This window comes from Pseudoalteromonas amylolytica, from assembly GCF_001854605.1.
Lineage (GTDB): Bacteria > Pseudomonadota > Gammaproteobacteria > Enterobacterales > Alteromonadaceae > Pseudoalteromonas > Pseudoalteromonas amylolytica.
Map to the genome: position 1 here is coordinate 1 of NZ_MKJU01000035.1, position 57,671 is coordinate 57,671.

The following is a 57,671-nucleotide window of genomic DNA, read 5'->3' on the forward strand; positions in this document are numbered from 1 at the left end:
AATGCGGTTGCTTGATGTGCGCTTACCAGTTCATCGATCCTCAGGTGAAATATGTTTTGCAGTCGCCGCAAACTCTTTTAGCTCCTCTAAAGTGTATTTTGTGTGCACTCTTTTTGTCGAGGGTGGTTGGTGATCAATACTTAATCCAGCACGCCTTGCCACTTTAGGTCTAATGGGCCTTGGTGAAAAACCGCCGCCACAATTAGGGCAGACATTTTCTAATATTTCGTCCACACACTGTTTGCAAAACGTACATTCGTAAGTACAGATCATCGCTTCAGGTGAATCTGGTGGTAAGTCTTTATCACAGCACTCGCAATTTGGTCTTATTTCTAACATGTTCTTCTAACTTCCATGGTTGTCCGTGCAGCTCAATCGCAAAAAATTCCGCAGCTTACGGGGTGAGTTTGCTTTGTTATACAGGTTACACCGTTAAAATAAAAGCGAAGGTCAATGAAGTGTCGTTACTTGTTATCCAAAGCTTAAAAGCAATATATTGCTCTGTGCAGTAGATTAACTCATAGGTGCCACCAGATAACCGTTAAAGGTGTGCGCTTGGCCCAATCCCAAGCGCTTGTTCGATATGACAACACCCATCTTGGTTAATCATCGTTATTACGCTCATGCGGTAGATCGCTAAAGTATTCTACAAACTCAACTTCAAAGCCGTCTGGGTCGATAAAATACACATTGTGGCGGTATGGGTTATCACGACTGCCTTTATCGACTTGATAGCCTGCTTGTTCCATTCTATCAATGAGTGCGCTGAGGTTATTCACCACAAAGGCAAAGTGACCAAGACCGGTTTGGTGGCCTGCTAATTGACGGTTTTCACCTTCGCCATGATCGCTAAAGGCAATGTAGTTGTAGTCATCGCCAAAGTGTAACCAGTGGCGCGCTTTTCCATACCACTCGCCGTGGCCTTGACTGCGGACATGCCAATGAGGAAATGCGGCTTGATAAAAGCGCAAAGATTGTGCCATATCTGTAATCACTAAATTCACATGTTCTAAACGCATAGTTCGCTCCTATTTATTTTTCATTGTATTTGTCAAAAGCTCAAAGAACTTGTCGAGAAAAGTTTGCTCCAACGCTCGGTTAATATTGTTCATAAGTTCCTCCTGTGATGTGTTGAGGTAACTTTAAAACCTCAAGTTAACTTGAGGTAAAGGGCTTTTTTAGTTTTTTATTTAAAAAGATACGTCACATTTGCAGCGGCTATGTGCGATTGGCATCGGCATGCTTACTTACTTTTAGAGGCAGGGTTTTGCACGCACTGAGATTGCTATATGCTTATAGAAAGTTAAGTCTTTCAATAAAATAGGTGTGTAAGCATGATCAGTGTGTTGAATAAGTTGGTAGTAGCAACGGCTATGTTAGCAAGTGGCGTTGTGGGGGCAGAATCTAGTACGCCAGAGCAAGGTAAAGAGGTTTCATTCAGTGTTGTAGCAAAAAGCACACAAAGCTGGGATGGCAGCCAGCTGCCACAGTACCCTAAAGGCCAGCCAGAGGTGACCATTCTAAAAGTGGTCATCCCCGCAGGAGCAACAGTGGTGCAACACAAACATCCGATGATCAATGCAGGCGTCATGTTGAAGGGCAAGTTAACGGTGACATCAGAAGATGGCAAAGTATTACACCTAGGCCCTGGCGACCCAATTATTGAGCTGGTCAACACGTGGCACGAAGGCAAAAATGAAGGGGATGAACCCGTTGAGATCTTGGTTTTTTATGCTGGTGTTAAAGGTATGCCTCTGAGCATCAAGCACACAGATTAGTGTGCTTGAATGTGTGGTGTAACTATGGGCGTACCATCTGGCTTAAAAAAGCAGTTGGGGGTGTGTTTTTGTTGTAGCTTCCAAGAGGCTAATTTGACCAAAGTGGCGAGTACTAAGCGTTTATGACCTTGTGGTCCCAGTAAGTCGTCAGGTACTAACCCGGTGGCATCTTTTAAATGTACAGAGCCCTTGATCGCGCCTGCTTTTTCATCCAGCGACGGATCATTAATAAAGCTGCGGATCACGCCAATAAACGGCCAGCCAGCAGTCAGGGTATTACCAATGGGCGTATTACAACACTTGGCATACCAACGGTGTAAGCCCTTTTCGCTGAGTTTTAAACACGCAATGTGCTCCTCACCCTCAAGGATATTGAAGTGTGAAACGGGCACCTGCACAATTTCAGTTCCACCATATGTATTTAAAACATCATCTGCGCGTTTAAGTGCGTGGGCAAACTGCTGACAATCACTGCAATAACATATCAGATGATTGGCCACCTTGGGTGAGATTGGTACAACAGATGCCTTGACCTTTTTACATTGGCAGCTCAGTGAAAGTGGAGAGTGTGCCATGTTGCTATCCTTATATCGGCTAATCAAGAAGTTTCTGGTATCAAACTACTGGGTTAAATGGCTTTAGTAAAGCGCATTTACGGTGAATGTGTAGATTTTAGTGACGCTAGGGTTGCTGACCATATTTTTACAATCTCGAAAACGGTGTATATGAGTTTGATCATATGGTCATTGTTTGACTCACGCGCTGCTGCGGTTTAGTCAGATTTCTATCCCTTGCATGCCATTGTACTTGATATGAGGCGCTTGGAGCTGTGCTAGCAAATGAGCCACTTCATCTGGGTCAACCTTGAACCCATTTGTGCATGGAGCGTGGACCAATCCCGCATGTTTGATATCAAAATAATGAAACAAACGCTCAAAAAATCCGGCAAAAATCTCACAAGGGTGATTCTGTGCTGATGAGGTCAGTACAAAGCCATGTTTGTTTTTTAGCCCTTTACCAATTGGTTTTATACTCAGATTTTCAGTGAGTTCGGTCATACGGTCAATCAGACGTTTCATGTTTGATGTGACACCATGCCAATAGACAGGAGAGGCAAAAATAATGTTGTCAGCCCAATCAAGTGTCTGTGCAATCGTATAAAAGTCATCTTGAGGATAGTTGTTATCGTAGTTGTAATCGCTAAATGTGAGCTTATCTATTTCGATAAATCGCACGCGCTCACTTGGTAGCTTTTCTAACACTTGGGTGACGAGTCGGTAAGTATTACCTGTTTGGTTAGCACTTGAAAATAAAATAACACTATTAGACATATTATGTACTCCTTTTTGAAACTTAGCGCAGTCTAAAAGCTCAACCTAACTTGAGGTAAAGCTGTATTTTCAAATTTTTTCACCTGTGTGTTTTTGGGTAAATGAAGAAAAACGTTTTTACCTTCAAAGTGATATGCTTTACTTATTGAGTAATGGCTTATAAATGACAGGAAAGCAGCTGAGTATGTTAAGAATCACGCTTGAACAATGGCGGATGTTTCGGATGGTGGCAGAGCATGGCGGGTTCAACCAAGCGGCGGCACAAATTCACAAGAGCCAATCGAGTATCCACAGCGCGGTGGCTAAAATTGAGCAATCTTTAGATGTGAAGGTTTTTAGCGTTGATGGCAGAAAAACCAAATTAACAGCAGCAGGAGAAATGCTGCTGCGCCGAGCTAACTACTTGCTAGATGAAGCTGAAAAGGTTGAGGCGGTCGGCCATACCTTAGCACTAGGTGTAGAAGCCTCTCTACGTGTTGCGGTTGATGAGGTCTTTGCTCAGCAGGTTTTGTATCAGGCGTTGGAAGCCACATCACAAAAGTATCCTTTACTGCGTATTGAGCTGATCGAATCGATCCTCTCGGGGGCTCATGAACTGATTGAAAATAACCAAGCTGATATTGCGATTTCACCCATTCATCTGCCCAATGGCTTTAATGAACACTTGTGTCAGGTTGAGTTTGCTGCGGTTGCCAGCCCTACACATTCGTTGCACTTGTTAAAAAGAGAGTTAACGCTAGAGGACCTAAAGTCTTGTCGCCAAATCGTGCTGAGAGATTCTGCGCATACAAAGCGCTCTGACTCTGGTTGGCTTGGTGCTCATCAGCGTTGGACGGTGAGTCATTTACGTACGTCGATAGATATGATCAGTAACGGGCTAGGGTTCGCTTGGTTGCCAGTAAGTTCTATAAAAGAAGAATTAGAGCAGGGCGTGTTAAAGCGCCTACCTTTGACGCACAACGCAAAGCGCACCAGTTCACTATACTTGGTTTTCCAAGATGAGGATCGTTTAGGGCTGGGAGCACGAACATTTATTGAACAGTTGAGACGTTTATGTGAAGTTGCAAGCGCCTCAACTTAGCTGTCGTAGCTTGACCAGCGCTTTTGGTCACTAACCGCAAATACAGTCATAGCTGCTGAGCAATATGATATTGGTAGTATAAATGACAAGGGAGAAAGTAATGAAAACAACAACAAACATAGCTGTACTCACGGCAACTTTGGCTTTGAGTTTTACTGCCTTTGCTCAGGTAGATGGCGTTATTCATGCTGGTAAAGTACTGGTTAAACCCGAGCAGGGCGCGTTACGTGAGCAAACATTGGTTCTGGAAGATGGTAAGGTTGCAGCCATTCATGATGGTTATCGCTCATTGAATACGCTCGGTTTGGCTGATGTGCCTGTATATGATTTGAAAAACCATTATGTGATGCCAGGCATGATAGATATGCATGTGCATGTGACTTTTGAGCGTGACAAAGATGCGAATCCTCATAATTGGCTAACGAAAGAAGACGCAGATTACGCGCTACATTCGATTCCTTATTTAAAGCGTACCTTGGATGCGGGTTTTACGTCGGTGCGAGATTTGGGTTCTAACTATAAAGTGATCTTTCCTTTAAAACGCGCTGTTGAAGCACAAACCATCGTTGGACCAAGAATTTTCGCTGCAGGTAATGCGGTGACGCCAACCGGTGGACACGCTGACTTGCATGGTTACCGACACGATGTGACACAAACAGTAAACTACAGCCTAGGTGTGTGTGATGGTGCGAATGATTGTCAGCGAGCGGTGCGTGATGTTATTAAACATGGTGCTGATGTGATTAAGATCACCGCAACAGGCGGGGTGTTAAGCAATACTGCTGCGGGTGTAAATCAGCAGCTTACCGATGATGAGCTGACAGCTATTGTCAACGCAGCACACAACCTTGGCCGTAAAGTAGCGGCACATGCTCATGGTACTGGAGGAATTAATGCAGCACTGCGTGCGGGTGTAGATTCAATAGAACATGGCTCATATCTAGACGATGAGTCAATTAAGTTGTTTAAAGAGCATGATGCTTATTTGGTGCCCACGTTGCTTGCAGGCCATACGGTTTCTGAGGAAGTGTTGAGCAACCCGAACATGCCTAAAGCGGTTGCAGATAAGGTACGTCAAGTGGCACCGAAAATGGAAAAAGCGTTTCGCAGCGCCTTAAAAAATAAAGTAAATATTGCGTTTGGCACAGACTCAGGGGTATCACGTCACGGAAATAATGCGTATGAGGCCAGACTTATGGTGAAATACGGTATGACGCCGAAAGAGGTCTTGGTCAGTGCGACCCGCACCGCGGCAAAGTTACTTGGACAGGAAAAGTACTTGGGCAGTCTAGAAGTTGGCAAGTTTGCAGATATTATCGCGCTTGAAGCAGATCCAGAAAAAGATATCAAAGCACTCAGCAAGGTTGCTTTTGTGATGAAAAATGGCGTTGTGTATAAACAGCAGGATTAAGGATAACAACGATATGATAGATTTTCGTTCTGATACGGTGACCCAACCTTGCCAGCAAATGCGCCTGCTTATGAGTAATGCACAAGTAGGTGATGATGTTTACGGCGACGACCCAACGGTTAATGAGTTAGAGCAGTGGGCAGCTAAGCGCCATGGTTTTGCAGCGAGCTTGTTTGTCAGCTCCGGTACGCAGGCTAATTTATTGGGTATTTTGAGTCATTGTGAGCGTGGAGATGAATACTTGTGCGGTCAAAGTGCCCATAACTATCGATACGAAGCGGGCGGTGCCGCAGTGCTCGGCTCTGTACAGCCGCAACCCATAGAGAACGAGCCAGATGGTAGTTTGTGTTTTAACAAACTGGCCAGCGCAATTAAACCTGATGATAGTCACTTTGCTCGAACCCGTTTGTTAAGCCTAGAGAACACCATAGGTGGAAAAGTGTTGAGCCTTGCATACTTAAAGCAAGCGCGTGCTTTTACTTATAAGCATCAACTGGCATTGCACTTAGACGGCGCGAGAGTATACAACGCAGCGGTAGCCCTCAATGTAGATATTAAGGAAATTTCTCAGTACTTTGACTCGATGACGGTGTGCCTATCAAAAGGATTAGGCGCGCCCGTTGGCTCATTGTTACTCGGTGATGAAGCTTTCATCAAAAAGGCACGACGATTACGCAAAATGCTCGGTGGTGGTATGCGCCAGGCGGGTATTTTGGCCGCTGCTGGCTATTATGCGCTGACCCACAACGTGAGTAGATTGGCCGAAGATCATGAAAACGCACAGTATTTGGCGCACCAGCTAAATACTTTACCGGGCTTCGATACTCAAAATTACGCTGTGCATACCAATATTGTGCTGGTGGATATTGATGAAAAGGTTGATATTTTTGCTATCAGTGCAGCGTTAAAGGAGCAAGGGATCATCATAACCCCAGGTTACCAAGGCATGCGTTTTGTCACCCATAAAGATGTGACGCGAGATGATGTTGATAGGCTTATCAGTGCAATGGCTAAGCTACTGAACTGAGTCGTTTATCACACATAACAAAGAAATACCCGTTAAGCGCAGATGATTATGCAATTATCTGCGCTTTTTTGTTGGCAATGAAACTACCTGCGTAAATTACCGTGGCTTGTTTGGTGACTCAGCTTAATCAGCTACGGTTTTATTGTGAAATACACCTTGTGTTCGGTAATCTCTTTTTGGAAGTAAGTAAGTATTTAAATCAAAAGATTACCCATATTTTCTTGGATTTTTGAGCGCCACTGTATCTATCGAAATTCTATTTTTTTAAATTAATAGACATTTAATAGGACGACAAACGCTTTGCATGAGTACTTTGTTTCGCAGATAAACCCAAACGATATGAGGTTTATTGAAACGAATGGTGATTATCATCGATTCATATAAATAATAAATAAAGGAACTCATCAATGTTTAATTTAAAAAAACTATTACAAACAGCGGTATTATCTTTAGGCGTGGCTTCAACTGCTTCACTTGCAGCGCCATCGGGCATTATCAGTATCGAGTATTATGCAGATTCGACCAAGCAAGAGCTGATTGGTTATTGGTATCAAAGCTGTTACTTGAACTTCAAAGTGTTATGGGGCGTCAGAGAAGGACACCGGGCTTATGACCCTCTGCATGGTCAAGACTGTACACAGTTAGGTGAATATAGTAATCGCAGAGCGATGTGTTTTTCTGAGAAGTTCAATGAAGCGGCCAATGGCACAGGTGTTGTTGGCAGAGATGAGGTTGAGTATATAAAATCACAATGTTAACTTAAATAACAATAGGTTATTTCGGTGTGAGTTGAAGATCCGATACAAATAGCCATGTAGACAAAAAAGCCCCTAGTACTTCATTGAGACTAGGGGCAATGAATACTTTAGCGCACGAAGATTTGAATCTTTGGTGCTGCGTAGTATATCTTGTTTGTTGAACTTGTAGTGCCGTAGCGACCACTTCTTTCAATTGGTAAGAAATCCATGTTATAGATATACATCGCGCTAAATAAATAGCTGTTTGTTGGATGACTTAGGTATGTATAGTCAGCGCCGCCAAATGTACAGCTATCTGATTCACTATGGAACACGGTGCCTGTGGATAGGTCATCGGTCAGTGCTTGACAGTTTGCAGATTCCAAGAGTGAAAGATCAAAAATAGCGTAATTGTCATTGATACCGTCCGTCACCATCATCTGAGTTGCACCCATCTTTAAATACTGCCAGATGTCTGATGCAAGATAGTGGTTTGTTTGTATCATGGGGTCGGTTAGTTCTGTAACACTCGTATGGGTGTTTAAGCCATATCTAGCTCTTGTATCCACGAGTGTCCATCCACCTTGTGCAATATCCATATTACAGTAAACTGGTTTTGTAGGGGTATCATTTGCTTCGATAATATACACGCCGCTTGCAGCAGTCTGATCGTATGTAACAACATCAAAGCACGATCTCAATGTCGGTGTATTACTTGCTGCCAAGTCTAATTGAAAATCGCCGGATTCCTGTGCGCTATTGTACCAAGTACCTTGATAGAGCGTATTTGTCAGCTTTTTACCTAGGTAATAGGTGTTGCCGCCGTTTTCTTCTTTATGAAACTGCACAATAGCATCATTTTCGATAAAGCTTCCCGTTAATGTAATCTCATCGGTTTGTGCAGAAAAGTTATTTTCTGAAAAAGAGACGTTGAGAGAAGTCCGTTGATGAACAGCTTCTAAGTTGCTATCCAAAACAGCGTCTTCATTTAGATTAACTTGTTGAGCATTGGCAGAAAATGTTAGAGCGGATCCAATGAGCGCAGCAATAATGCTTTTATTCATTTCGTTATTATCCTTAATAAATAATTGGTATTTTGTTTGTTTAGTTATTGTAGATATGCGGGATCGATAATGTGAACCGCGCTGGCATTGTACCGATTTTCAAAAATAAACTGTAGTGATTATTGGACGTTTTCACATTCTATAGAAGATTCATGAGAGTATTAATCAGGTTATGCAGGCTCAAAGGCGTTTTAGCCTGCACTTGCAACTTTTCGAGGAAATCGAATAACAAAATGCGCACCTTGTGCATCTTCTACACATTCCACCTGACCATTCATAATGTGAACAACTGAGTTATAGATAATGTTGAGACCTAGCCCTAAATTCCCTTCTCCCAATCGGGTGGTGTAAAACGGGTCAAACACTTGTTTGCGCTTATCTAAAGGAATACCCGCGCCATTGTCTTTGTAGTGGATGATCGCGTCTTTTTTGTCGCACTGTATGGTGATATCAACTTGTGGCTCCTGAGTGTCAACAAAGCCATGTTTTACTGAGTTTTCAATGAGCTGGGTGATCACTTTTAGTAAAACTGGCGCATAGTTGGTCACTTCAATGTCATCGCCCGACAGATTAAAGTGAATGGCTTTGTTTTGCGACTGTGCGAGCCTACCGATGTTTTCTTTTAAAAAACTCAACAGCGCAAATGTGGAACATTCACTCATGTGCAGTTTGGCAGACATCATTTTAAATCGTTGTACCATATCTGCGGCTTTTTCGCTGTTTTTTTGACTTAATGCCAGTAACTCTGTGGACTCATTGATGAAATGAGCGAGCTGTTTTTGTGTAAGGGTCTTATCAGCAAATCCTGCTGCAAGTTTCTCCACCAATGATTGTAATGTTGAATCTGCCGTGATGACCAGTCCAAGCGGAGTGTTTAATTGGTGCGCCATGCCAGATACTAAAGTGGTCATGGCGCGCATTTTTTCAGACTCTACCAGTTTTTCTTGAGTACGTTCGAGTTGGTTGAGTAAGGTCTGTAATTGGCGCTTTTTGTTGTTGAGTCGGTACATAAAATACCAGGTGATGACAATGATCAACATTGCGCTGGAGAGTATAAACCAACCGAGTTGGCGGTCTGCTTTGGCCATGGCCACGGTCACTTGATGGGTTTGCTCAAGTTGTTTGAGTTCCATTTCTTTGGTTTGTAACTCGGTTTGAGACACCATGTAAGCTAAACTTACGGCGGCTTGTTTTTTGACAAACTGATCAGATACTTGGTTATATTGCTCCTGAGCGGCCAAAGCAGCTTTTAAATCACCCTTTTGTTTTAAGTGTTCACTGTGCATTTTCAATGCGGTTAGTAACGAGGTAGGCTGTCGGTGCTCATGTCCTAATGTGATGACATCTTCAAGTAAGCGCATCGCTTCGTCATAGCGTTGCTCATTGGAATAAATTTTTGCAAGTTCAAGCTTAGCTTGAAGGGTTTTAGAGGCGGCATGTTTGTTTTCCCAGTTTTCAATGGCTTGCTGAAGATAGTGCTCAGCTAAATCAATTTCCTGCTTGGCGGCATAGACTCGACCTAGATTAAATTGTGACCAAGCTTCATGGTAGGCAAGCCCGTTGGCTTGGCGAATAGTGAGTGCTTGCTGGTGAAACATATGAGCTTTGTCTATCTCACCTTTTAACAAAGCAACTTCCCCTAAGTTGTTCAAACCAGTGCCTTGTTGTGGTATTAAGTTTTGTGCTACGGCAAAGTCGTAAAAGCGCTGGAAATAGTGCTCAGCTTCGTCCAAAAGTCCCAATTTCAAATAAATATGGCCAATATTATTTTCCGTTTGGCTGATAAATTCAGGACGATTGAGTAGGGGCGCTTCTTGGTAGGCTTTGAGGTTGTTTTCCAGCGCTAGTTCATAGAGCTCTGCATTTGATAATGCACTAGCGGAAATGCTGTAATAGCTATACAAAATACCCGGTTCGTCTATATCTGTGGCCATCAATCTGGCTTCAGCCAGCGTATTCATTGCCTGTTCGATAAAATCTGAATTGATTTGATACCAAGACTTGATATACAACAAACGAATGGTTTGTGCCTTGGCTAACGCGTCTTTGTGCAACGCTAGAAGCTCGTCAATTTCCGCGATGCCTGCTGACGGTGACGTTTGGCCAGCGGCGGTGACTTGCGCACGTAACTGGGTAAATGTGTCATCGGGGAGTTTGGCAAACACTGAGCTTTGAGTTAACAAGGCGACAAAAAGAATCAACAACCCACACTTTTTCATTGACTGTACTGCTCATTGCAAGCTACCACTTTATTCAGTTTAGTTAAGATTATGCCTTTTACGAGTTATAGGTTGTGCAGCAATAGAATGATTGCAATAGGCGTAACAAGGGCTGATTAGTTGGACAATTTATCGAGAGTATCGGTATAGTTTTACTAAGTTCCTCATTGAAAACTATGGTTTAGATGCTTACTTGAAGGTATACCGAGGTGAGGATATCGCCTCGGTGACGGGTAAAAGTTTCACCGAGCTTGAGCAACAATGGGCGAACCTTATAGCGGTGTTTAGCTGATCAACACGCACTGACGTGACAACGTTTGATTTCTTCTATGAGCGCATTGGCAAGCGGCGATACCGAGTTACTCTTAGAAGAAATCAACACCACGGGGATTTGATAACAGTACTTTTCTGGCAAAATTGGTTTAAATAAACCTTTGTCTACCCAAAAACTGGCATAGTGCTCAGGCAAATAGCCTATAAATGCCCCCGATAGAATTAAATGGGCAATACCTTCATCATGATAAGCGATGGCGCTGTTTTGATAGTTCAGGCCATCGTTTCGTGTTTCCCTATCACGCATATAATTACTGGTGATCACTTCAGCATCGGGTAATAACAGCTCAACTTTTGATGGCTCACAATCGAACAAGGGGTGTCCAACACCGCAATACAAGTAGTTGGTTTCGTTATGCAATGGGAAGTAATCTAAGCCACGTAAATGGTGTCTGCTCACGCCCAGTCCTACCAGTGAACGGCCGTTGACAACGGATGTTTCTACTTCACGCGCTTCGCAAACATTTATATCAAACTGAATATTGTTACCTCTGGCCTTAAGCGCAGCAATCGCACTGGCGACGCCACAACGTGGATCGCTGACCATTGTATCAATGACGGCGATAGTCACCCGACCTGATAGCTCGTCTTTGGAGCTGGCAACTGTTGTGGCAAATGCTTCACATTGTTGCAGTAGCTCTAAAGATGCTTGATAGGTAACGCGACCAGGTTCGGTTAATTCAAATCCGCTGCGGCCACGTTTACACAGTTTAATGCCCAGTCTTACTTCAAGATCAGACAAATGAGAGCTAATGGTAGAGCGACCGATATTGAGGCGTGACTCCGCAGCGGATAAGCCCCCGCATTCTACAATGGCCACAAAAATCCTTAATAGCCGTAAATCAACGTCATGGACTTGCATTATGTCTACCTTTTTTGGGTTTTGCTTTTAGTTCGATAAAATCGGAATGAATTACGATTATTATGCATTTATAAAACATCATGGGCAAGTTAGCATTAGCTCATTGAAGCACGTAGTTGCTCTGAAAAGACAAACGCTTAGGAGAAAATGATGACGTTTAGATATGGTGTTGATCAACTCACTCTGGATATCGTAAACGGGATTGCGGATGGCAGTATTAAGGCTGAACTTTGCCAGCAAGCCCTAGATAAAATTAATGCGAGTCGACAAAATGTTGATATTATGGCCAGTTCAGATAAAGCCATCTACGGTATTAATACTGGCTTTGGTCCGCTATGTGATACGCAAATTTCACCAGCAGAAACCCACTTACTACAAAAAAACCTGCTAATCACACACGCCGTGGGTGTGGGTGAGCCAATCGCCAAAGCCATTTCAAAACTCATGTTGATCACTAAAGTCCATGCTTTGAGTCAGGGATTTTCGGGCATTCGCTTAGAAGTGGTTGAACGTATGTTGGCGTTTATCGAACATGATCTTATCCCGGTCGTACCTGAGCAAGGCTCTGTAGGTGCTTCTGGCGATCTAGCTCCGCTTTCTCATCTATTTTTACCACTGATTGGTGAAGGTGAGTTTTGGCACGGTGATAACACAATCCCTGCCGCACAAGCATTAAAAGAGCACGGTTTAGAGCCTCTAGAGCTGCATGCCAAAGAAGGTCTGGCACTTATCAATGGTACTCAGTTTATTCTATCGCACGCGATCACAGCACTGACGAAAATGCGTTACCTGTTAGACTTGGCCGACTTGGCTGGGGCGATGAGTATCGAAGGGATGCAAGGTAGCCAGTCACCATTTAGAGAAGAGCTTCATCAGATCAGAGCATTTGCTGGCAACATAGAAGTGGCTGCACGCATGAGACACTTCTTTAAAGACTCACAAAATATGGCTGCGCATACCGATTGTGATCGCGTTCAAGACCCTTATTCATTGCGTTGTATTCCGCAAGTACATGGCGCGTCGCGCAATGCATACAACCACCTGAAAGAATTGGCTGAGATTGAAATGAACTCAGTGACAGACAACCCAATTGTAATAAGCAGTGAAGAAGCGATTTCAGGGGGCAGTTTCCACGGTCAGCCTTTAGCTATGGTGTTAGATTATGCATCTATTGCCGCCGCAGAGCTGGGTAATATTGCTGACAGACGTTGTTACTTGCTACTTGAAGGCTTACATGGCTTGCCAAGGTTACTGACCACCTCGGGTGGCTTAAACTCTGGCATGATGATCCCACAATATACAACCGCAGCGCTGGTGACTGAAAACAAGTCATTGTGTTTCCCGCCATCAGCGGACAGCGTGCCCACTTCAATGGGTCAAGAAGACCACGTATCGATGGGTAGTATCTCAGGTCGTAAACTCAACCAAATCCTTGGTAATCTTGAAAAGATCATGGCCATAGAATTGATGTATGCGGCACAGGCGATAGAGTTTAGACGTCCGAATAAATGTTCAGACATCATCGAAGAAAACTTCGCATTAATTCGTCAAAAAGTGGCCAAGCTTGAAGAAGATAGACTGTTGAAGCCAGATATCGATGCCATGATAGCATTAGTTAAAACACAAGCATTTAAAGTTAACTAAGAGGGAGTGATGATGAACTTTCAAGAGCAAATAAAACAAGGGATCCCTAGCAAGTTACCGCCTGCAAAACCTTATCCAGAAGATGCTAACCGTGCGCCAAAGCGCAAAGACATCTTATCGGCGGATGAAAAGCAACTGGCTATTCGCAATGCCTTACGTTACTTTCCTAAAGAATGGCATCAAGAACTGGCACAAGAATTTGCGCAAGAGCTAAAAGACTTCGGCCGCATTTATATGTACCGCTTTAAGCCAAACTATGAACTTAAAGCCCGCTCAATTTCAGATTACCCAGCAAAATGTCAGCAAGCTGCTGCTATCATGTTGATGATCGACAACAACCTAGACCCTGCTGTGGCTCAACACCCAGAGGAGTTGATCACTTACGGTGGTAACGGCGCTGTTTTTCAAAACTGGGCGCAGTACTTGCTGGCGATGAAGTATTTAAGTGAGATGGAAGAAGATCAAACGCTGCATATGTACTCAGGTCATCCTATGGGGTTATTCCCATCATCAAAAGAAGCACCACGGGTGGTGGTGACCAACGGTATGATGATCCCGAACTATTCAAAACCAGATGACTGGGAAAAGTTCAATGCCTTGGGCGTGACTCAGTACGGTCAAATGACCGCGGGCTCGTTCATGTACATTGGCCCACAAGGTATCGTACACGGCACCACAATCACCGTGATGAATGCGTTCCGTAAAGTGTTGAACAAGGGCGAAAGTCCAAAAGGTAAGATTTTCCTAACCGCAGGTTTAGGCGGCATGAGCGGCGCTCAGCCTAAAGCGGGTAACATTGCCAACTGTATTACGGTGTGTGCAGAAGTAAATCCTAAAGCGGCAACGAAACGCCACCAACAGGGTTGGGTTGATGAGCTTATCGACAATATGGACGCGCTCATCGCGCGTGTGAAAGAAGCACAAGCGAATGAAGAAGTGGTGTCAATTGCTTACATTGGTAATGTGGTAGATGTGTGGGAGCATTTCTACGAGCAAGATATTTTTGTGCACTTAGGCTCGGATCAAACATCACTACACAACCCTTGGTCGGGCGGTTATTACCCTGTTGATATCAGCTACGAAGAATCAAACCGCTTAATTCGTGAAGAACCTGATGTGTTCAAAGAAAAAGTGCAAGCAACGTTGAAGCGCCACGCGGATGCGGTGAATAAGCACACTGCCAAAGGCACCTATTTCTTTGATTACGGTAATGCCTTCTTGCTTGAAGCATCACGCGCTGGCGGTGATGTAATGGCAGAAAATGGCATCGACTTTAAATATCCATCATATGTACAGGATATTCTTGGTCCTATGTGTTTCGACTACGGTTTTGGCCCATTCCGCTGGGTATGTACATCGGGCAACTCTGATGATTTAGATAAAACCGATGCGATTGCCGCTGATGTGTTGAACAAGATCATGGCTGAGTCTCCTGAGGAAATTCAGCAGCAGATGCAAGACAACATCACTTGGATAAAAGACGCCAAGCAAAACAAGCTAGTGGTAGGTTCACAAGCACGTATTTTGTACGCCGATGCGCAAGGTCGTGCCCAAATCGCCAAAGAATTTAACGATGCCATTGCGCGTGGAGAAATTGGTCCGGTAGTGCTTGGTCGTGACCACCATGATGTGAGCGGTACTGACTCACCGTTCCGTGAAACGTCTAACATTTACGATGGTAGCCGTTTCACAGCCGACATGGCTATCCATAACGTGATTGGTGATAGCTTCCGTGGTGCAACTTGGGTATCAATCCACAATGGTGGCGGTGTAGGTTGGGGTGAGGTGATCAACGGTGGCTTTGGTATGCTGCTAGATGGCACACCAGAGGCAGAAGGTCGTCTTAAATCCATGCTACTGTTTGATGTGAATAACGGTATTGCACGTCGTAGCTGGGCGCGTAACGAAGAAGCTGATTTTGCGATTAAACGTGAAATGGCGCGCACACCTAAGCTAAAAGTCACTTTAGCAAACAATGTGGATGATGAGATTTTAAATAACTTATCGTTCTAAACACGGCAAAATAACTGAAAAGGCCAGACAACATTGTCTGGCCTTTTTTATTTACATGATCTGGATGAGGTAAATGGCTTTGTAAAGGAGGCTAGATATCAATGCGTGAACACTAAGCGCGGCGAGTCGAAAACAAACCATCACCTCAATTTATTCATGCTCCCGACAGATCAGCTGTACGTCACCCTTGCTAAGCGGCTGCTTAACAAGGCCGCAAAAATAGTTGCCATCGTTTGTTTGTTGATTAAAACGACATGTTTTACAGACCCCAAATGTCTTTAAATTATTGGCTTTGAGTAACGCCGAAAGTAGTAACTTGAGTGACGAATCAATGTCTGATTGCTGCTCGGGTGACAACTGCTCACAAGCCTTGATAAACAAGTTGGTAGGTAGCAGCGCTGCCACGAGTTGCTGACCGCTTACCGACAACTTTAAATGGGTGATACGCTTGTCATTTTCATCTATCGTTTTGACCAGTAAGCTTTTTTTCTCCAATACCTTGAGTGTCTGTGAGACCGTACCTTTGGTTAACCCCAAATATTCAGTGACCGCCATTGGAGTGTCTGAGTATTGGTTACAGATCGACAGGTAGTGTAATACCTCAACGTGCACGGGCTGTAACCCATGCTCTGCACCTGCCTGACGCGCTCCCACTTTAAGCAAATCGCCCAAACGTTCAACGCTGTTGTATATGTGATTTAGTTTCATAATTAAATAGTATCGACTAAATACTATGTTGACAACCCTGATTCTGTTCTTTACAGTTTAATTTGTATCGAGTCGATACTAATTAATTTAACGGACAAGGAACAATCATGAAGAAGGCTATTTTTTATCATGCAGGCTGCGCTGTATGTGTTGAAGCAGAACAACAGGTTTTAGATGCATTGGACTGCAATCGCTATGAAGTGGAATCTGTACATTTGGCGCAAAACAGCTTGGCGATTGAGCAAGCACAATTGGCAGGCGTTAGGTCGGTGCCGGCCTTGTTGTTAGATGGTACGGTGTTTCATATTAACTTTGGGGCGTCACTTGATGAGGTAAAGGGAGCGTGTCATGCGTAAGTTTAATTTACTTTCTTCATGTTTGGCAGTGGCCCTTTCGTTGCCAGCTTTGAGTCACAACCAACATAAAGGTGGGATCAAAGCGCCGGTGAATGATACGACGTTAGCGCCTTTTGATATCATTCACGCAAAAATCACTACCAAAGGTAATGTTGCCAAGTTTCATATGGCGGTCTCTGGCGAAGCAGGAGCACATAAACCCACTGCCAGCGGTAAGCTTGCAGGGAGCGAGGTATTTTCATATGTATGGCCCACTTCGATTGATAGCTATGAAGTTGGTTTTGAGCGCAATGCGGGCATTCTAGCATTGGCTGTAACTGCACACCCTGATTTTGATGATACGCCACTGTTTGATGAAAATGGTGATGGTAATACCGGCAACGACGGTAACATTTGGCACAGTCATTGGGTCGTTTTAACGCCTAACGAGCAATGTGGCAAAGATGCCTTGGGGGTGGTTGATATACCAAAAGGCAATAAACCACGATTACCGAAAACCTGGCCTGGATTACCGATTTTGTTGGATAGCCCTGGGTGGAGCCCAACCTTTAACGATGATGTGGTTGAAGTACAGATCCCATTTGAGAATATTGGCTTGCTTGAAGATACTCAGTTTGATGGTGTAACAGCCGGTTTAAGAGTCAATCAGAGTGTTCACGCACCATTACTGTGCGTAGTCAATGTGATGGATATCGCCTCTGGAGATTTAAGCTTGCCAGGCAAGGTTAACAAATAGTCGCGTGAATGGGGTTAAGCCAACACCGCTTCAGTGTTTGTGTGGTCACTAAAGCGGTGTTTTGATTGTAAGATTATGAAATAACTTAATATATTTTATAGCTTTCTACCAAGTCGTTTTTCTATTTGGCGCTTTTCCCACTTGGATCCAAATAGATTAAATACTTCATATGTATCGAGCGCGTGGCTGATAACGCCCACACCCCAACCCAGTGCAACCCACCAAGCCCAGTAATAATGAGGTGATACAAAATAGTTGATGATAAACAACGTAATGATGGTTACCCCATATTGTATCAAGTGACTGTAAAACGCTTTTATGGCCCATACTTGCTCAATAACGTTATTTTCCTCGCTGGTGGTTGTGTTTGTATCGGTTTTCATCGTTAGCTCCTGCTGTAAGTCAGCAATTGTGGTTTCAAAAACAGCAGCTAAAGACTTAAGCGACTCTAAACTAGGTGTTTGGCCTCGCTCGATACGCTGAATTGTTCTCAAGCTTAAACCACTAGCCTCGGCCAGTTGTTCCTGAGACCAAGCTTTTTGTAATCTTAACTTTCTAATAATCACATTTTTGTCCTTGCTGTTGTGCTTAAGTAAAGCCTATGGAAGTGGCCCAACAATTGTAACGTCAGCTTTATGCCATCTTAACGACAAAGCTTATTTTTCAATTGGTTATAAAGTAAAACTTGCTTGTTTTTTCATCTTCTTATATCGAGATAGTCAACCAAAAGGCAGGCTTATAAATAACCGAGTGAGCAGTGTAGCAGTCTTTCCGGTGTTCAGCACGATGGCTGAGGAGCGTTTGATTGAGCATCAATAGTATGCTCAATCAAGTTAGCACTTTAAAACTTGTTTTGGACCAACTTCACAGCGACCACAACCAAAGAACATATAGCGGCGCTGAGCGGAATGAGTAAAACATATGGGGAGATGAGTATCAGGCTTGATAATGGTCCGCTGGTAGCATCAATAAAATCGTGAATAAACAGAGTAAAGTATATCAGCGTCATCTCAACAGAGGTGACGATTAAGAATGTGTAGAAGAACAACGTGCTGTATTGGTTTTGTGGCACTTTTGTACCTAGGTACAAAATAAAATACGGCACAGCTTTGGCGGTCAAATCCATTAAAATCAGCAGAAAAATGGCATTGAGCTCGAATGTTGTTACCCCAAATAAGGCTGCTAATAAAGCAAATACAGGCGCGCTTATCAAAAGGTAAGATAAGGTGGTGAGTTCAGTGTATTTAACGATGTTCAAACTGTCTTTCCATGAGTAGTACTGAAGATGAGCTTCACTTTAAAGTAAAAACTCAAGTATGTGTACCTTTTTTATTTACTGTTAGAATGAGATCATTGTCGGAGAAGTGTCCAGCAAAACCCACCTTGAAAAGCTGAAAATTTGTACTTTAGTTAAATACACAGGATGTCTTGCAGAATATAAGGATGATTATATGAAAGCACTGTATTTAACCTTCGTTTTGGCATTGGTAGTTTTGCTATCGGGCTGTAAAGCTTCACCAGATGTTTCGCAGACTACCTCGTATGTTGACACCAGTAAAAAGGCCAAAGAGATAGCTAAAAGCTATGTTGATATTTTAAACACCACCTCGATGGTTGATTTGATGTTATCGGGCCAAACCTCTTTCAATCCTTGTGAGTTACCTGAGTTTCAAAAGTTGAGCCGCTGTAAGGCTAAGCATAACGAGGATAAGGTTCAGAGTTATTATCAGTCTGTAATTGCACGAGTCGCAGCACAAAGTGAAATACCCCCAAGGGTTACTCGCGTGCCAACGTCACTGGCAGGGCCGCAGTATAAAACGAGTAAAGAGTGGCAGCTTATTGCGTTGGCCGGTGCAACCTCCAATTATTATAAGGCGTTAGAAAAGATTGCTAAGCAAGATGGTAAAGCAAAAGTGGAAAAGCATTTTGAAACAGCCCTAAAAGAAGCTGAAAAGGTCGATAAGGTGCTTGGCTTCGTTGGGGGGCCACAGATTTTTAAAGCCATTCTAGAGGCATTCAAAGATATCGTGAGCTCAATAAATAAAGCGAAAGTGGAAAGTAAAAAACGTGATCAGATCATTGCTTTGATACAAGCCCAAAGCTGGTTGCCAAGAGTAATGTCTACACATCAAGCATGTGAGCAAAGAAACCAAGCGAGGGCGGTAAAGGGGAATGGGTTAGGGGAGCAAGAGCAGTGTGATATCGCCAGTATTATTGGCCAATGTAAAAACATGACCGACCTTGAAGGCTTTGAAGGTGATGGCGTTAAAAAAGCGCAGTTTAAAAAAGCATGTGAAAAACTTAAATATTACAACACCTACAGCGATGGAATTGTGGTGTCGTCTGTTACTCATGTTCACGATACGCTTGCTCAAATCGAAGCGAAGCAACAAGGTCATGAATTATCAGCACGTTTGGAGTTATTTAAACTTCAAGCGCAATTGGTCAAAAGTTTACGTGACTTTTTGGTCATGACCAAAGCTTTGGAAAGCACGATGGCAAAGGCTGCTACAGCCAATGAGAAGGCCCTCGCGTCAGCTAAAAATGGCAAATTCGATATTGCATACACCTTCAAACTACTATCGGAACTCTACAAAGGGGTTGATGAGGGCATTGAGGCGTTTGATAAAGCCACATCAAGTGACCAAAAAGCCGTTGATTGAGTGCTGTTAACGGTCCAAGAATTTCAAGATAAGGATAGTTAAAATGTCTATTTTAGTTTTAAGTGTCAATAACATAAACCTCATCAATGATGTGTTGTTAGCCCATGGACAACACATGTCGCACGAAGATAAGTTCAAGTACCAGTCCATGCGTGAATATCTAAAATACCTAATTACGGCAGCGTCAGTGGCTAATGATGACGATAGCCACAACCGAGAAGCCTATGCTTACGCCAAACAGCAGGGGATGGAGTCACAAGCAGCGTTGGATAAGGTGTTGGACGACTTTAGTTTTGTCAGCAATCGCAGAGCAATGTTGGAGCTGACAGAGTTTGTGTTTACGTTGGACGCTTTTTGTGTTTAATTTTGTCATCAAGCATCTACGGCTATATTAGAGATTGTCCATGTTTTCAAAAGGTTTAATTGGATCTGAATCTTTTCGAATTCATTCAAAATTAACGCATTAACAATACAACGCTTCAAGTATCGGCGGCGTTTGCGCAGTCCGAGTACTTTGATGTATTAGCCGTGAATTTCAGGCGTAAGACCCGCTATGAAACTTTTCCTCTAGGTACTCTCGCGGTATTTTCAATTGTAAAAACGTTTGTACCAAGTCAGTGAGCTTTAGATTGGAAAAAAACTTAGTTAAAAAATAACTCCCAAAATCGCTTTGCTGTGACGGATAGATCTTTAGCAGTGCTTGCTACATATCGTTTTATTTCATTTAGCTCTTTGTTGGTATACAGTTCGCCATTAAATATCACGCTATCCACTTCTTTTAGAGAAGATAAATCACTAAGTGGGTTACTGTTGAGTATGACTAAATCTGCCCGTTTTCCTATATCAACACTGCCTAATGATGCTTCCACATTAAAGTATTTTGCAGGATTTATGGTTGTTGTTCGGATGACTTCACTGTTTGATAACCCAGCTTTGGATAGCATTTCAAGCTCATCATAAAGGCTAAAACCGGGGTAAATAAAAGCGTCAAGTGCATCGGTACCCGCAAGCAATAGCACACCATTATCTTCAGCTAATCTGGAGAGCTTTAAACTGGTGGTGTTTAATACTGTAAGATCTTGTTTATCTTGTTCGTCGAATCCTTTTTCTGTAAGCCATGCGTACATACTCCATAATGTGAGAGTAGTATCGTCAATATATTCATTGAGCTCACCTTTTTCGTATAATTTATGACTGATATTGATATCTTGCTGACTTGAGGCTATGTGAGTTGGCGTATAGGCAACGCCTTGTTCTTGTATCGTTTGCATGACTATCCGACATTTTTCTTCACTGTAGCTATTAACAAAGCGAACCATGACAGAGACGCGTTCTTCAAATACATCTTGATGTTCAGAGCAATGAGAGTAGAAAGCCCGATCATGCTCAATACTGTTTAGGTTCTTCAGATCAATTTTAGCCAAATCAACGTTTGCTGGGAGATGGCCAACGACAGATATGTCAGACTTTTGGGCATCGTTTAAAATCGATTGAAATTGTTGACTTGTTGTGTCGTGGTTAAGTTGTAACTTCAAAACAGAGTCATCACGGTCTTTTAGCCAAGTTAAAGTGGATTTGATATCGCTATCTTCCAACTCCTCCATGTGAAAACTTACCTGTGTCCATGTATTTGGGCCAAGTAATGACTTACTTTCAACTGAGCGCTGCCAGTGTTTATTTGGCGCGGAACAAGTTCTACCGTCACTCCAACTGCATGTGTTACCGAGATCTCTAACGTTTAAAATGCCATTGGCGAAATAAAGCGGGTAATGCAAAACATCAGAACGGTTTATTGTATGAATATGCATATCCCACAGCGATGGCAGTATGTATTTATTTTCACCGTCGACCTGAATGAAATCAGGGAAGTTAACGGTTATTGGGTCTGGTGATATATCAGCAATTTTTCCATTCAAAATTAATACATGATGAGACTCTTTAATATCTCCTTTCAATACATCAACTATGGAAATGTTACTAATATAAATTGGTAGGTTTTCAGCCTTCTGCTTTAGTGGCAAGGGAGTAGATGTTAATGCGCCAAAAATAAAAAATGCACAAATAAGTAAAAACAACAGGAAGAAAATATATTTGAAGGTTTTCAAGAGAATTGGGCCCCATTTATATTGCAAACGCCATGTTGAGAGAGAAACACCACCAAACCTAACTCATTGTGCCGAAAGACTAAAAAACAATCAATTCTAGATTTGTTGATATACTCTAAACGGAAACGCCTTCCAGTAAGCTACATCAACGCCATCACTTTTACTATATTTTTCAAAAAGTTTTTTACGAACTTTATACATTGAAACTTCAAGGACAAAATCTGGCGTTTGGTATAAAAGCAGACAAACTTTATCTTTATCAATGCTCGTTCCATGTTCGTTTATGTCGATCAGACTCAACTGAACCCAACGCTCTAAAATGCTTATGTCCGCTATGTTCGGCGACCTTTACCCTGTGAGTGTTTGGCTTAAGGCGCAAGAAGCAGAGTGTTATTACTCTTATTAATCAGCGAGTTTGGTGATGTGAGCTACCGCTTCACTTGGTTGAGCTTGTGCTCTTCAGGCTTCGTATTGTCGCTGTGCTTTGCGTTCTAACATGCATCACTCAGCGTTGTGTTGAATCACGGATTTTTTCTATGGTGAACCTATAGAGCCAATGTTTTGGTCACTTTGGCTACGCCTTACGGCTAGGTTAATATCGGTGTATGAGCACTTTTTGGTTTTGAAAAATACGGGTACATGGGGTAAAAAAGAGTTTATTAAAAGGAATTTAAATATCCCGTAAGCCTTGCTATACCAAGCATCAAAACCAAGCATCAAATAAAAAATAAGGCCAGACTTGCGTCTGGCCTTTGTTACAAGTAGTAGGAGACTTGTAAATTTACAGATTGAAGGTGCGTGACACGCTCAGTACGATACGCTCATCAGCGGTATCATAATCTAAACTGGTGTTTTCAGCCGCCACTTCAAAGTTAAAGCCTTCGTAACTGGTCTGATACGCTAGACGGTAATGGTGATAAGACTTGTCACCCGCATCCCACATATACTTTTCACCATCCAATGAGTTTGATACGTCAAAGCTGGCGCGCAGTGTATGGCCTTTGGCAATTTCTACGCTGTGAGCAACCATAGCGATGGTGTGCCCAGCACCCGTGCCGAAGTAGTCCCAGCTATACCAGAAGTTAAACTCGGTGTGACCCAATGAATTGCTATAACCAAATTTTGAGTAAATCTCAGGGTAGTTGCCGTCGCTTGAGTTGCTGTCACCGTGGTAGGTGTAATAAGCGATACCGTAATCTACGCTCCAGTTGTCGTTTAAGGTGACGTATTTACCAAGGTAGGCGTCCCACTCAAGGTTAGTGTCGCCACCAAAATCAACATTAGAGGCCCAAGTACCCGCATAAAGACCATCATCGAATGCATAGTCTAGGCTAGCTTGTAGGGCAGGGTCATTTTGTGTTTGGCTCACACCATTGAAGGTATAATCCGATGCCGCTGTCACGGTCGTAGACCAATTTGCCGCCGCGTGTGTTGAGGCAAGGGCAAGTGCACCAAAAAGTAATGTTCTCGTTGTTGTCATGTTGAAATCCTTAGCTTGCAGTTTCAATTTTGCTGTAGTCAATTTTGTTGTCTTTGGGTGAGCTGTCAATTTGGCAAACGGTTTTAAACTTGCCGTAGCCGATATAGGCCGCGCAAGAGAAGAACAAGCCGATCACCAACGCGCCCACCCACTGAATTTGTAAAAACTCAAGTTTAAACAGTAAAGTTAACAGTGATAGAGAAATAATGTTAAATAACATATAGTTACGTAGGCCCAAGCGTTTTACTGTTAGGTTTAAGTTGTCGGTATATAAGCGAATTAGTGAATCAAGTGAGTTGATCACAAATACGATGCCCACAAATACCATGGCGAAGTTTTTAATGCCCGCCGTAGGTATTCCCGCTTCATGGTAGTGATAAAGCACACTAAACCAGATAGCGATTGGAATAGATGGGAACACCAACATAGCAGCCAATACTTGATAGGTTTTGAGTCCACCCACAAAGCGAGAAGTGAACTGGCCAATCATGATGCTCCAAGCAAACCACCAGAACAGATAAAACTCATGGTAATCATTCAGTGGTAATACAAATTCATTGATATGCGTAAAATAGTCGCCAAGTAGCGCAAACTTATTGGCAAAGCTGCTCATAGCGCTGTCGCCAAATAAAAATGCTGCACACCACATATAGGCAATTAGCGCGATAAACAACCAAGTGGTTGAAATACTCAAAAAGCGCACATACTTCAAACTGGTGCTTGAGTAAACTGCAAAGCAAATCGCCGCAAAGACCAACAGATAGAATGTTGGAATAATCGAGCTACCATCGCCGACCTCTGGTAAATACCAAGGCAGGTTTGACAGCAGCAAGTACGCTGTAAAGGCACAGGTGCCAATAATGATCACATTATTGACTAATTTCACCCAAGTAATTTCAAAGAACTTTACTTTGGGTTCTATTACGCAGAAATAAAAGCAGGTAAGGAAATAAAATCCCCAGATTAAAAATCCCCAAAAACCAAACTCAATGGCCAGTGGATTTGCAAACGCATACTCTGGGCTTGCTTTTATGTCTGCGTAACCCGCAAACTCAGTAAGTGGAAACATAATCAGTCCGACATCTAAGCCTGACGTAAACAAAATGGCGATAAAGGTAAAGGTTTTAACGGGTGTGACGCCAACACACTGTAAATTTCCCCATTTAAACAAAATTAAAGCAATTGCCAATAGGGTGAAAATGATACCTGCACTAAGCCATAAGGTCATTGTCACCCTCCCAAAATAAGTAAAAGTAACTCATTGTTTCTCCGTTTTTTTTCTTAGTCTTGCATTAATGCTTGAGGGGCGGGAAAACCTGCCCCCTTGGGATAACCAATTTATCCCGCACGCCACTGCAAGCCCCACCTAGGTATCACTACCTAAGCGAGTGGCAAATTTAGATCTCCGAACTGCGTTGTACATGTTGCCATTTGGGCTCCATATCAACCGCAGCGTTTTGGTTAGTTAAAAGTGTCTTACCCAAAATATGGTCCGCTGCTTTTTCAGCGAGCATGATTGTGGGGGCATTTAAATTTCCGTTAGGTATGGTTGGGAAGATTGACGAATCAACCACTCGTAAACTGTTGATACCATGAACTTTAGTTTGTGAATCAACCACCGCCATCTCGTCTTCACCCATTTTGCATGAACACGAGGGGTGATATGCGCTTTCTACCGCCTGGCGCACAAAGGCATCGATTTGCTCGTCGGTTTGTATCTCTTTACCAGGTTGAATTTCATCATCGCGAAACTCATCAAACGCACTTTGCTCAATGATCTCTCGAGTTAAGCGAACGCAGGCTCTAAAGCCTTCGATGTCTTCTTGCTCTTGTAAGTAGTTGAACAAGATTTTCGGTGGCTCATCGGGATTGCTAGACGCAATCGTGACACTACCACGGCTCTTGGGTTTGTTATGACCCACATGCACCTGAAAACCATGGCCATCAAACGCGCTCTTACCATCGTAACGAATGGCAGCCGGAAGAAAGTGGTATTGAATATCAGGCCATTCAACGCCCGGTTTAGAGCGAATAAAAGCACACGATTCAAAGTGATTGGTTGCGCCAAGGCCATCTTTTGTCAGCAACCAACGTGTGCCAATCAGACCTTTTGAAACCAGCCCTAACTTACCGTTTAGGGTAATGGGTTGCTTGCATTTGTACTGAAAGTAAAACTCCAAGTGGTCCTGCAAATTTTGGCCTACACCCGGTAGGTGGTGCTGTACTGCAACGCCTGCTTTTTCAAGCACGTTGCTATCACCAATACCAGATAGCTGTAGCAAATGAGGTGAGCCAATTGGCCCTGCGCTTAGGATCACTTCTCTGCGCGCATAGGCTTTTTGAGTCTTACCTTTGATTTTATATTCAACGCCTTGCGCTTGTTTGTTTTGCAATAAAACACGCTGTGCCTGAGCGCCTGTGATGATGGTTAAATTACTACGGCGTTTAATTGGGTCTAAATACGCACGGCTGGCTGAACAACGACGACCATTTTTAACCGTCATATGCATTGGGCCAAAGCCTTCTTGTTGCGCGGCGTTATAGTCATTGGTTTTTGCGTAACCGGCTTGCTTACCTGCTTCAATAAAGGCGCGATATAGCGGGTTGGCCATTTCATTACCGTTGTTTACACCCAACGGTCCTTCTGAACCTCGGTGTGCATTTTCACCCAGATACCAAGACTCTGCTTTTTTGAAATACGGTAGGCAAGATTGGTAATCCCAGCCTTGTGCACCGTGTTGCTGCCATTCATCAAAATCTTTAGCATGGCCCCGTACATACACCATACCGTTGATTGAAGACGAGCCGCCTAGCACCTTACCGCGAGGGCAATGCATTTTACGGTTATCTAAGTATGGCTCTGGCTCAGTGTGAAACTGCCAAGCGTATTTGTCTGTATTCATTGGAATCGATAAGGCGGTAGGCATTTGAATAAAAATGCTTTTATCACTCCCGCCCGTTTCTAGCAGCAACACTTTGTGTTGGCCATTTTCTGTAAGTCGATTGGCCAGAACGCATCCTGCGGAGCCAGCACCAACTATGATGTAATCATATTTTTGGGTCATGGGGTCTCCAGTTAAAATGGGCTTTCGATTTTATTCATACCGACGTACACCGACTTGGTTTGGGTGTACTGATCCAGCGTTTCAATGCCATTTTCTCTACCTATACCTGAGTGTTTATAGCCACCAACAGGCATTTCAGCAGGAGAGTTTCCGTACGCATTGATCCAGCAGATCCCAGCTTCAAGCTGGTGAATAACGCGATGAGCTCGTTGAATGTCTTTGGTAAATACGCCAGCAGCTAGGCCTAAGTGGGTATTGTTAGCACGTTTGATCACATCTTGTTCGTCGTCAAACACCAACACGCTCATTACAGGGCCAAAGATCTCTTCTTTGACGATGGTCATGTCGTCATGACAATCCACAAATACGGTAGGGGCAACAAAATAGCCATTAGGCGCAGATTCTGGGCTCAGAGCTTCGCCGCCAGTAAGCAAGGTCGCACCTTCTTCGATACCTTTAGCAATGTAGTTTAAAACCAATTGTTGGTGAGGTTTTGAGATCAACGCACCAAGGTTAACCTCAGGATTCAACGGATCCCCTGCAATGATATTACTTTCAGTGCGGATTTTAAGCTCGTTGATAAACGCGTCGTACACATCACGGTGTACATAAACGCGCGTACAATTGGTACAGATCTCACCTTGGGTGTAGAAGTTACCAAGCATCGCGGCGCTGACTGCTTCGGTGATGTCGGCATCATCGAATACCAGTAAGGGGGATTTACCACCAAGTTCCATCGTTACGTCTTTGAGCGTGGTCGCTGCGCTGCTCATTACCTTTTTACCCGTTCCCACTTCGCCAGTGAATGATACTTTTTCAATATCCGCGTGGCCGGTTAGCCATTGACCCACTTCAGCGGCACCTTGAACGACGTTGAATACGCCCTCAGGTACACCTGCTTCGATAAATATTTCAGCAAGCTTCAACGCGCCTAGTGGCGTTTCTTCAGAGGGTTTAAAAATTAAAACGTTTCCAGCGGCAAGGGCAGGGCCTGATTTCCAACAAGCAATTTGCAGTGGGTAGTTCCATGCACCAATGCCTGCGCAGATCCCAAGTGGTTCCTTACGCGTGTAATAAAAGTCACTGCCAACCATTTGCTGCTGGCCAACTTGTGCAGGCGCAAGACCCGCAAAATATTCGATTACATCGGCACCGGTTTGTACATCGACACATTCAGCTTCTTGCCAAGGCTTACCGGTATCAAGCACTTCAACTTTGGCCAACTCATCGTTACGTGCTCGCAATAGCGCCACGGCTTTTAATAAAATGCGGCTACGTTCAACTGGGGTCATTGCTGACCAAATAGCAAAGCCTTGCTTAGCACTTTCAATTGCTGCACTTTGGATTGACTCATCAGCAACCTCAACGTGGTAAATCACTTCGTCGGTGGCAGGGTTTTTAACTGCAAAGTTTTCACCACTTTGGTTTGCCATGTAGCGACCGTGGATAAAGTTTTGATAAACAGGCACATTGCTATTTTGGCTGTTCGTTGTCGTCATATTAGGCTCCATACTGGCTGATCAGTGAGCGCACGTACTGCTTGGCTAATTGCTCACTGTGTTTAAATTGGTCTTTGTCGGATTGACTGAGTACGGCACGTAGCCATAAACCATCAATCATCGCCGCACTTAACTGGGCTGCAAGCTTTGCGTGCTCAACACTCATCAGTTGTCGAAATGAGCTGGCAAGGTTGCTGTATAAGCGCTTACTGTTTACGTTCTGTAGTCGGTGTAACTCGGGGTCGTGCATTGACTGCGCCCAAAAACTTAACCATGTACGGGTGGTGTCATTACGTTGTTGTACTAACGCAAAGTTGGCTTCGACAATATACATCAGCCGTTGTTGTGGCGATGTTGTGTCTGTTACTTGCGCCATCAGTGAATATTTTAGGCTAGACAACAAGTAACGCACAGTGGCTTCAATCAAGCCCTGTTTGCCACCAAAGTAGTGGCTGATTATCCCCGAAGATAACCCTGCTTTCTTACTGATGCTGTTAATAGTAGTACCTTGCAAACCCAGTTCAGCAACCGACTCTATCGTGGCCTTGATAAGCTGTTCTCGGCGTACAGGTTCCATTCCGACTTTTGGCATATTTTTATTAATTGAACGTTCAATAAAAATAAAGGTTAAAGAGATGCGCCACACATTTCAATGTTGACATTTGCGTTTAAGCCGTTCTTTGTGTTTTTCGCTTGTATATAACTTGTTGATGTTATTGCATAAAATTACTGTTAAAATTAATTGGAATATTTTTTAATCAAACATTGGTTTTGTATGGCTTTTCACCAAAATCAGTACAAATAATACCACCATGGTTTTACCAATTTGTTGATAGCGACTGTGGAAAAGCGAATTTATGATGGAGCTGCCAAGGAGGGGTTATGGCACATTCATGTATGGATGCATCTTAGAAAAAAATCGAATCCCCCCGAGCTGATATACTCTAAAGACTAATGGACGGTATTTATCGGCAGAAGCTATGGGCCTAGCTTTTGTCAACACTAAGCTATCAAATGGCCTGTATATGACTGTTGATAAAAACTCGCAGGGCTTCCAAATTCTACAAAGTGGGTTAAACAAGACACACTATTACCATTTCTAATTTTAGATAGGCCCAACGCACTTAACATAGATTCACTGAGTGGTAAGCATGCTCTAGTGGTAGGTGAAAAAATCGTCTCGACCATGTTCATGCCACGTTTACTACCAAATAAAAGTTGAAGGATAGGAATTGTAACTCTGGTTCTTAGCACTAAACAGTTCAGTTTTGAGCTTATGTAGGGAATAAAACAGTCAGTATTTTTTAGTTTCAAGAAATCCATATAAATTTCCCTAACTTGTGTCCGTGCATTCTGGACATATAGGCGTTTAAGGATATCGAGCTTTGGGCTTGATGATTATACCTTGAGAGGCTTCGGTAAATCATACAAATAGTTGTAACCCTAATAAAAGATAGTTACAATTTTTTAACGTTAACTGATTGATAGACTCCGAGGGATTATGTTTATTCCAAAAAGGAATTTTAACTGCTATTTTTTTGCATTGTTACTACTACTCATTGGGGGGTGTAATGAGGAACGAGCAGTATTAAACGATAAAAATGCAGGTGAGCAAGAAAAAATCACCATTGAACTGGGCGCAGATTTGGTAGCGACTGAGTTTGATGAGGTTACTCTGAGCATACAGGTAGAAGAAGGGGACGTCTCCGCTGATAACCTCACATGGACCCAACTTGAAGGAACGCCAGTTTCTATAAAAAAATCAGGGTTAAATGCGACTTTCTTTGTGCCAAAAATGGAGTTTGATGAAACTGCAAAGTTTAAAGTAGACGTGACAGGAATAGAAAAACAATCTGTGAGTGATGAAGTTTCTGTTCATTTTATAGGCTCTGCTCCGCTTTTTACACATGACTTTGATATAACTAACTACTTAGGACTTGGAGAAACGGTAAATATCGCCTTAGACGATTTGCCGCCAAATACTAATGTAGGTTGGATGATTGTTAACTACGACGGTTCGACTGCTGAATTAGTTGAATCCTCAGACAGTTTTGCAAAAATACGTTCTGACACTAGCGGAAGTTTCAAGCTTGTAATTACGGCTAGTAACAAACAAAGAACTGAAAGTTCATCAATTAATTTTTACACTTCAGAAAGTTGGGAACATATAATTCAAGAGAAAGCGTCAAAAATTCCAGATTATGTAAGAGCTAATGGTAGTTATAAGTTCTCGCTGGACCTAGACTTTGAAGAGGAACTCAGTTTTAGCTGGTCAATCGATGACCAAGTGGTTTCGGAATTAAGTTCTTTTATCCATACTTTCGATCAAGTTGGCACTAGTGAAATTAGATTGCTGGTTGCGAAACAAGGAATACAAGTTTTTGAAAAGAATTGGAATATTGATGTATATAAAAGAAGAACGCTTGATGAAGTAGATTACGAAATAGACGGTGATACTATCTCTATTTCTGAAAATAGTCTATCCGCTATTCGTGGATTAAAGCTTACAATTCCTGACGAATTACCGCTAACTGTTGAAGATATCAGAGTATCTGAAATTATAAATAGTAAGAAAAATATTAAGTTTAAACTTGAGCCTGAAGGGGCCTCCTTCCTATCCCCTATTGCTGTAACTTTACCTAAACCTGAGGAAACTGAAATTTTCTCTATTCTTCACACTGATGAGGAGGGTAAATATGGGGGTGTCATTCCTGTGCATGTGAACGGTGATACAATAACGTTTTCAGTAAATCACTTTTCTAATTTCGAGTTGGTTAGTGGTAAAGGCAGTATTCTGGAACTCAATGAATTATCAGAACATAACGATATTTACGCAGATGATTTAATCAATAGTTATGAGCTTTTTGCCAAAGTATATAATGACTTGAATAAAACATATATGGCAATTAATAGCGTAGGAAGTGCTGTAACGACAAGTATTCTGCTATCGGATCTATACAAGATAAAGTCTAATACTCAAGCCTTACTTCCCTTCATTACTAATCAGCGCCTTTCAGCGCTCATAGATACAGTATCTCGCCCAGACTCATATTGGAAAGATAAGTCTCGCGTTGCTAATTACGGCTCATTGCAGCATAAAGCGAAGCTAAAAAGGGCTAAAGCACTCATATCAGCTCTTACTGAATATGAGAAAGTATTGAAAGCGCTACCAAAAGGAGTGCGACTATCCGATGTTGAGGTTGGCAAGGTTAAAGAGGTTCGCTCGGCACTGCAAAAGGTAGATAATTATATTGGCCCACTTTTTATTGCCATCGATACTGCTTTTTCTATTTGGCACTTAAACGAGGGGGATGCATGGGCCTCACTAAAATCTTCTGTCAATGCTTTTTCAAATGCTTTTTCCATCTCTCTGGCGAAAGGAGTGAAAATTGTTAAAGGTGGTCGGCTCGGGTTGTCTCTAGCAAAAGGTCCAAAACACCCGCATCTTGTAGCAGCGATCGAGTCTGCACATTTAATTGAAAACTTTGTTCTGGATCCGTTGATCTATGAACCAACAACAAACTTTATTGATTACATATCCGACACCGCAATGCCAGAACTAGACAGCTTTCATGAAATTACAAGAAATGAGTTTATTAGGGTGATGCAATATGCTAGAGCTAATAACAACTCTGATGCTATAGAAAACTTTACTGATTTAAGAGGGTTATCGGAAGCTTTTAAATCTCGTTTGGATATGGTGAGAGAACAGTCGGATGAGATTCGCACAGAAGTTAACGCTAGATACAAAGATGTCTTATGGAAGAATATGATGATCAATATCGCTTACACATCTTTTCTTGATTCTTACGTAAACTCATATGACTTAGCTGAGTGGCAAGTTGAAAGAATTCAGCGAGAAGTTTCACGCGCAAGGGCAAATGTAGAAGAAGTATCGAAAGCTCGTGAAGCAATCATTGCATCTATGAAGGCTTCGGCAGATATCCAGTTTTCAATACTAGAGTTACTCGTTGAAGAAAGGCATGGTCAAGTTTTCATTAAATGGAGTGCAGAGGGCTTCTCAAAATACCTTGAATTGCATATAAAGTCAGCAGGTAAATCAATTCCTGTGGCTGTATTAGCGAATCAAAGTGGCGATTTTTCCTATGATTTTAATCTCAGAGATTTTAGAGGAAAGCTATCTGGCAACACAGAACTCACTATTAGTTTAGTCGCATTGAATGAATCGGGAAACATAGTGAGTAGTAGAGATTCTGATTTAAAATTACCTGCTACCTTTTGGGTAAATAGTAACGTAATACCCAGTCTTTATAGTGGGGATGAAAATTCTAGTGCTGTTCTGAGAATTAATGACTTTTTAAAGAACTCTTTAAAAACTAGTACCGTGTCTTCTGAGTTTGAAAATGTGTCTCTAGAAATAAATGCATTTAAAGAATTAAATGCATTTAGAGCAATTGACTTAGATTCTGATTTCATTTCTATTTCTCAATTTGAGAGTAGTAGTACAGGAGACAGAGATGAGTATCTAATGAATGGAATATACTACAGAGCTTCAGAATGCACCGTAGCAAGAGCTAATAATGTGGATTCTTATAACGAACAGATGTGTATCGGTGATACAAAAGGTAGTAATCCTGCATTAGTTTTCCAGTTTGGAACTAACGGCGAACAGCAATATGGCAGAATGTGTCAAGAGTCGAATCCTTTTATGCACGTAAGAGATGGCTTTTGCTCTGATTGCGCTCCTTTTTATCCAGCAAATAGCTTCGGAGCTTCTAATGCAATTAAGTACTTGAGTGATTGGAGAGTAATTGATGGAAATCCAGTACAAATGAGTGAACATCGAGTTAACTTAGGTGGTGCAACCGTTGTAGAGTATGACTTACCAATACAATTTGGGATTGCCCCGCCTAAATTTATTGATGACACTAGTGGCCAAAAGTTCTCGGATCGAAATGGTAACCAAGCGATCAAATTTGAGTATGAAATAACTGGTTATGAAAACTATGTGGATGGAGAGTATTATTTATTTACGATAACTCTGTCAGATTGTGATAGTTTTGTTGCGGGAAAAAAGGTTGACGGATTGAGTAATAGAGTAGATTTTTTCTCAATATTGGGACCATCTTTACCTAGCGAAAAAATCAGACAAACTGGTGTGGAAGTTATAAAAGTAATCGCTAAAAACACACCTGCTGGATTAGAGATGCTAGGATACGCATCGAATACACTCAACAGCTCATGCTTTTCAATTGACTATAATGATCTGCAGGACTCTCCACCGATATGCATTCCCGACGACACAGGTCCTGATAATTAGGCATTGGTTGTAGCACTAAGTGAGTATTGCACTACCTGATGAAGGGCAACTTGAAAGTTAATAGCAGTTCTAATACTTGTTGAACTGCTTTAACTTACAATTATTCGTGATGGTTTATATGTAATTTAACACCTTCACTTAGTAATTGCTTACAAGTCGCCAAAGCTCTAATAGCGTACTTCTGTTTTCAATAGCTTGTGCTCTGAGTTGAGTGAGTTGTTGCTGTGTGAGCCAGCGGCCATGCTTGCTCACGGCAACAGGGGTCTTTAAAGCGGCTAAATCTTCAATCGGGTTCGTTCGGGTGAAAATAAAGTCAGCTTTGTATCCAACCTTTATTTGCCCAATTTGCTTATCTAACTTCAGTGCTCTGGCAGGTGAGTAGGTGGCCGCTTTGAGCACAGCAAAGTTTGATAGTCGAGCACGTTTCAGCTGCGCCATCTCGTTGTGTGTTGCTAAACCATGAGGTGACAGCAGCACGCCAGCATCTGAGCCAATCAGCAGTTCAATACCCAGTTGATGCATTTGCTCAGTGATGAACAATAAGGTGTTGTAAGTATCTCGATTATAGCTTGCGTGCTTTTGAGAGGTGTTGAGCCAACGTGCAACTTGGCCGTGTCGCTCGGCAGCAGCCACTACGGGTGATATATAGTGCTCAGGCAAAGTATCTAAAAAGGCGTGTTTATCTTCACTTATTCTTGTTAATTGCCAAAAGATATTGAGTGTTGGCGTGACGGGTACGTTTAACTTTTTTATCTCTTTGAGCGTGTGCTTGAGCTTTTGCTGATCAAATGTATGCTTGAGTGGGCCTTGTAATATGTCTTCCACATGCTCCAAAGATTGCAATTCAGATAGGCTTGACCACTGTATATCTGCTGACGGATGAGGGCCATGCTTTGCTACGGGTATATTGTGTACACTGGCGGTTTGAATAAGGGACTTTTGTGCTTTTGGCGACAAGTTGCCATAAGCCTTAATCAGGTCGAATCCTGCATTTTTTGCTTTGATAACAGCTTGTTCTGCTTGTTGCGTTGTAGCGACGTATTGATGCAGTGCACTGTTTTCAAACCCAGAAAGAATAGGGCTGCTGACAGAGAGCGTACTGCCAACCCTTTCATTCTGCGCAAGTTGGTCTCGCCATGCTAGATGTTGTGCAATGCCGTTCATAATACGCACATGTGTGACACCGTGAGATAAGTTAGTTACCAATGCGCTCGGGTCGTAAAAATGCACGTGCATGTCAATGAGACCGGGGGTCACATAGCCACCTTGAGCATCAATAATGTTGATGCCTGGGCTTTCATGTAAGCTGCTGTTAATACTACTTATAATTCCATTTTTAACGAGAATGGTTTGATTTTTAATAATACGCTCTTCAACGGGAGAGACAATATTCACATTTTTTAGAATAAACGCCTGCGCGGGCGGGAGTGATACTTGACTATGGCATGCGCTGAGTATAGCTAAGCTTATAAAAATGAAAGCAGAAAGTTTAAAGAAGCGAAAAAGTAGCATGGGTAGTGGCCTATTTGTTACTTGCGATAACAGTAATTTATCGCTCTTAAGTAACGTAAAGGTCTAAACGCAAGTAATTAGACGCATAAATTCAGGGTTTTGTACGCTTAGTTAGGGTTAGAACGAAGGCTATTTCTATATTCGCTTGGTGTCATACCTGTTTGTTTTTTAAAAGAATAATTGAATGATGATTTCGCGCTAAAGCCTGCTTCATGGGCCAAAGTAAGAAGCGGCTTGGTGGAGGAGGTGCGCATCGCTTCTTTTACATGTTCAACGCGAAATGAATTTATATAGTCATTAAAGCTGAGTTGATGAGACAAGTTGATGGCACGAGATACATCTCTTGGCTGCAAGCCAGTGAGTTGTGACAGGTCGGATAATGACAAACGTGCTTGTAAAAACCACTGCTTATCCCTCATTTGTTGATCGATAGATTTGAATATTGCTTGGTAGTCTTCCGCTGATTCGTGGGTTTTGTTGGGAGTGTCATCCGTTAGCGTACGTGGTAAGGTTTTTAGAATTTTGTGCTCGGCGTTCAACTTGGTCGTCAATACCAGCAAAATAGTGATATTGATAACTGCTACTAGGCCCTGTCCGAAAATATTCCAAAGCACAGGTAACATTGGCTGCAGGTTAAGCCTAACTAAATCAGCAGCGTTAGTGATGGTCATGATCACAATAAGCCAGCCTAGCCAGCGCAGTGCCACCTCATGCGCATCTGAGCGAGAGTTATCAAGCGTCGCGTTGAACTGGTAAATGCGATAAACAGCAAATCCCGCATAGATAACCCGCCACACTGTGCCAATTAAGATCACAGTCTGTGTGTATTGGGTAAAGGGTAATAACAACAGCATAGGCACAAAGTGTAGTATGTCGTATTTATTGACTTGTGTGGTTAAGGACTTCACCACAAGGTAAAGCATGGGGCCAAAGCCCAGCACAAATACAGGAGTCACTAAGTGAATAGAGCGCGTAATATTCAGCTCTTCTAAGAGATTAAAGATGGCTGACAGCATAACCATGGCAAAAAATGCGCTTACGGTTCGATAGAGCTTGTGCGTACTTAATATCGCAATGCTCAGCGTAGCAATACCGATTGAAAAGGCTTGTATAAGGTTGACCACATTGGCTTCAAACATAAATTAAAGATTCATGGCTCTTTAGTGACTGGTTGGATGTTAGCATGAAAAGTTATGCTCTGGCTTTTGTTTATAGGATCAGAGGCTTAGATTTTCCAAGCCTGTATTTGCTATCTGTGTTTCTTACCAAGCTGTTAAACACGCTAGATAATACCTTCAATAGGGGATCGCGTGCTTATCAAAATACGCTTTAACTTCATCAAGATATGGGGAGAAGTTTTTCCAGCGTCCAATTGATTTTGTGTTCAGTGGTTGACGGACTTGTACCTTGCTTGCCGTTGATACCGGCGCATCATTTAGGTGAAAATCTAGACACTGCTTTTGCCAAGGAAGCTGGCAATAGTCGAGTAAGGCTCTTATGTGCTGCTCAGGTTGCGCGACGAGTTGCTCGTATTCTAACAACTTAAAATATGACCCGTGTAACGCTTGCCAATGGTGCATAAGTTTATAAAAACGTGTGTAAAATTTAGCTGTGTCCATTAAATCTAAAGAGTATCGGTAGTAGGGGTTGTTGATAGTAAACAACTGACGATAATTACCGATGCAGGTATCTAGTGGATTACGTAGCAAACAAATGATTTTGGCGTTTGGTAGGGCCTTGCGGATCAAGTCCACATAAAAAAAGTTAAAGGGTAATTTATCGACAAAGTGGCAGCTTTGCCCAGTAACGACACGTGTAGCGTCAAGGTAGTCTTGTCCCAGTTGCTTAAAGTCACACTCGTAAGCGGCTTTAAGGGTGGCTTCATCAAGTACATGAGGTGTGGTGGTTTGACTCAATCGTTTGGTGACGATTCCAAAATCTTGTAACTCTCCTGCGGAGGTAACATCACTGTGGCTAGATAATATTCGCTCTACCAAAGTGGTGCCAGAGCGTGGCATACCTAACACAAAAATAGGCTCTTTTGTGTCTGCTCCCAAAGGTGCATCACTTTTTGTTTGATGGCTTAATCGATACAGCAAATCAAACAATTGTTCAGAGGCATTATCATCAAAACGTGCCTGTTGTAATTTACTTACTTTACCTTGCTTGAGTGCTTCAAACGCTAAGTCATACTGCTTAAGATCTTGATATTCTTTTGCTAAGGCATGACCTATGTGTAACTTTGCATCAGGGTGTTCAAGGCGTGTAAACACACTTTTAAGTCGTAAAATATGATTGTTACTCTCATTGACCTTAGTAAGGTCTGACAATGCAAAATGTGCCTGATGGTGGGCAGGCTCAAGTTTGATAGCTTGTTCAAACGCGGCTTTTGCTTTGTCGAATAACCCCAAAAACTTACAACACACCCCATAATTATAAAAAAATTGAGGCTGTGTGGCGTTAAGCTCTAACGCTTTTTGATAGCAAAGCAGTGCATAGTCATGTAATCCGATATGGCTGAGTGTGACACCTAAGGTATCTGCATCTAGTGCAGAGGTTAGGTCTTCAACAGCGATTGACAGTGCTAATGTTTTGGCTTGATTGAGTTGACCGTCTAGTGCGTAACATTTAGCTAAATGAATTGAGTATTCAAAACGTTGCCTCAAACCTTTGGCTTTTTCAATAAGTTTAATGGCCTTTTTTATTTGCCCAACCTGAACATTGATCATTGCCATTAAAAAGTAACCATCGGCATGTTCACGGGTGTCTTCAGGAGTAGTTTGTATCAGTTGTACTAAATACTGATGAGCCTGTTTTATCTGGCCTTGATTCAATGCCGTGATGGCTTGTTGGTGAAGATGTGTTGCGTTGAGCGTCATAAAAAGCGTGTTCTTATTGTTACTCGGTTATAGTTCAAACTGGTAGTCGAACTTGACACCGATTGTTAAAGGACGGTTGATGTAATGCCCGTAGTTACGTTGAATTTCTGCACCGTTGGCGGTGGTGATATCGGCATTACTACGGCGTACAGATGTATACGCATACTTGTTAAACAAGTTATTGATATACAATGTACTTGACCACTGATCTCCAGTAATTTTTGCTGAAATGTTACTTAACGCGTAACCTGGTAGTGTTTCACCATTGTCATGTAGACCAACTTTAGAAATCATGTCACTTTGGGCTGTTAGACCATAATTAATGTCTAGCAGTTTGTTGTCCATTATCTCTGTTTGGTAGTTTACACCAAGCGAAAACTGATGCTCAGGTGAACCTGGCAGTCTATCACCACTTACGCCGCCATCCGTACCATCGGTGTTAAACAAAAATGGCGCGTCTTCTGTCAGTTCTACTTTTGTGTATGAATAGGTGGCATAGGCGGTAAATGAGTCCGTTAACATTGCACGCGTCGCAATTTCTACCCCTTTAGCATTAGCAGATCCTGCGTTTGAGGTATAAGGAAGCTGACCTACCTCGGTTGCTCCACCAATTTGCGCGTCTTCCCAGTCCACGTTAAATAAAGCTGCATTGAAGTGTAAGCGGTTTTTCATCCAAGTACTTTTCATGCCTAACTCATAGTTTGTGGTCGTATCGTCTTTGTAGAGCATCTCATGTGGCTTACCGCAACCAGCTTGGTTTGCTGGCAGTGGATCTGGACAAGGAGCTAAACCATTTGAGCCACCGATTCTAAATCCTTCACTGACGGTTGCATACGCCATTACAGTATCTGAGAATTGATAACTGGCGTTAAATTTAAACAAGCTGCCATCATCTTCAGCATAACTGTTCTCGAAGTTCAAGCTGACATCGTTTAGCCCCGCACCACCAAAAACAGTGTTGTAAAGTGGGAAATCAACAGCAGAATCTGCATCGACTTTATACTCATAGAAGCGTGCGCCTACCGTAATCGTGAGTTTTTCACTAGCTTGATAGGCTATTTCACCGAATATCGCTTGTTCAGTGACTTCGCTGCGATCGACAGAATAGTACTCTAGGCTGTCAGGACGAAGTTGTGTGCCACCAAAGTTTTCAACTGCGAATAGGCTGTACCCGGGTGCGTATTCTTTACTTGAACCATTGCTCTTACTCTTATTGTAAAAGCCACCTACAATCCAACTTAAGTCAGAATCACCTTGTGATACTAAACGCAGTTCTTGAGTGAAGTTTTCTTCTTCTTCAAGTTCACGGGTGAATGATGAGAATGAAGGGAATTCTTCATAGCCGTAGTCTAAGCGAATTAACAAGTCGGTTTGATCTCGTTGACCATCGGCTTCAAACTCAGAATAACCTGTTGCAGAGACAAGCTCGGCAAAACCCAAATCAGCTTTAATTTCAAGGCTTAGTAATGAGTCTTCTTTTTCTCTTGGCTCTTCGTAGCGGTAGGCTGATTCATATTTTCCAATACGCTTATTCAAGCCATTGTCAGGATTTAAAGCGCCGTGATGAACAATTGAGCGGCCCTCACTGTCTTGTTTTTGATAGAAGTAGTTCAAGGTACTGTCTAACCAATCAGTTGGCAGCCAACGTAGCGAGATTCGACCTGTTGTAGTTGTTTCACCGTTATTGTCTTTTGCTTGTCGCAAGTTGTGGTTGATGTCATCTAAGTCAGTCCAGTCAGGGTCAGGTTGTGAAACGCCTGCCTCACGTACAACATAGTTGTAATCGACAAAGCCTGGGTCTTTAAATACGTTGACGCTTGCGCGAACAGCGAGTTTATCATCAATAAGAGGGGTGTTGAAAATAAAGCCGGCTTCGCCACCAAATGAATCACTTTCACTATTTTGGAAAGCATCGCCGTATACCTTACCTGAGGTAAAGTCTAGCTCTGGTTCTTTTAAGATATAACGGATTGCGCCGCCCAGTGTTCCAGCACCATACAGTGTGCCTTGTGGACCAATCAAGACTTCTACGCGTTCTACGTCGGTCAGGCGCATATCTATTGCAACTGGGATCTCATTGATGTACGTCGCAACCGTTCCACCATCCGATGACGGGCCTGATGAATTAGTATTCAACCCGCGAACAATGATGGGCGAGCCTGAACGGCCACCTTGGTCTGTAACAGTCAAACCCGGTACCCAACGTGCCACATCAGCCAATTCGCCAATGTTTTGATCACGCATTACATCACTGTCTAGTGCGGTGATATTCAGTGGTGCTTCTTGTACTGAACCTGAACGTCTTGTTGCGGTTATCTGAATAACCTCAAGCGATTTATCTTTGTTGACAGCCTCGTCAGCTGAGACTGCAAACGACGTGCTAAGTGTTCCTGTTAAGGCTCCATACACGGCAAGTGAGAGCATGCTCGGTTTAAACATTATTTAATCCCCATTGTTACCATTGTTGTTTTTATGCACACAAAGAAAGCATAAATCGCAAGAAGCGACAAGTGAGCAAAAAAACACTATTGAATTTATATTCTTCTATATTGAAATTTCATGCATTCTAGTTGGGGTTTTAGCAAAAATATAGTGAAATTTTGAATTAAAATATTTTTTTAATAAATTTACGGGATATTTTGAATGTATTTTTCACAAATTTAATGTTTATTCATCATTTTTGCATACTTTTTGTATTTTGTTGGATGGATTATATTTTTGACTGCTGTTTTTATCGCCATTATCTGGCCATCTCGATTTAAACTTCGGTTGATATATGAGCAAGTAGTTATCAAGTAAAACTATATTGGCAGTGTAAAGGGTGAGCATACTGGGAAAGCACTTTCTGGGTAACACTCTCTAAGCCGCATAGTATGTGTATAGGCTGATAATTCAGCGTTTATTATTATTGTTAATGTGCGTTTAACAGTGATAGTCCCAGTAAGCTTACCAGTATGCTCAATTTTGGTGCTTAGTTATGGGTTTGATGTTTGCCTACTTGCCACTGATTATGAGCAAGATAGCTTTCACCGGCATCAATAGCGCCTGCTTCCAATGTAGTCGCCATAGAGTCGTTCCAGCGATTCAAATAACCAAATAAAGCTACCACGCCAAGAATTTCAACGATTTCGCCATCATCCCAATGCGCCTTTAGCTGCGACTCAATAGTATGGTCAACGGCGTTAGGTACGCTAGATGCAGCAAGTGCAAACTCAAATGCAGCCTTTTCCGCATCAGTAAAAAGCGTACTTTGTCTGAACTGCCAGATGTTTTTGAGGCGTTCATCAGACCCACCATAGCGTTGTGCGGCTAAAATAGTATGTGCTTCACAATAGCGGCAACCAGTATTGGCACTGGTTATATAGCCAATCAAGCGCTTTACTTCACTGGTTACTCTGCCATGGTTTTCCATAACGGCTTTATTTAAGTTAATAAAAGCTTTGGCGATATGTGGACGGATCTGCATGGTCAGTACGCTGTTTGGACAAAACCCCAAGGTTTCATTGAAAAACTTTGCTAACTCTGCAACCTCTGCGTTTGCATCTTGTGCCAGTGGTGTGACTAAAGCCATAATGTATTCCTGTTGATATCTGTATGTTGCATTTGCAACATAACAATAGTGGCTTTTATAGCATCTGTCTACAGAAATTGAGCATTTAAGTTTAAAAAATAGGGTCAGTATATGAACAATAAAGCACGAAAGGCGGCGTTTGAGCTATCAAAAAATATAGAGCAACCCTATGATTTATATAATCATGCTCCATATCGTATTGCCGTTGCTAGTAACTTGCTAGCAATGGACAGAGATGCATATATAAAAAACCTAACAGGGCTTGAAACACGAGAGATACGCGTACTACTGAATATTGGCTCGTATGGTCCAATTAATGCTGCCGATATCGCGTATCAATCGCGCTTAGACCCTTATTCGGTGAATCGAGCAATTAATACATTACTCAAACAAAGCTTGATTTGCCCTGATAACGATTATGTAAAACAACGCAGTAAATTAGTTAAGTTAAGTGAGCTGGGTTTGCCTTTATATCAGCAAGTGGTTGAACACATGCGTCAACGTGAGGCATATGTTTTGGCCGACATAACAGATGATGAAAAGCGCCTGTTACTTAGTCTACTGGAAAAGATTGAATTGCGTGCTGAAGCTAAATTGGCGCAAAGTGCACAAAGCCTTGAAGCACAAGGCCACAGTATTACTAGAGACCAAGCGGAATTAATCCGCTGGCATAAACGTTCATGTAAGTCTATTTAAGGTAATGTGTCCATTCGATCGATGAGCACATTACGCGTTTTTATTAAACATTGGTCGTTCTGGATGACTAAAGTGTCAACGTAGCGTCCATTGAAGATTTTTCGCTTTGCATTGGGCGTGTTTTTATCGCTTAAGTGAAGAACAAAGTGAGACACATTCGAATAGGTATTCTGTGATAGCAGCTTGATGTTTGTGCTGGTTATCATATGAATACTTTTTTTTGTCATGAGCGCTTTTTTGGCTCTGTTGGCAATCGCTTCACTGGTGTTTAGCGCAATGTTCAGCTTGGGCACTGAAAAGGTTGCATCTGCTGTAAATAGGGCTTGATACTGTTCGATAGGCCCTAGATCCCTATATTGAATATAATCATGTATGGTTTTTTCGCATAGTTTAATATGAGAATCATTTACTGTGTGTGTTGTTTTACAAGCAGTTAGTATAAATAGCGCGATAATACTGAGAGTTAATTGTTTCATATACATATATAGCTTCACTTTTCTTTACAGTAGGGTACTGTTAATAACCTTTTAATTCAATTATATTTACAGGCAGGTAACTCTATTTGTAACAGTTACACCAAATATATCAAACAAGGATATTATAATAATGAAACGCTTATTACTTTGGCAGCTTGCGTTGTCATCGGTTGTTTTAACGACAGGATGTCAGTTAAGCAAGCCTGTAAATGATGCTAACCATGCACAAGCTGAGGCGACAAAGGCGCCTTTAGCGGCAAAAATCCCACATAAAACCAACATCCATGGATATGAGATTGTCGATAACTATCACTGGTTAAGGGATGATACACGTTCAAATCCTGAGGTCATTGCTCATCTAGAAAAGGAAAACGCGTATACCGATGCGGTATTGGCCCCAAGTGAAGCCCTTCAGTCGAGTCTATTTACCGAGATATAAGTCAAAAATAGTTAAAGACAATCGCTCGGTGCCTGTTCAACATGGGCAATATTACTACTTCAATGAAACCATTGGGGAGCAAGAGTATGCGTCGATTTATCGCAGTACAAATGTAAAGGGTGACAACCCTGAGTTGCTGCTGGATATTAACGAACTCGCAAAAGCTTATGACTATTTTGCTATCGGTGATGTAGAAGTAAGCCCCAACGCTAAGCTGATGGCTTATTCACAAGACACTTTGAGTCGTCGCATCTATACCATCAAGGTTAAAAACCTTGAAACTGGCGAGCTACTTAGCGATGAGCTGATAGGAACGCAAGGTGGTGTGATCTGGGCCAATGATAATAAAACGCTGTATTACGTTAAGAAAGATCCAGTGTCTTTACTTGGCACTCAGGTGTTTAGACACACATTAGGCACACCGCAAGAACAAGACGAATAGGTGTATGAAGAGCTAGACAATACCTATTACACCTATGTGAGTAAGAGCAAAGATGGTGAACAGATCTTTATACACCATTCGAGCACTGAGTCGAAGGGCGTGTCTATTTTGTCAGCCAATGACAGCAAGTCTAAGCCAAAACGCTTGCTGCCTCGTCAGAAAGGTCATGAGTATCACATCGCAAAATTAGATGACTGGTACTACATCATGACTAATTTGGACGCGGTGAATTTCAAACTGATGAAAGCAAAGGTCGCGTTGGCAGCGGATAAAACTAATTGGCAGCCTGTGATAGCACATCGCCCAAATGTAAAACTCGAAGACTTCGAACTATTTGAAAACCATCTGGTTTATCAAAGCCGCTCGCAAGGTCAATCAAAAGTAACGATTCGTGAATTGAGTAAGAACAAAGAGCATGAACTGACGTTTAATGACCCCGCATACAAAGTGTATATGACCAGTAATACTATGCTTAGCAGCGATAGTGTGAGAGTGGTTTACACCAGTATGACCACCCCTCAAACAACCTTTGAGGTTGACTTAAACGACTATTCAAAAGTGACGTTGAAACAAGAAAAAGTACTTGGAGACTTTAATCCAGACGACTACCAATCAGAACGTATCTTTATTAGCGCACGCGACGGTGTCGCTGTGCCTGTGTCAATTGTTTACAAAAAGTCTCTGTTTAAAAAAGATGGCACTAACCCCTTATTACAATATGGCTATGGTTCGTATGGCTATACTGTTGACCCTAGATTTTCGGTTAGCCGTTTGAGTTTGCTTGATAGAGGATTTGTGTATGCCATAGCGCACATTCGTGGTTCACAAATGTTAGGCCGCCCTTGGTATGAAGATGGCAAAAAGCTCACTAAGAAAAACACCTTTAATGATTTTATTGATGTGACAAAAGCGCTGACAGAGCAAGGCTATGGAGACAAACACCGCGTTTACGCACAAGGTGGTAGTGCCGGTGGTCTACTTATGGGGGCTGTAATCAACCAAGCACCAGAGCTTTAACATGGTGTTCATGCGGCAGTGCCTTTTGTGGACGTGATCAATACCATGCTTGATGAAACATTACCGCTGACGACAAACGAATACGATGAATGGGGCAACCCAAATGATAAAACGTACTTTGATTATATGCGCTCTTATTCGCCATACGACCAAGTGACCCATAAAAGTTATCCGAATTTGCTTGTGACAACAGGCCTACACGACTCTCAGGTGCAGTATTTTGAGCCTGCAAAGTGGGTGGCTAAGTTGAGAGAGCTAAAAACAGACGATAACAAACTGTTGTTTAAAGTTGATATGGAAGCAGGACACGGCGGTGCGTCCGGACGCTTTAAGCGAATTAAAGATACCGCTTTGAACTATGCCTTTTTCATTGAATTGGCTAATGGTCGCCTTTAAGCAATAACTAAAAAGAAAAAAGCCCAAGCATCGTTTGGGCTTTTTAAGCGAAATAAGTGTCAACTTATTCTAGGACTAGTCAGAAATTTATTTCTTATTTGACTTACTCTTTCTCATCATTCTGGATGCCAGAGCGCAGACAATATAGATTAACACCAACGAGTTACCCAAGATCAGCGATTCTTCATCGGTTACAAACATCCACAGCGCAGCCAGCACCGTAAACGCTATGGTGAAATGTGATACAAGAGGGTTAACCTTTTTATTTTTCATACTCGTATTCTGTTTATTTTACGACTACCTATTTGGTAATTATACAGAGATGCAATGGGAGTGCGAGGTACGAATGAAATTATATCTCGCACGGTAGTAGATCAAGGCTTTGAGTTATAAACGTTTTCTACTTAACCTCGGCTGTAGATAAGAGTGAGCAAAATGGCTCTATAGGGTGAAGTCATTTATACGCAGCAGACGTTACTTATGTTTATACTTCTCATTGGCTTTGAAAGCCTCTTTTTCATATGGCGCATCCGCATAGCCATATTTTGCCATATCGACCAAGTGCTTTTTAGAATACTCCAGAAGTGACGATGCCTCTTCTATTTGTTTAACATGAACAAATTCATGTGCAAGCTTAGGTGTATCCAAAATAAAACCCTTGCGAACATAAATAGAATAACCAAATACCTGGGCGTTGTTAGTTATTCCTTCACCAATAAAACCAATGCGTTCTCCCATTTCTTTTAGTACAGGGTTTTCGTATGGATAAGGCACACTATCAACGTAAACCATTCGTATCTTTTCGGGATGGCTTACACCAACCTCTTTAGCGATTTGCAGTTCAGCTTCATTTAACGATGTGCCCGTTTTTTGTCCTTCTTTGTCTATCTGCTCTGCCCACTGAACATACTGTGGCAAGACTTGTAAAAACTCGGTCACATCGGGTGGGGTGGTGTTGGCTGATGTTGACATACTCAGTGTTAATAATAGTGGAGCGACTAGTTTCTTCATTTACTTCCTTCTTATATGAATGTGCGGCGCGTCAATATATAAGATTGTTAGCAAAAACAAAAGGCTGTTAACTGGGAGTGGCTTCCAAATCAGGGGGAGAATGTGAGAAAAATGGCGATTATAGCCATTAGATTGGGTAAACATTTTACAGCGGCAATATTTACCCAATCGTAATAATTAACATTATGTGCAGCGGAAGTTTACAGTAACAAAGTAAGGTGCACCCATGCTGTGAAGCTTACCAGCACCCGCGACGGCGGCCACGGCAGCAACATCGTCAACGTGCCCGTCTCCAATGATCCACAGCCATGACCCTGCTTCTGTTACAAACTCTGCGGTTGCGCGAGTTTTTAAGTAATCATGTTCTGGCAGCTCTCCCTTGTAATCAATGGTTTCATTCAACACAACCATATTACTTTGGCTTTGTTCACAGTAGTGCGTTGCTTGGCCTAGCGCTTCTTTTATACCTTCGCTTCTGTCAACAGATTTGATGACAACATAGTGTTGATTGTCGTTGCCTGGTCTAACATCATCATGATGAGCACAAGCACTGAGTAAGACTGTTGTGGTAATTGCAGTTAATAAGCTTTTCATGGGGTTTTCCTTAGCTGTTGGTGTGTGCGTTATTATTTAGAACACACCAAAAACTCTCCAGTAATAAACTGTAAGAAACTGCGCGAATGTATTGCATTCATTTGTCGAGTGTTAACACTCAACTTAAATAGACAATTTAAGCGTCAATCGCAGTTTTATTGATCCGGATAAAAGTTGTCTGTAGTTTAGTTTGTTATTATTTGCTGTTTGCATTGTGGCTTTTCTTATTTAGGGCCAGTTAAGTAACGGGATTTTATGAACTTGTCGATCAGTCAATTTTACAGTTTACAAAGTAGCGCGCAGCGCTATCAATTTGTGCTTGATATGCTTAACCATCACTTGAACAGTACTCACTGTTTTATTGGTAAGTTTATAAATGGTGGGACGCAGGTTAAAACGTTACGTTACTTACACAATGGTAAACGGGTAGACAATTTTGTGTATGACTTGAGCGATACGCCCTGTAAAGATGCTAAATGCAGCCAAGAGGTTTGTACGTTTGAGTATGATTTACAGCAACGCTACCCAAAGGATACCTTGCTACAGACGCTCAACATCAACAGTTATATTGGCTTAACGCTGCGCGCGCCTGATCATCAGCCTGTCGGTATTTTGGTGTGTATGTTTGAACATCCCCAAGCTTTTAGCGAGCAAGAAAAAGCGTACTTTTCTGAGCTAGGCCATATTGTGGCTACCGAGCTTAGCCATCACCAAGAAATGAATGCAAAGGAGCGGTTACTCAAGCAATTAGCAACCGGAGAACGGATCGCAAAGCTGAGTTCATGGACTTGGTATATCAAACAAAATATACATTGCTTTAGCCACGAAATGCACAACTTGCTTAATACACAGACAGAGCAAGTATCACTTGAGCGCTTTTTGGCCTGCTTACAAGGCTCTGATCAACAAAGGTTACTAGAGCAAATGGAGCAAATCAGCAACGAGGAAATTGACTCTTTTGAGCTAGTGGTTACTCATAAAAGTGAAAATCAAAGTGATGGCTTGTTTCACATTGTGGCTGTGCTAGAAGCAAGTGACCACCAGCAGCTAGAGCCTGTGATGCGCGCAACGGTACAAGATATCACCTACACCTGGGCTTTAAATAAACAGTTAGAATTAACCAATGTGGTTTTTGAAAATGCGTCAGAAGCTTTTATGATCACGGACCGACATAACAAGATAATGATGGTAAACAAAGCCTTTGAAGCACAAACAGGCTATAGCGCCAATGAGCTATATGGAGAAGATCCCAGCATTTTGTCATCCGGTAAACAAAATAAGAAGTTCTATCAAAAAATGTGGCAGCAACTTGAGCAAACTGGCGTGTGGAAAGGTGAAATCTATAACCGCAGAAAAGATGGGCAGGTTTTTCCAGAAGAGCTGACATTAAATGCGGTTAAAGGAGAGGATGGTGAAATAACTAATTATGTGGCTATTTTTAGAGATATCACCGAATGGAAACGCAATGAAGCTCAGCTAACCTTTTATGCCAACCACGAAACGCTCACAGGTTTGCTTAATCGTCGCAGCTTTATGCAAACGCTTGAAAAGAGCGTACAACAACACAAAAGCCAGCAAGGCGGTTTATCATTATTGTTTATCGGCTTGGATAGATTCAAAGAAATCAACGATATATTTGGCCCTGAGGTGGGTGATCAGGTGTTGATTGCCGTTGCTGATAGGTTGCAAAGCACTTTAAAACGCAAGGATATGGCCGGCCGCTATGGTGGGGATGAGTTTGTGTTACTTTTACACAATCAAAGCCAACATGACATGATGGCAAGTGCTGAGCATTTAAAGCACGTAATCAGCGAGCCTTACGTATTTGATGAGCTTACCATTGAGCTCAGTGCAAGTATTGGTGTTGCACATGCCTTGGCTGACGAAAACATCAATGGCACAGTGTTGGTTCGCAACGCAGCACATGCCTTGAGTACAGCTAAAAAACAAGGCAGAGGGCGCGTTGCATTACATAACGAAGCCATTCAAAACGCCTACATAAGTAAAATTAAGCTCAAAGATAAACTCAAGCATGCTTTAAAGCATGAATTACTCAGTGTTCACTACCAGCCAGTTGTAGATGTTAAAAGCGGTCAAACGGCCAAATTTGAAGCGCTGGTCCGCTGGCATGATGAAGAGCTCGGCTTTATTTCACCCGCTCGTTTTATTCCCATCGCCGAAGAGTTTGGTTTAATACATTTGGTTGGTCAGTATGTATTACAAACAAGTTGTCGTGATTTGGCGATGCTTCATCGTAGTGGGTTTGAGCACATCGGATTCTCTATCAATCGTTCAATCAATGAGTTCAAAGCGAGTAATAATCAGTTAGTACACATTAGTGACGCGATACAAGAGTTTGCACTGCCTTTTGAATGCATCACCATTGAAGTCACAGAGTCTATGGCTGCCAATAGTTACACTTGGCAGGTATTGCAAGCATTGAGCGCTAAAGGTATCAAAGTAGCTCTGGATGATTTTTGCACAGGTTACTCTTCTTTGAGTAACTTAATTGATAACCCAATTGACTACGTGAAAATAGATAAATCCTTTGTTGATAGCATGGTGGAAGACACCAGTAAACAGGTGATGATTAAATGCCTGATTGACTTGAGTTCGCAACTGGGGATCGGCGTGATAGCCGAAGGCGTTGAGCACCGGCAGCAGCAAAGTATGCTTGCTGAGTTTGGCTGTCACTTGATCCAAGGCTACTTTTATAGCCAAGCCATGCCGATAGCAAAGTGCTTAGCGATGCTAGAGCGTGAAGAGCAGGTTAACTCGAAGTTAGCGTAAGCGGTGTTTGCTATTTAAGTAAGCCCATTTCCAGCGTTTTTAAAATAGCTTGAGTGCGGTCTCGAACTTGTAGTTTGCTCAATATATTTGATACGTGATTGCGCACCGTTCCTTCGGCGTTAAACACCTTTGCGGCAATTTCTTTGTTTGATAGACCTGATACCATCAACGACAGGATCTGCTTTTCTTTACCTGTTAGTGACGGCAGTTCATAGGTTATATGTTGCTGTTTTGCTTTGATTAACTGCTGTGTCAGCTCGCTTTGCAACACTATTTCACCTTGCTGCACTCGTTTGATAGCCGCGACCAACTCTTCCAGCGATACATCTTTGAGTAGATAGCCTTTTGCACCCGCTGCCATGCCACCTAGTAGCAGGTCATCTTCATTGAACGTCGTTAAAATCAAAAACTTCAAATCACTTTGCTGACTTTGAAGGGCGTTGAGTACATCGAGGCCCGATCCGTTTGGCATGCGCATATCGAGTAATACTACATCGGCATCTACCTGATTATTTCCTAGTTGCTGTAAAAATGTATCGCCACCATCAGCTTCACCCGTTACAACAATGTTTTCGCTAAGCTGTAACAAGGAGCGCATACCTTGTCTTATGAGGCATTGGTCATCAACCAAGTGTACTTTTATGTTATTCATAGGGCACTCTAATAATTAAGGTAAATCCTTGTTTTGAATTGACTAAGCTAAGTTGTCCAGCAAGTAATGACACGCGCTCTTGCATGCCTTTTAGGCCGTTGCCGTACACAACATCGCCTGTAAAAACACCATCATCTGATATGCTCAACACTAACTCGGAACGCTCATGTTCGAGTTGAATCTTCATACAAGTTGCAGTTGGTGCGTGTTTGAGCGTATTGGTGATGGCTTCTTGTGTACATTTTAATAAGCATTGGGCTGTATCCAACTGAACTTTATCAAGGTGCTGAACTACCTCTAGTTGTATTTGGATCCTAGGGGTTTGTTGCGCCAATTTATGCAAACAGTCAGCTAGGTTAAAGCCAACATTGTCTCGTTTGTCACTCACGACTGAGCGTGTGGTTTGTAGCGCTTGTTTGGCTTGCTCATAACAGGCTTGTAGCTGTGGCTGCTGCTCTTCGTTAGAGGTTCGTCTGGCAATGTCTAAATTAATGATAAGAGATGTCAGCGCATGGCCCACATCATCATGTAAGTCTCTGGCGAGCTTCAGTCGCTCACTTTGCTCGGCTGCGGTGCTTAACAAAGATTGCGTGGCTTCGAGTTTGGCATTGGTTAAGGCCAATTGTTCTTTCGCGTGCCTTTCACTTTGCATGCGTTGTGTCACCACCAAGGCAAAAAAATGGAATGCTGTAAACATTGCTGCATCGGCCCACAGCCAACCCTGTTGCCAGTAAAGTGCATGACTGATTAAAAATATGCCATGGATAGTGAAAATATATCCGTAACACACAATGGCGGGTACGTAGAACACCAAAATAGAGCATAGCATCACACTGTAAATGAGTATGAGATTGGCTTCGCTAATAAAGAATAAACCACACAGAACAGCAATAAGGCACGCTAAAACGGCGTAGCGAATACGAAAACCAATGCGTGTTGACTCGTTCACAACAAACAGTGTGAAGAGCAAAAACAGTCCGTGAAGAACATACTCTAAGTAACTGACGGTCTGCCCAGAGGCGTGAAATAAACTGGGAAAGGCCACTGCCGCCCACGTAAGTAAAACGGTAAATAGCCATGTTGGCTGATACTTAAACATTGAACTCTATGCTTTTTTACGTACATCATAGCGTCCATTTTTGCCACTTGCTAGTAGTTGTTATCGGGCCGTGACATTTGTCATAGCGATATCATGACATTCGTGACTGTGAACGTGCGCCGTACTTGCTTAATCTTTAGCACATGAATTGTTACTAAGGAAAAGCCATGGAATACATCCACAAATTTGCAGTATACACACATATCATTTTAGGCAGTTTTGCTTTGTTATTGTTTTGGGTGCCAGTGATAGCGAAAAAAGGCAGCTCGCTGCACAATCGTTTTGGGCGCTATTACAACTGGGCAATGTATGGCACGTCGATACTCGGTGTGCTGGCGTGTATTTTAGTACTCGTTGAGCCGCTGAGTGCAAAGCCAAAAGACTTTGCTAACATTCAGCAGCAGGTACAATACATTCAACAAAGTAGAATTTTCGCACTGTTTTTATTGATGTTGTCTTTGTTAGTACTGGCGTCTATCTATCATGGCGAGCGAGTGTTAAAAGCCAAAGGTAACCCAGATTTGTTGCGTACGCCTATGCATTTGTCACTACTGGCTTTATTACTGATTGTAGCCACACTTTCATTATTTATGGGCATAAAATTTTCGCAAACATTGTTGATGGTGTTTGCTGGGGTGTCATTGGTTGTTGGCACTAAGATGTTGCGATATGTTTTGCAATCGAGTATTGCTCCAAGAGCTTGGGTTATTGAGCATATGGGCGCCATGTTGGGCTCTGGTATTGGTGTATATACGGCTTTTTCAGCGGTGGGAGGGCGTCATGTATTTAGTTATATTTTGGGCGAGCAGGCCATCTTTTTAAGCTGGATCATGCCTTCTGTAATCGGTATCGTGGCGATAGCTTGGGGGCGAAAGTACTTCACTGCTAAGTTTAAAGTGGGCTGTTAATACAAATGTTTGTGGCACAGAACGATTTTTGAACTGTGCCACGCGATGTCTATAACAATGGTTTTATTACATCAAATAACGCATTGATATGGTCATCTCGGTCATTTAATGCTGCAATATATCGGTACTTTTCGCCACCTGCGTGTTCGAATATTTCACGGTTTTCTTCTTCAAGCTCTTCAAGTGTTTCTAAGCAATCAGCGCTAAAAGCGGGGCTAATGATGGCAATGTCTTTGATACCTTGCTCAGGGTAGCTTGCAAGGGTGGCATCGGTATAGGGTTTTAGCCACTCAGCTTTACCAAATCGACTTTGAAAAGTTGTTTCAACCAAAGACTCATCTAGCCCCAGTTTTTGTACAACTAAGCGTGTGGTTTGTTGGCACAGGCAATGGTAGGGGTCACCATTGTCAAGAAACCTTTTCGGCATACCATGATATGAAAAAACCAGCTTCTGTGGCGTGCCATTGGCCGCTAGGTCTTGTGCAATAGAGTTTGCCAGTGCCTCGATGTAAAGAGGGTTTTTGTGATATCCATTGATAAAGTGTAGTTCAGGCACCCAGCGCCACTTTTTCAGTACATTGGCTACAGCGTCGAAAGTAGACCCCGTAGTTGGGCTTGAATATTGGGGGTACAGCGGTAATACGATGATACGCGTTAAGCCTTTGCCTCTTAGCGCTTCAAGCCCTGCTTCAATGGACGGGTTGCCATAACGCATCGCCATCACCACTTCAGTATTTTCAAAACCATTATCTTTAATGAGTTTGGCTAGTTTGTCAGTTTGCTGCTGTGAAATATGGACCAAAGGCGAGCCGTTTTCAGTCCAAATGCTTTGATATGCTTTGGCGGATTTTTTGGGTCTAACACGCAAAATGATGCCATGGAGGATCATTAACCATACGAGCCGTGGGATCTCGACAATACGCGGGTCGGATAAAAATTCAGCAAGATAGACGCGTAATGCTTTGGCCGTGGGGGCATCAGGACTGCCTAAATTGGTAACTAAAATACCGGTTTTGTGATTGAATCGCCCATCATGGGGGTTATCGGTAATCGCTGAAAAACGTGACACACACGGCTCCTATGAATTGCTGCTAGAAAATAATGGCGGGTGGACACATGGGTATTAGCCTTCACTCGCATCATGTTAAATAATTTTACAAGATTATCAGTACGTTCGTAACTGTAAACTGGATCTATCTGCTTGCAAATGTTGAGTTATGCTAAAATAGTGTGTGTTTACTGCGATTTTGCCATGAACTATTTCATAACTCTCATGCTTTTGCCCTATTTTTTAGGGTGTTGGACTAATTATATTTGCAAGGGGGCGAGCTGCGCAGTACCTTTCAAACCCATTTTAGCGTCGTGCGCGCAGCGCAGATAATTTTGAGCATGTGAAGAGGGTATATGCGTCTCAATCAACCAGTAACACAACAGCAAAAACATTTTGCGCCAGATGTAAAACTAATTTCCGTGACTGATCTACAAGGACGAATTGTTGATTGTAATGACCATTTTGTCGCTGTAAGTGGCTTCACACGGGAAGAGTTAATTGGTCAGCCGCATAATATTGTTCGTCATCCGGATATGCCAGCTCAAGCTTTTGCTACCATGTGGGCGCAGCTAAAAGCTGGGAAACCTTGGATGGGGATAGTGAAAAACCGCTGTAAAAATGGTGATTTTTATTGGGTTGATGCCTATGTTACCCCAGTTACACAAACAGGGAAAATTGTAGGGTATGAGTCAGTTAGACGTTGCCCAGACCAAGAAACTGTTGCTCGAGCGCAGACGCTATATGACAACCTAACGAGTCAAAAAAGTGCCCCATTCAAGTGGCCCAAGTTACGGATGATATGGCCTGTGCTAATGAGTATTGTAGGTATAGGGCTGTGGTGGTTTGTCTCGTCGAGCAGTGCGTTTTTTTGGGTGCTACTCAATAGTATTAGCCTGTGTGGTTACAATTTATGGCGTGATGGGGAGCAGTTAAAAAGGTTGGAACAGAGCTTGTCTCATAGCTTTTGTGATGATGTAGCTACCCAAATCTACTCGACTTGGGATGGTAAAATGGCCAGCATTCAAGTGCGCTTGTTGAGCGAACAGGCCCACTTAGACACCGTGATCACTCGTATAGAAGATGCCGCCAAACATGTTACCTCGGGAGCTAGACAAGCCTTGGGGCAAGCGGGTGATACTTATAAACAACTACAGAGCCAACAACTTGAGACCGAGCAGGTCGCCACGGCGATGAATGAAATGAGCACCACCATCAATGATGTTTCAGGGAATGTACAAATAAGCGCCGAACATGCACAAGGTGCTTTGTCGATGGCCGATGAAAGTGCACGTATCGGTGAGTTAACCAAACAAGCAATTGAAGCCCTAGGCGAAACGGTGATGCAGATCCGTGACTCTGTTTTAGGTGTCTCTAAGCAAACCACACGCATTGCAGATGCTGCGCAAATAATTGAACAAATCGCTGAGCAAACCAACCTGTTGGCACTTAATGCAGCAATTGAAGCTGCAAGAGCGGGTGAGCAAGGTCGTGGCTTTGCGGTGGTTGCTGATGAAGTACGTCATTTAGCACAAAGAACCCAACAATCGACCCAAGAAATCCACACAATCATCAACGAGCTTAGTGACAGTACGCAACACGCCGTGAACATAGCCCAACAGGGCGAACAAGAATCACTGTCTGGTATCGAGCAGCTTGCACAAAGCACTGATATGCTAGGTCAAATTCAGCAAGCTGTGCGTCAAATTCACGATATGTCGATGCAAATTGCGACCTCGGTAGAAGAACAAGCCGCCGTTTCTGATGATATCAATCAGCAGATTGTTAACATTGCGGGTTTAGCGAATGACAGTTTGGATAGCGCAGATTCAGTGAAACAAGTGAGCGGCGAGTTGAGTAATGTAGCCAGCGAAATGTATGAGTTGGTGGTACGTTTTCAACGTTAAAATTATGGCGATTAATCAAAACCTGCATAATGATTAATTATTTGTCTCGCATCTTCTAATTGAGTCGCTACTATTTAACCATGTGATTAAACAGTAGCGACACACCATGAACTCCCCCCAGTCTAAAAAAGTAGGACGCCCCACCAAGCATCATGATGAAGCACGTGATGCCTTGATAAAGGCTGCGACGGATAAATTTGTCAAAAAGCCATACGATAAAGTTAGCATTCGTGAATTAGCTGACTATGCTGGCGTTAACTCAGCTCTTATCAAATACTACTTCGAAAACAAAGAAGGCCTATACAAAGCCATGATCCTGGAGGTGACGGGGCGGGTGATGGCCAATATTCAAGCGCACTTGTCTGGTGATGAGTTTACTTCTATTAGCGAAGTTTTTCGCAGCTTCACACAAGTGATGAAACAGTCACCGGAATTTCCGCTGTTGATGCTAAAGGAAGTCATTCTCAATCAAGGGGTTTGTCGTGAGTTTTTTCTACAGCAGATAGGTAACTCTCATGTGAAGGTGATTGACAGTGTTTACCGACACTTTGCTAAGCTTGGCAAGATAAAGCCCAATGTTGATCCACTGCTATTTCGTATCTCATTGATGAGTATGATGATTTACCCTTGGTATCTCAGAGAGCTAATGCACAAAATGGAAGGTGTTGAGTACGATGATGCGTTTTTGTCAGCTTTAGTTGAGCATAACACGCTGCTGATGACGTCTGGATTATTTCAAAGTAGTGAGGAGCAGTAGTATGGCGAACAATAGCAAAAAGCGTTGGCTGATACTCCTGCCTTTGCTCGGTATCCTAGTGTTACTGGTATTAGTAAAACTAAAATCAGCGCCAAAACAAGTGGCTGATGGGGCGGTAGCACCAACGGTGACAGTGGGGGTCGCTAAAGCGCGTATGTTACAGCAAAGCATTGTTGGCTATGGTCGTGCTCAAGCCAAGCAAATATGGCGTGCGGTGTCTGAGGTTGAAGGTCGGGTGATATATAAACACCCAGATTTAGAAGTAGGCGCGTTATTAAAAGCCGACACGGTGCTGCTCAAGATAGACCCAGCCGATTATGAACTAAAGCTAGCACAAGCTAAATATGATTTGAGTTCAGCTCAAGCACGTGCAGATATGATTGAGTTTAATCAGCAAAAGATGATGCAGTCATTGCGCTTGGAGTCGGAACGGCTGGATATTTTACGCCAAGAGCTAAAGCGCAAGACCGAGCTACTCAAAAAAGGCTCTGTGTCGCAATCTGTGGTGGATCAGCAGCAAAGTCAGGTCTTTTCGCAACAACAAAAAGTACTAGAATTGAAAACCAGTGTTGACCTTATTCCTTCTGATTTGGCGGTGGTACAGGCAAGTGTGTTGGCGCAGCAGGCTCGGGTTAAAGAAGCACAGCTGAAGCTCAGTAAAACAATCATCACTTTGCCACAGGATAGCCGCATCACACAGGTGAATATTGAGCTACAGCAGGTTGCCACACTACGTGCAACATTACTTGAGGCGCGTCATTTGGGGGTTGTGAAAGTGAACGCGCAATTTAACCACTCTCACGCTCGCGCTTTACTCAGCCAAGTTTGGCAAAATCAGCAGAACAAAGCCCAGGGGTTTCCAGATGTGCGCACGCTGCCGCTGCAAGCAACGCTGTCGTACTACACAGGTGTCGTTGAAACAGAGGCTAAACAGGCCGATTCCATCATACATTGGCCAGCTAAAGTGACGCGTATTACACAAGGAGGTGAAGCGCACAGCAATAGTTTACAAATGACGCTAGAGACCACAAATCAGTGGCTGAACTTTGATCCAATTAAACAGCCGCCTTTACTAGAGGACATGTTTGCTGAAGTGAAGGTTGCCAGTCCTTCAAACGCTTATCTGAGTGTGCCACTTTCAGCGCTTAGAGATACGCAAGTGTTTGTTGTTGAACATGGAGTGTTGCGTAAAAAGCCTGTGGAGGTGCTGTTTACCACCGAGCAGTATGCCGCCATAGACAGCCAACTTGCAGGGACAGTACAGGTCGGTGAACAGGTATTATTATCGGATATTTTACCCACGCTCGATGGTATGCAAGTGCGTGTTGTGGAGACGTTCCCATGATTGCTTTTTTTGCTCGCCACCCAACTGCAGCTAACTTATTGATGCTGATGATTTGTATCGCGGGTTTGGTTGCGCTGCCAGATCTTAAACGGGAGACCTTTCCTGAGTTTAGTCGCGATAAAGTAAAGGTGAGTGTGGTTTACCCAGGCGCAAGCCCTAGTGAAGTGGAACAAGCATTATGCGTTGTGATGGAAGAAGCGATAGATAGTGTTAATGGCATAGCAACACAAAGTTGTGAATCACGAGAAGGTGTTGCGAACTTGACGGTTGAAGCACAGGAGGGCATAGCTGCAACGACATTGTTACAAGATGTGAAGACCCAAATTGATGCGATTGATAACTTCCCACAACAGATAGAAGCGCCTATCGTCCAAGAGTTAGGTCGTGATCAACATTTGATTTCACTGGTGGTGGGGGCGGCGTTGCCCTTGCACGAGCTAAAGCGCTATGCACAGCAACTGAAAGACAAGTTAAAGCGCCAAACCAATATCGACATCGTAGATATTGAGGGGTTTTCGGACCAGCAGATCCAAGTTGAGCTGTCGTTATTTAAATTGCGCGAATATGGATTGTCGGCAAATGATTTGGTGGTTTTGCTGCAAAAGCAGAATATCAAGCTGCCGCTTGGAGAGATAAGCGAAGATGGTAAAACGATGGCAGTGCGCTTTGACCAACAGCGAGTGACCGCCCAAGATTTGGCGGGTTTGGTGATAAAAAGCCACAGAAATGGTGAACAAAT

At 42.7% G+C, this 57,671-nt stretch carries 47 protein-coding genes and 1 pseudogene (1 of these 48 running past the window's edge); 20 read left to right on the forward strand and 28 right to left on the reverse strand.

Features of this window, described 5'->3' with window-relative positions; genetic code table 11:
• Positions 1–30 precede the first annotated feature (30 nt).
• On the reverse strand, positions 31–339 hold the full coding sequence (locus tag BET10_RS21245; protein ID WP_083330433.1) for a DUF1272 domain-containing protein: 309 nt from the start codon (positions 337–339) through the stop codon (positions 31–33).
• A 263-nt stretch (positions 340–602) separates the two neighbouring features.
• Entirely contained in the window at positions 603–1,019 is a 417-nt protein-coding gene (locus tag BET10_RS19295; protein WP_070987467.1) for a VOC family protein, read from the reverse strand.
• 315 nt (positions 1,020–1,334) lie between these two features.
• On the opposite strand from BET10_RS19295, the gene BET10_RS19300 reads away from it, so the two are divergent.
• Positions 1,335–1,778 carry a cupin domain-containing protein gene (locus tag BET10_RS19300; RefSeq protein WP_070987469.1) on the forward strand — a complete coding sequence of 148 codons (444 nt, stop codon included), beginning with the start codon at positions 1,335–1,337 and terminating at the stop codon, positions 1,776–1,778.
• On the opposite strand, the gene BET10_RS19305 is transcribed toward BET10_RS19300, so the two are convergent.
• Positions 1,775–2,353 (reverse strand): DUF6151 family protein, encoded by a 579-nt coding sequence (locus BET10_RS19305; protein WP_070987471.1) that lies wholly within the window; start codon positions 2,351–2,353, stop codon positions 1,775–1,777. The two genes, BET10_RS19300 and BET10_RS19305, sit on opposite strands and share 4 nt — an antisense overlap.
• A gap of 201 nt (positions 2,354–2,554) precedes the next feature.
• Complete coding sequence (locus tag BET10_RS19310) at positions 2,555–3,109, reverse strand: flavodoxin family protein (protein ID WP_070987473.1); 555 nt, start codon at positions 3,107–3,109, stop codon at positions 2,555–2,557.
• A 184-nt stretch (positions 3,110–3,293) separates the two neighbouring features.
• Between BET10_RS19310 and BET10_RS19315 the strand changes: the two genes are divergently transcribed.
• The 4 genes from BET10_RS19315 to BET10_RS19330 all read left to right on the forward strand — a co-directional run bounded on the left by BET10_RS19315 (position 3,294) and on the right by BET10_RS19330 (position 7,386).
• On the forward strand, positions 3,294–4,190 hold the full coding sequence (locus BET10_RS19315; protein ID WP_070987820.1) for a LysR family transcriptional regulator: 897 nt from the start codon (positions 3,294–3,296) through the stop codon (positions 4,188–4,190).
• 100 nt (positions 4,191–4,290) lie between these two features.
• Positions 4,291–5,601 carry a metal-dependent hydrolase family protein gene (locus BET10_RS19320; protein WP_070987475.1) on the forward strand — a complete coding sequence of 437 codons (1,311 nt, stop codon included), beginning with the start codon at positions 4,291–4,293 and terminating at the stop codon, positions 5,599–5,601.
• 13 nt (positions 5,602–5,614) lie between these two features.
• Entirely contained in the window at positions 5,615–6,628 is a 1,014-nt protein-coding gene (ltaE, locus tag BET10_RS19325) for a low-specificity L-threonine aldolase (RefSeq protein ID WP_070987477.1), read from the forward strand.
• 407 nt (positions 6,629–7,035) lie between these two features.
• The gene (locus BET10_RS19330; RefSeq protein ID WP_070987479.1) at positions 7,036–7,386 is read left to right on the forward strand and encodes a hypothetical protein; all 351 of its coding nucleotides are present in this window, start codon (positions 7,036–7,038) and stop codon (positions 7,384–7,386) included.
• Between the two features lie 107 nt (positions 7,387–7,493).
• Here BET10_RS19330 and BET10_RS19335 read toward each other — a convergent pair whose 3' ends face one another.
• From BET10_RS19335 to BET10_RS19345, 3 genes are all read right to left on the reverse strand, one after another.
• Positions 7,494–8,429, reverse strand: a complete 936-nt coding sequence (locus BET10_RS19335) for a fibrinogen-like YCDxxxxGGGW domain-containing protein (RefSeq protein WP_070987480.1) — start codon at positions 8,427–8,429, stop codon at positions 7,494–7,496.
• Positions 8,430–8,620: 191 nt separating this feature from the next.
• A complete protein-coding gene (locus BET10_RS19340) occupies positions 8,621–10,648 on the reverse strand; it encodes a tetratricopeptide repeat protein (RefSeq protein WP_070987483.1) in 2,028 nt (675 codons plus the stop codon).
• 292 nt (positions 10,649–10,940) lie between these two features.
• Positions 10,941–11,843 (reverse strand): LysR family transcriptional regulator, encoded by a 903-nt coding sequence (locus BET10_RS19345; RefSeq protein WP_070987485.1) that lies wholly within the window; start codon positions 11,841–11,843, stop codon positions 10,941–10,943.
• Between the two features lie 150 nt (positions 11,844–11,993).
• Here BET10_RS19345 and hutH point away from each other — a divergent pair, with 150 nt between their 5' ends.
• Both hutH and BET10_RS19355 read left to right on the forward strand, forming a co-directional pair.
• Positions 11,994–13,487: a histidine ammonia-lyase gene (gene hutH, locus BET10_RS19350; RefSeq protein ID WP_070987487.1), complete on the forward strand. Its 1,494-nt coding sequence runs from the start codon at positions 11,994–11,996 to the stop codon at positions 13,485–13,487.
• A gap of 12 nt (positions 13,488–13,499) precedes the next feature.
• Positions 13,500–15,500 (forward strand): urocanate hydratase, encoded by a 2,001-nt coding sequence (locus tag BET10_RS19355; RefSeq protein WP_070987822.1) that lies wholly within the window; start codon positions 13,500–13,502, stop codon positions 15,498–15,500.
• Positions 15,501–15,650: 150 nt separating this feature from the next.
• Here BET10_RS19355 and BET10_RS19360 read toward each other — a convergent pair whose 3' ends face one another.
• On the reverse strand, positions 15,651–16,208 hold the full coding sequence (locus BET10_RS19360) for a MarR family winged helix-turn-helix transcriptional regulator (RefSeq protein WP_070987489.1): 558 nt from the start codon (positions 16,206–16,208) through the stop codon (positions 15,651–15,653).
• Positions 16,209–16,315: 107 nt separating this feature from the next.
• On the opposite strand from BET10_RS19360, the gene BET10_RS19365 reads away from it, so the two are divergent.
• Together BET10_RS19365 and BET10_RS19370 are read left to right on the forward strand one after the other, a co-directional pair.
• A complete protein-coding gene (locus BET10_RS19365; RefSeq protein ID WP_070987491.1) occupies positions 16,316–16,564 on the forward strand; it encodes a thioredoxin domain-containing protein in 249 nt (82 codons plus the stop codon).
• Positions 16,557–17,300 (forward strand): hypothetical protein, encoded by a 744-nt coding sequence (locus BET10_RS19370; RefSeq protein WP_070987493.1) that lies wholly within the window; start codon positions 16,557–16,559, stop codon positions 17,298–17,300. The genes BET10_RS19365 and BET10_RS19370 overlap by 8 nt, the downstream gene beginning before the upstream one ends.
• A 95-nt stretch (positions 17,301–17,395) precedes the next feature.
• On the opposite strand, the gene BET10_RS19375 is transcribed toward BET10_RS19370, so the two are convergent.
• Both BET10_RS19375 and BET10_RS19380 read right to left on the reverse strand, forming a co-directional pair.
• Positions 17,396–17,866 carry a 2TM domain-containing protein gene (locus BET10_RS19375; RefSeq protein WP_070987495.1) on the reverse strand — a complete coding sequence of 157 codons (471 nt, stop codon included), beginning with the start codon at positions 17,864–17,866 and terminating at the stop codon, positions 17,396–17,398.
• A gap of 275 nt (positions 17,867–18,141) precedes the next feature.
• Positions 18,142–18,558: a hypothetical protein gene (locus tag BET10_RS19380; RefSeq protein WP_070987498.1), complete on the reverse strand. Its 417-nt coding sequence runs from the start codon at positions 18,556–18,558 to the stop codon at positions 18,142–18,144.
• Positions 18,559–18,751: 193 nt separating this feature from the next.
• Here BET10_RS19380 and BET10_RS19385 point away from each other — a divergent pair, with 193 nt between their 5' ends.
• Positions 18,752–19,963 (forward strand): hypothetical protein, encoded by a 1,212-nt coding sequence (locus BET10_RS19385; RefSeq protein ID WP_070987500.1) that lies wholly within the window; start codon positions 18,752–18,754, stop codon positions 19,961–19,963.
• A gap of 43 nt (positions 19,964–20,006) precedes the next feature.
• Positions 20,007–20,327: a hypothetical protein gene (locus BET10_RS19390; RefSeq protein ID WP_070987502.1), complete on the forward strand. Its 321-nt coding sequence runs from the start codon at positions 20,007–20,009 to the stop codon at positions 20,325–20,327.
• A gap of 277 nt (positions 20,328–20,604) precedes the next feature.
• On the opposite strand, the gene BET10_RS19395 is transcribed toward BET10_RS19390, so the two are convergent.
• From BET10_RS19395 to betI, 6 genes are all read right to left on the reverse strand, one after another.
• Complete coding sequence (locus BET10_RS19395) at positions 20,605–21,918, reverse strand: amidohydrolase family protein (RefSeq protein WP_170829186.1); 1,314 nt, start codon at positions 21,916–21,918, stop codon at positions 20,605–20,607.
• Positions 21,919–22,849: 931 nt separating this feature from the next.
• Positions 22,850–23,548: a TorF family putative porin gene (locus tag BET10_RS19405; RefSeq protein WP_070987507.1), complete on the reverse strand. Its 699-nt coding sequence runs from the start codon at positions 23,546–23,548 to the stop codon at positions 22,850–22,852.
• Positions 23,549–23,558: 10 nt separating this feature from the next.
• A complete protein-coding gene (locus tag BET10_RS19410; RefSeq protein ID WP_070987509.1) occupies positions 23,559–24,776 on the reverse strand; it encodes a choline transporter in 1,218 nt (405 codons plus the stop codon).
• A gap of 169 nt (positions 24,777–24,945) precedes the next feature.
• Entirely contained in the window at positions 24,946–26,613 is a 1,668-nt protein-coding gene (gene betA, locus BET10_RS19415) for a choline dehydrogenase (RefSeq protein WP_070987511.1), read from the reverse strand.
• Between the two features lie 11 nt (positions 26,614–26,624).
• A complete protein-coding gene (gene betB, locus BET10_RS19420; protein ID WP_070987513.1) occupies positions 26,625–28,124 on the reverse strand; it encodes a betaine-aldehyde dehydrogenase in 1,500 nt (499 codons plus the stop codon).
• Positions 28,114–28,689 carry a transcriptional regulator BetI gene (gene betI / locus BET10_RS19425; protein ID WP_170829190.1) on the reverse strand — a complete coding sequence of 192 codons (576 nt, stop codon included), beginning with the start codon at positions 28,687–28,689 and terminating at the stop codon, positions 28,114–28,116. The genes betB and betI overlap by 11 nt, the downstream gene beginning before the upstream one ends.
• 924 nt (positions 28,690–29,613) lie before the next feature.
• Between betI and BET10_RS19435 the strand changes: the two genes are divergently transcribed.
• Complete coding sequence (locus tag BET10_RS19435; protein WP_070987518.1) at positions 29,614–33,393, forward strand: hypothetical protein; 3,780 nt, start codon at positions 29,614–29,616, stop codon at positions 33,391–33,393.
• 138 nt (positions 33,394–33,531) lie between these two features.
• On the opposite strand, the gene BET10_RS19440 is transcribed toward BET10_RS19435, so the two are convergent.
• The 5 genes from BET10_RS19440 to BET10_RS19460 all read right to left on the reverse strand — a co-directional run bounded on the left by BET10_RS19440 (position 33,532) and on the right by BET10_RS19460 (position 41,355).
• Positions 33,532–34,905 (reverse strand): amidohydrolase family protein, encoded by a 1,374-nt coding sequence (locus tag BET10_RS19440; protein ID WP_070987520.1) that lies wholly within the window; start codon positions 34,903–34,905, stop codon positions 33,532–33,534.
• A gap of 107 nt (positions 34,906–35,012) precedes the next feature.
• Positions 35,013–36,044, reverse strand: coding sequence for a helix-turn-helix domain-containing protein (locus BET10_RS19445; RefSeq protein WP_070987522.1), 1,032 nt, complete (start codon positions 36,042–36,044; stop codon positions 35,013–35,015).
• Between the two features lie 156 nt (positions 36,045–36,200).
• Positions 36,201–37,784 (reverse strand): tetratricopeptide repeat-containing sulfotransferase family protein, encoded by a 1,584-nt coding sequence (locus BET10_RS19450; protein WP_070987524.1) that lies wholly within the window; start codon positions 37,782–37,784, stop codon positions 36,201–36,203.
• A gap of 27 nt (positions 37,785–37,811) precedes the next feature.
• On the reverse strand, positions 37,812–40,223 hold the full coding sequence (locus BET10_RS19455; RefSeq protein WP_070987525.1) for a TonB-dependent receptor: 2,412 nt from the start codon (positions 40,221–40,223) through the stop codon (positions 37,812–37,814).
• A gap of 532 nt (positions 40,224–40,755) precedes the next feature.
• Positions 40,756–41,355 carry a carboxymuconolactone decarboxylase family protein gene (locus BET10_RS19460; RefSeq protein WP_070987527.1) on the reverse strand — a complete coding sequence of 200 codons (600 nt, stop codon included), beginning with the start codon at positions 41,353–41,355 and terminating at the stop codon, positions 40,756–40,758.
• A 111-nt stretch (positions 41,356–41,466) separates the two neighbouring features.
• Here BET10_RS19460 and BET10_RS19465 point away from each other — a divergent pair, with 111 nt between their 5' ends.
• On the forward strand, positions 41,467–42,051 hold the full coding sequence (locus tag BET10_RS19465; RefSeq protein WP_070987529.1) for a MarR family winged helix-turn-helix transcriptional regulator: 585 nt from the start codon (positions 41,467–41,469) through the stop codon (positions 42,049–42,051).
• Here the strand turns inward: BET10_RS19465 and BET10_RS19470 are convergent.
• Complete coding sequence (locus BET10_RS19470) at positions 42,048–42,527, reverse strand: nuclear transport factor 2 family protein (protein WP_070987826.1); 480 nt, start codon at positions 42,525–42,527, stop codon at positions 42,048–42,050. The two genes, BET10_RS19465 and BET10_RS19470, sit on opposite strands and share 4 nt — an antisense overlap.
• 130 nt (positions 42,528–42,657) lie before the next feature.
• Between BET10_RS19470 and BET10_RS19475 the strand changes: the two are divergent.
• Positions 42,658–44,821 (forward strand): annotated as a pseudogene (locus BET10_RS19475) (S9 family peptidase).
• Positions 44,822–44,908: 87 nt separating this feature from the next.
• Here BET10_RS19475 and BET10_RS19480 read toward each other — a convergent pair.
• The 3 genes from BET10_RS19480 to BET10_RS19490 all read right to left on the reverse strand — a co-directional run bounded on the left by BET10_RS19480 (position 44,909) and on the right by BET10_RS19490 (position 46,426).
• A complete protein-coding gene (locus BET10_RS19480; RefSeq protein ID WP_070987531.1) occupies positions 44,909–45,094 on the reverse strand; it encodes a hypothetical protein in 186 nt (61 codons plus the stop codon).
• A 201-nt stretch (positions 45,095–45,295) separates the two neighbouring features.
• Positions 45,296–45,832, reverse strand: a complete 537-nt coding sequence (locus BET10_RS19485) for a hypothetical protein (RefSeq protein WP_070987534.1) — start codon at positions 45,830–45,832, stop codon at positions 45,296–45,298.
• A gap of 183 nt (positions 45,833–46,015) precedes the next feature.
• Complete coding sequence (locus tag BET10_RS19490) at positions 46,016–46,426, reverse strand: hypothetical protein (RefSeq protein ID WP_070987536.1); 411 nt, start codon at positions 46,424–46,426, stop codon at positions 46,016–46,018.
• A 255-nt stretch (positions 46,427–46,681) separates the two neighbouring features.
• Here BET10_RS19490 and BET10_RS19495 point away from each other — a divergent pair, with 255 nt between their 5' ends.
• Positions 46,682–49,216, forward strand: coding sequence for a putative bifunctional diguanylate cyclase/phosphodiesterase (locus tag BET10_RS19495; protein WP_070987538.1), 2,535 nt, complete (start codon positions 46,682–46,684; stop codon positions 49,214–49,216).
• A gap of 10 nt (positions 49,217–49,226) precedes the next feature.
• Here BET10_RS19495 and BET10_RS19500 read toward each other — a convergent pair whose 3' ends face one another.
• Together BET10_RS19500 and BET10_RS19505 are read right to left on the reverse strand one after the other, a co-directional pair.
• The gene (locus BET10_RS19500) at positions 49,227–49,868 is read right to left on the reverse strand and encodes a response regulator (protein WP_070987540.1); all 642 of its coding nucleotides are present in this window, start codon (positions 49,866–49,868) and stop codon (positions 49,227–49,229) included.
• Complete coding sequence (locus tag BET10_RS19505; RefSeq protein WP_070987542.1) at positions 49,861–50,967, reverse strand: sensor histidine kinase; 1,107 nt, start codon at positions 50,965–50,967, stop codon at positions 49,861–49,863. Before BET10_RS19505 ends, BET10_RS19500 begins: the two co-directional genes overlap by 8 nt.
• Positions 50,968–51,134: 167 nt before the next feature.
• On the opposite strand from BET10_RS19505, the gene BET10_RS19510 reads away from it, so the two are divergent.
• Positions 51,135–51,875 carry a hypothetical protein gene (locus BET10_RS19510; protein WP_070987544.1) on the forward strand — a complete coding sequence of 247 codons (741 nt, stop codon included), beginning with the start codon at positions 51,135–51,137 and terminating at the stop codon, positions 51,873–51,875.
• A 49-nt stretch (positions 51,876–51,924) separates the two neighbouring features.
• On the opposite strand, the gene hemH is transcribed toward BET10_RS19510, so the two are convergent.
• The gene (hemH, locus tag BET10_RS19515; RefSeq protein WP_070987546.1) at positions 51,925–52,944 is read right to left on the reverse strand and encodes a ferrochelatase; all 1,020 of its coding nucleotides are present in this window, start codon (positions 52,942–52,944) and stop codon (positions 51,925–51,927) included.
• A gap of 335 nt (positions 52,945–53,279) precedes the next feature.
• Between hemH and BET10_RS19520 the strand changes: the two genes are divergently transcribed.
• From BET10_RS19520 to BET10_RS19535, 4 genes are all read left to right on the forward strand, one after another.
• Complete coding sequence (locus BET10_RS19520; protein ID WP_070987548.1) at positions 53,280–54,830, forward strand: methyl-accepting chemotaxis protein; 1,551 nt, start codon at positions 53,280–53,282, stop codon at positions 54,828–54,830.
• Positions 54,831–54,936: 106 nt separating this feature from the next.
• A complete protein-coding gene (locus BET10_RS19525; protein WP_070987550.1) occupies positions 54,937–55,587 on the forward strand; it encodes a TetR/AcrR family transcriptional regulator in 651 nt (216 codons plus the stop codon).
• A gap of 1 nt (position 55,588) precedes the next feature.
• The gene (locus tag BET10_RS19530; RefSeq protein ID WP_070987552.1) at positions 55,589–56,932 is read left to right on the forward strand and encodes an efflux RND transporter periplasmic adaptor subunit; all 1,344 of its coding nucleotides are present in this window, start codon (positions 55,589–55,591) and stop codon (positions 56,930–56,932) included.
• On the forward strand, positions 56,929–57,671 hold the 5' end (the start) of the coding sequence (locus BET10_RS19535) for an efflux RND transporter permease subunit (RefSeq protein ID WP_070987554.1). It continues 2,374 nt past the right edge of the window; 743 of the gene's 3,117 nt are visible here — the first part of the coding sequence; the start codon lies at positions 56,929–56,931; its stop codon lies off the right edge, out of view. The genes BET10_RS19530 and BET10_RS19535 overlap by 4 nt, the downstream gene beginning before the upstream one ends.

Coding starts and splice junctions, on each gene's coding strand:
- BET10_RS21245 (WP_083330433.1), bottom strand. CDS start 339: ATGTTAGAAATAAGACCAAATTGCGAGTGCTGTGATAAAGACTTACCA.
- BET10_RS19295 (WP_070987467.1), bottom strand. CDS start 1,019: ATGCGTTTAGAACATGTGAATTTAGTGATTACAGATATGGCACAATCT.
- BET10_RS19300 (WP_070987469.1), top strand. CDS start 1,335: ATGATCAGTGTGTTGAATAAGTTGGTAGTAGCAACGGCTATGTTAGCA.
- BET10_RS19305 (WP_070987471.1), bottom strand. CDS start 2,353: ATGGCACACTCTCCACTTTCACTGAGCTGCCAATGTAAAAAGGTCAAG.
- BET10_RS19310 (WP_070987473.1), bottom strand. CDS start 3,109: ATGTCTAATAGTGTTATTTTATTTTCAAGTGCTAACCAAACAGGTAAT.
- BET10_RS19315 (WP_070987820.1), top strand. CDS start 3,294: ATGTTAAGAATCACGCTTGAACAATGGCGGATGTTTCGGATGGTGGCA.
- BET10_RS19320 (WP_070987475.1), top strand. CDS start 4,291: ATGAAAACAACAACAAACATAGCTGTACTCACGGCAACTTTGGCTTTG.
- ltaE (WP_070987477.1), top strand. CDS start 5,615: ATGATAGATTTTCGTTCTGATACGGTGACCCAACCTTGCCAGCAAATG.
- BET10_RS19330 (WP_070987479.1), top strand. CDS start 7,036: ATGTTTAATTTAAAAAAACTATTACAAACAGCGGTATTATCTTTAGGC.
- BET10_RS19335 (WP_070987480.1), bottom strand. CDS start 8,429: ATGAATAAAAGCATTATTGCTGCGCTCATTGGATCCGCTCTAACATTT.
- BET10_RS19340 (WP_070987483.1), bottom strand. CDS start 10,648: ATGAAAAAGTGTGGGTTGTTGATTCTTTTTGTCGCCTTGTTAACTCAA.
- BET10_RS19345 (WP_070987485.1), bottom strand. CDS start 11,843: ATGCAAGTCCATGACGTTGATTTACGGCTATTAAGGATTTTTGTGGCC.
- hutH (WP_070987487.1), top strand. CDS start 11,994: ATGACGTTTAGATATGGTGTTGATCAACTCACTCTGGATATCGTAAAC.
- BET10_RS19355 (WP_070987822.1), top strand. CDS start 13,500: ATGAACTTTCAAGAGCAAATAAAACAAGGGATCCCTAGCAAGTTACCG.
- BET10_RS19360 (WP_070987489.1), bottom strand. CDS start 16,208: ATGAAACTAAATCACATATACAACAGCGTTGAACGTTTGGGCGATTTG.
- BET10_RS19365 (WP_070987491.1), top strand. CDS start 16,316: ATGAAGAAGGCTATTTTTTATCATGCAGGCTGCGCTGTATGTGTTGAA.
- BET10_RS19370 (WP_070987493.1), top strand. CDS start 16,557: ATGCGTAAGTTTAATTTACTTTCTTCATGTTTGGCAGTGGCCCTTTCG.
- BET10_RS19385 (WP_070987500.1), top strand. CDS start 18,752: ATGAAAGCACTGTATTTAACCTTCGTTTTGGCATTGGTAGTTTTGCTA.
- BET10_RS19390 (WP_070987502.1), top strand. CDS start 20,007: ATGTCTATTTTAGTTTTAAGTGTCAATAACATAAACCTCATCAATGAT.
- BET10_RS19405 (WP_070987507.1), bottom strand. CDS start 23,548: ATGACAACAACGAGAACATTACTTTTTGGTGCACTTGCCCTTGCCTCA.
- BET10_RS19410 (WP_070987509.1), bottom strand. CDS start 24,776: ATGACCTTATGGCTTAGTGCAGGTATCATTTTCACCCTATTGGCAATT.
- betA (WP_070987511.1), bottom strand. CDS start 26,613: ATGACCCAAAAATATGATTACATCATAGTTGGTGCTGGCTCCGCAGGA.
- betB (WP_070987513.1), bottom strand. CDS start 28,124: ATGGAGCCTAATATGACGACAACGAACAGCCAAAATAGCAATGTGCCT.
- betI (WP_170829190.1), bottom strand. CDS start 28,689: ATGGAACCTGTACGCCGAGAACAGCTTATCAAGGCCACGATAGAGTCG.
- BET10_RS19435 (WP_070987518.1), top strand. CDS start 29,614: ATGTTTATTCCAAAAAGGAATTTTAACTGCTATTTTTTTGCATTGTTA.
- BET10_RS19440 (WP_070987520.1), bottom strand. CDS start 34,905: ATGCTACTTTTTCGCTTCTTTAAACTTTCTGCTTTCATTTTTATAAGC.
- BET10_RS19445 (WP_070987522.1), bottom strand. CDS start 36,044: ATGTTTGAAGCCAATGTGGTCAACCTTATACAAGCCTTTTCAATCGGT.
- BET10_RS19450 (WP_070987524.1), bottom strand. CDS start 37,784: ATGACGCTCAACGCAACACATCTTCACCAACAAGCCATCACGGCATTG.
- BET10_RS19455 (WP_070987525.1), bottom strand. CDS start 40,223: ATGTTTAAACCGAGCATGCTCTCACTTGCCGTGTATGGAGCCTTAACA.
- BET10_RS19460 (WP_070987527.1), bottom strand. CDS start 41,355: ATGGCTTTAGTCACACCACTGGCACAAGATGCAAACGCAGAGGTTGCA.
- BET10_RS19465 (WP_070987529.1), top strand. CDS start 41,467: ATGAACAATAAAGCACGAAAGGCGGCGTTTGAGCTATCAAAAAATATA.
- BET10_RS19470 (WP_070987826.1), bottom strand. CDS start 42,527: ATGAAACAATTAACTCTCAGTATTATCGCGCTATTTATACTAACTGCT.
- BET10_RS19480 (WP_070987531.1), bottom strand. CDS start 45,094: ATGAAAAATAAAAAGGTTAACCCTCTTGTATCACATTTCACCATAGCG.
- BET10_RS19485 (WP_070987534.1), bottom strand. CDS start 45,832: ATGAAGAAACTAGTCGCTCCACTATTATTAACACTGAGTATGTCAACA.
- BET10_RS19490 (WP_070987536.1), bottom strand. CDS start 46,426: ATGAAAAGCTTATTAACTGCAATTACCACAACAGTCTTACTCAGTGCT.
- BET10_RS19495 (WP_070987538.1), top strand. CDS start 46,682: ATGAACTTGTCGATCAGTCAATTTTACAGTTTACAAAGTAGCGCGCAG.
- BET10_RS19500 (WP_070987540.1), bottom strand. CDS start 49,868: ATGAATAACATAAAAGTACACTTGGTTGATGACCAATGCCTCATAAGA.
- BET10_RS19505 (WP_070987542.1), bottom strand. CDS start 50,967: ATGTTTAAGTATCAGCCAACATGGCTATTTACCGTTTTACTTACGTGG.
- BET10_RS19510 (WP_070987544.1), top strand. CDS start 51,135: ATGGAATACATCCACAAATTTGCAGTATACACACATATCATTTTAGGC.
- BET10_RS19520 (WP_070987548.1), top strand. CDS start 53,280: ATGCGTCTCAATCAACCAGTAACACAACAGCAAAAACATTTTGCGCCA.
- BET10_RS19525 (WP_070987550.1), top strand. CDS start 54,937: ATGAACTCCCCCCAGTCTAAAAAAGTAGGACGCCCCACCAAGCATCAT.
- BET10_RS19530 (WP_070987552.1), top strand. CDS start 55,589: ATGGCGAACAATAGCAAAAAGCGTTGGCTGATACTCCTGCCTTTGCTC.